General features: G+C 71.6%; 54 protein-coding genes and 1 pseudogene (2 of these 55 only partly in view). 38 read left to right on the top strand and 17 right to left on the bottom strand.

Annotation, left to right across the window (positions count from 1 at the left end):
• The 3 genes in view from ACZ7L7_RS21465 to ACZ7L7_RS21455 are tightly spaced (at most 27 nt apart) and all read left to right on the top strand, a layout consistent with a single transcriptional unit that may run on beyond the window.
• Positions 1-850: the 3' portion of an aldehyde dehydrogenase family protein gene (locus ACZ7L7_RS21465; RefSeq protein ID WP_285511497.1), read on the top strand. The gene continues 524 nt to the left of window position 1, outside the view; 850 of the gene's 1374 nt are visible here — the last part of the coding sequence; its start codon lies beyond the left edge, outside the window; it ends in the stop codon at positions 848-850.
• Positions 847-1629, top strand: coding sequence for a 3-oxoacyl-ACP reductase (locus ACZ7L7_RS21460; protein ID WP_093722773.1), 783 nt, complete (start codon positions 847-849; stop codon positions 1627-1629). The genes ACZ7L7_RS21465 and ACZ7L7_RS21460 overlap by 4 nt, the downstream gene beginning before the upstream one ends.
• Before the next feature lie 27 nt (positions 1630-1656).
• Complete coding sequence (locus ACZ7L7_RS21455; RefSeq protein WP_453604458.1) at positions 1657-2562, top strand: DUF2510 domain-containing protein; 906 nt, start codon at positions 1657-1659, stop codon at positions 2560-2562.
• Here the strand turns inward: ACZ7L7_RS21455 and ACZ7L7_RS21450 are convergent.
• Positions 2559-3761, bottom strand: coding sequence for an amino acid deaminase/aldolase (locus tag ACZ7L7_RS21450; RefSeq protein WP_453604414.1), 1203 nt, complete (start codon positions 3759-3761; stop codon positions 2559-2561). The two genes, ACZ7L7_RS21455 and ACZ7L7_RS21450, sit on opposite strands and share 4 nt — an antisense overlap.
• A gap of 1496 nt (positions 3762-5257) precedes the next feature.
• Here ACZ7L7_RS21450 and ACZ7L7_RS21445 point away from each other — a divergent pair.
• Both ACZ7L7_RS21445 and mycP read left to right on the top strand, forming a co-directional pair.
• Positions 5258-6040, top strand: coding sequence for a hypothetical protein (locus tag ACZ7L7_RS21445; RefSeq protein ID WP_472076816.1), 783 nt, complete (start codon positions 5258-5260; stop codon positions 6038-6040).
• Entirely contained in the window at positions 6037-7197 is a 1161-nt protein-coding gene (mycP, locus tag ACZ7L7_RS21440; RefSeq protein ID WP_285511495.1) for a type VII secretion-associated serine protease mycosin, read from the top strand. Before ACZ7L7_RS21445 ends, mycP begins: the two co-directional genes overlap by 4 nt.
• 9 nt (positions 7198-7206) lie before the next feature.
• Here mycP and ACZ7L7_RS21435 read toward each other — a convergent pair whose 3' ends face one another.
• Positions 7207-8160 (bottom strand): serine hydrolase, encoded by a 954-nt coding sequence (locus ACZ7L7_RS21435; RefSeq protein ID WP_285511494.1) that lies wholly within the window; start codon positions 8158-8160, stop codon positions 7207-7209.
• Between the two features lie 150 nt (positions 8161-8310).
• Here ACZ7L7_RS21435 and ACZ7L7_RS21430 point away from each other — a divergent pair, with 150 nt between their 5' ends.
• Positions 8311-9042: an SseB family protein gene (locus ACZ7L7_RS21430; protein WP_285511493.1), complete on the top strand. Its 732-nt coding sequence runs from the start codon at positions 8311-8313 to the stop codon at positions 9040-9042.
• Positions 9043-9053: 11 nt separating this feature from the next.
• On the opposite strand, the gene ACZ7L7_RS21425 is transcribed toward ACZ7L7_RS21430, so the two are convergent.
• Positions 9054-9425, bottom strand: a complete 372-nt coding sequence (locus ACZ7L7_RS21425) for a DUF1844 domain-containing protein (RefSeq protein ID WP_285511492.1) — start codon at positions 9423-9425, stop codon at positions 9054-9056.
• Between the two features lie 350 nt (positions 9426-9775).
• Between ACZ7L7_RS21425 and infC the strand changes: the two genes are divergently transcribed.
• The 10 genes from infC to ACZ7L7_RS21375 all read left to right on the top strand — a co-directional run bounded on the left by infC (position 9776) and on the right by ACZ7L7_RS21375 (position 20709).
• Positions 9776-10438: a translation initiation factor IF-3 gene (gene infC / locus ACZ7L7_RS21420; RefSeq protein ID WP_176711943.1), complete on the top strand. Its 663-nt coding sequence runs from the start codon at positions 9776-9778 to the stop codon at positions 10436-10438.
• A gap of 110 nt (positions 10439-10548) precedes the next feature.
• Entirely contained in the window at positions 10549-10743 is a 195-nt protein-coding gene (gene rpmI / locus ACZ7L7_RS21415) for a 50S ribosomal protein L35 (protein ID WP_015661694.1), read from the top strand.
• 95 nt (positions 10744-10838) lie between these two features.
• Complete coding sequence (gene rplT / locus ACZ7L7_RS21410; RefSeq protein ID WP_004933571.1) at positions 10839-11222, top strand: 50S ribosomal protein L20; 384 nt, start codon at positions 10839-10841, stop codon at positions 11220-11222.
• 162 nt (positions 11223-11384) lie between these two features.
• A complete protein-coding gene (locus ACZ7L7_RS21405) occupies positions 11385-12233 on the top strand; it encodes a TrmH family RNA methyltransferase (RefSeq protein WP_471429829.1) in 849 nt (282 codons plus the stop codon).
• A gap of 51 nt (positions 12234-12284) precedes the next feature.
• Entirely contained in the window at positions 12285-13442 is a 1158-nt protein-coding gene (locus ACZ7L7_RS21400; RefSeq protein WP_453603944.1) for a sensor histidine kinase, read from the top strand.
• 154 nt (positions 13443-13596) lie between these two features.
• Positions 13597-14718, top strand: coding sequence for a phenylalanine--tRNA ligase subunit alpha (gene pheS / locus ACZ7L7_RS21395; RefSeq protein ID WP_285511489.1), 1122 nt, complete (start codon positions 13597-13599; stop codon positions 14716-14718).
• Positions 14718-17231, top strand: coding sequence for a phenylalanine--tRNA ligase subunit beta (pheT, locus tag ACZ7L7_RS21390; protein WP_472076812.1), 2514 nt, complete (start codon positions 14718-14720; stop codon positions 17229-17231). The genes pheS and pheT overlap by 1 nt, the downstream gene beginning before the upstream one ends.
• 195 nt (positions 17232-17426) lie before the next feature.
• Positions 17427-18461, top strand: coding sequence for a PP2C family protein-serine/threonine phosphatase (locus ACZ7L7_RS21385; protein ID WP_471591749.1), 1035 nt, complete (start codon positions 17427-17429; stop codon positions 18459-18461).
• A gap of 289 nt (positions 18462-18750) precedes the next feature.
• A complete protein-coding gene (locus ACZ7L7_RS21380) occupies positions 18751-20091 on the top strand; it encodes a transcriptional regulator (protein WP_285511486.1) in 1341 nt (446 codons plus the stop codon).
• 75 nt (positions 20092-20166) lie between these two features.
• Complete coding sequence (locus ACZ7L7_RS21375) at positions 20167-20709, top strand: NUDIX hydrolase (protein WP_285511485.1); 543 nt, start codon at positions 20167-20169, stop codon at positions 20707-20709.
• 3 nt (positions 20710-20712) lie between these two features.
• Here the strand turns inward: ACZ7L7_RS21375 and ACZ7L7_RS21370 are convergent.
• Both ACZ7L7_RS21370 and ACZ7L7_RS21365 read right to left on the bottom strand, forming a co-directional pair.
• Positions 20713-20967: pseudogene (locus ACZ7L7_RS21370) on the bottom strand (hypothetical protein); the annotation flags it as partial.
• A gap of 212 nt (positions 20968-21179) precedes the next feature.
• A complete protein-coding gene (locus ACZ7L7_RS21365) occupies positions 21180-22055 on the bottom strand; it encodes a 3-hydroxybutyryl-CoA dehydrogenase (RefSeq protein WP_285511483.1) in 876 nt (291 codons plus the stop codon).
• A 174-nt stretch (positions 22056-22229) separates the two neighbouring features.
• Here ACZ7L7_RS21365 and ACZ7L7_RS21360 point away from each other — a divergent pair, with 174 nt between their 5' ends.
• Positions 22230-23456 carry a glycoside hydrolase family 10-like protein gene (locus ACZ7L7_RS21360; protein WP_285511482.1) on the top strand — a complete coding sequence of 409 codons (1227 nt, stop codon included), beginning with the start codon at positions 22230-22232 and terminating at the stop codon, positions 23454-23456.
• 1 nt (position 23457) lies between these two features.
• Here the strand turns inward: ACZ7L7_RS21360 and ACZ7L7_RS21355 are convergent, their stop codons facing one another.
• Both ACZ7L7_RS21355 and ACZ7L7_RS21350 read right to left on the bottom strand, forming a co-directional pair.
• Positions 23458-23655, bottom strand: a complete 198-nt coding sequence (locus ACZ7L7_RS21355) for a DUF1918 domain-containing protein (RefSeq protein ID WP_472076809.1) — start codon at positions 23653-23655, stop codon at positions 23458-23460.
• Between the two features lie 98 nt (positions 23656-23753).
• Positions 23754-24728, bottom strand: coding sequence for a DMT family transporter (locus ACZ7L7_RS21350; RefSeq protein WP_472076807.1), 975 nt, complete (start codon positions 24726-24728; stop codon positions 23754-23756).
• Here ACZ7L7_RS21350 and ACZ7L7_RS21345 point away from each other — a divergent pair.
• Positions 24727-26166 (top strand): aminotransferase-like domain-containing protein, encoded by a 1440-nt coding sequence (locus ACZ7L7_RS21345; RefSeq protein ID WP_472076805.1) that lies wholly within the window; start codon positions 24727-24729, stop codon positions 26164-26166. The two genes, ACZ7L7_RS21350 and ACZ7L7_RS21345, sit on opposite strands and share 2 nt — an antisense overlap.
• Positions 26167-26302: 136 nt before the next feature.
• Entirely contained in the window at positions 26303-26896 is a 594-nt protein-coding gene (locus tag ACZ7L7_RS21340) for a histidine phosphatase family protein (protein WP_453603956.1), read from the top strand.
• Here the strand turns inward: ACZ7L7_RS21340 and ACZ7L7_RS21335 are convergent.
• Positions 26885-27346 carry a DUF6314 family protein gene (locus tag ACZ7L7_RS21335; RefSeq protein ID WP_453603958.1) on the bottom strand — a complete coding sequence of 154 codons (462 nt, stop codon included), beginning with the start codon at positions 27344-27346 and terminating at the stop codon, positions 26885-26887. The two genes, ACZ7L7_RS21340 and ACZ7L7_RS21335, sit on opposite strands and share 12 nt — an antisense overlap.
• A 137-nt stretch (positions 27347-27483) precedes the next feature.
• On the opposite strand from ACZ7L7_RS21335, the gene ACZ7L7_RS21330 reads away from it, so the two are divergent.
• The 7 genes from ACZ7L7_RS21330 (at position 27484) to ACZ7L7_RS21300 (ending at position 36370) form a co-directional block, all read left to right on the top strand.
• Positions 27484-29958: an alpha-L-arabinofuranosidase C-terminal domain-containing protein gene (locus ACZ7L7_RS21330; protein WP_472076803.1), complete on the top strand. Its 2475-nt coding sequence runs from the start codon at positions 27484-27486 to the stop codon at positions 29956-29958.
• Positions 29959-30077: 119 nt separating this feature from the next.
• Complete coding sequence (locus ACZ7L7_RS21325; RefSeq protein ID WP_285511474.1) at positions 30078-31481, top strand: FG-GAP repeat domain-containing protein; 1404 nt, start codon at positions 30078-30080, stop codon at positions 31479-31481.
• A 55-nt stretch (positions 31482-31536) separates the two neighbouring features.
• Complete coding sequence (gene argC / locus ACZ7L7_RS21320) at positions 31537-32565, top strand: N-acetyl-gamma-glutamyl-phosphate reductase (RefSeq protein WP_285511473.1); 1029 nt, start codon at positions 31537-31539, stop codon at positions 32563-32565.
• Positions 32562-33713, top strand: coding sequence for a bifunctional glutamate N-acetyltransferase/amino-acid acetyltransferase ArgJ (gene argJ, locus ACZ7L7_RS21315; RefSeq protein WP_471429842.1), 1152 nt, complete (start codon positions 32562-32564; stop codon positions 33711-33713). The genes argC and argJ overlap by 4 nt, the downstream gene beginning before the upstream one ends.
• On the top strand, positions 33710-34621 hold the full coding sequence (gene argB / locus ACZ7L7_RS21310) for an acetylglutamate kinase (protein WP_285511471.1): 912 nt from the start codon (positions 33710-33712) through the stop codon (positions 34619-34621). The genes argJ and argB overlap by 4 nt, the downstream gene beginning before the upstream one ends.
• Complete coding sequence (locus ACZ7L7_RS21305) at positions 34618-35814, top strand: acetylornithine transaminase (protein WP_285511470.1); 1197 nt, start codon at positions 34618-34620, stop codon at positions 35812-35814. Before argB ends, ACZ7L7_RS21305 begins: the two co-directional genes overlap by 4 nt.
• Positions 35815-35821: 7 nt before the next feature.
• Positions 35822-36370, top strand: a complete 549-nt coding sequence (locus ACZ7L7_RS21300) for an arginine repressor (RefSeq protein ID WP_285511469.1) — start codon at positions 35822-35824, stop codon at positions 36368-36370.
• A gap of 194 nt (positions 36371-36564) precedes the next feature.
• Here ACZ7L7_RS21300 and ACZ7L7_RS21295 read toward each other — a convergent pair whose 3' ends face one another.
• From ACZ7L7_RS21295 to ACZ7L7_RS21270, 6 genes are all read right to left on the bottom strand, one after another.
• Positions 36565-37353 carry an FAD:protein FMN transferase gene (locus ACZ7L7_RS21295; protein WP_472076878.1) on the bottom strand — a complete coding sequence of 263 codons (789 nt, stop codon included), beginning with the start codon at positions 37351-37353 and terminating at the stop codon, positions 36565-36567.
• A 4-nt stretch (positions 37354-37357) separates the two neighbouring features.
• The gene (locus tag ACZ7L7_RS21290) at positions 37358-38158 is read right to left on the bottom strand and encodes an FMN-binding protein (RefSeq protein ID WP_471429847.1); all 801 of its coding nucleotides are present in this window, start codon (positions 38156-38158) and stop codon (positions 37358-37360) included.
• Between the two features lie 29 nt (positions 38159-38187).
• Positions 38188-39570 carry a ferredoxin reductase family protein gene (locus ACZ7L7_RS21285; protein WP_285511466.1) on the bottom strand — a complete coding sequence of 461 codons (1383 nt, stop codon included), beginning with the start codon at positions 39568-39570 and terminating at the stop codon, positions 38188-38190.
• Positions 39571-39647: 77 nt separating this feature from the next.
• Positions 39648-40343, bottom strand: a complete 696-nt coding sequence (locus ACZ7L7_RS21280; protein WP_453603966.1) for a L,D-transpeptidase family protein — start codon at positions 40341-40343, stop codon at positions 39648-39650.
• A gap of 3 nt (positions 40344-40346) precedes the next feature.
• Complete coding sequence (locus ACZ7L7_RS21275) at positions 40347-40934, bottom strand: pyridoxamine 5'-phosphate oxidase family protein (RefSeq protein ID WP_453603968.1); 588 nt, start codon at positions 40932-40934, stop codon at positions 40347-40349.
• 142 nt (positions 40935-41076) lie between these two features.
• Positions 41077-41916: a hypothetical protein gene (locus tag ACZ7L7_RS21270; RefSeq protein WP_471429850.1), complete on the bottom strand. Its 840-nt coding sequence runs from the start codon at positions 41914-41916 to the stop codon at positions 41077-41079.
• A gap of 307 nt (positions 41917-42223) precedes the next feature.
• On the opposite strand from ACZ7L7_RS21270, the gene argH reads away from it, so the two are divergent.
• The 4 genes from argH to ACZ7L7_RS21250 all read left to right on the top strand — a co-directional run bounded on the left by argH (position 42224) and on the right by ACZ7L7_RS21250 (position 47177).
• Entirely contained in the window at positions 42224-43651 is a 1428-nt protein-coding gene (gene argH / locus ACZ7L7_RS21265) for an argininosuccinate lyase (protein WP_285511462.1), read from the top strand.
• 399 nt (positions 43652-44050) lie between these two features.
• A complete protein-coding gene (locus tag ACZ7L7_RS21260; protein WP_472076799.1) occupies positions 44051-45022 on the top strand; it encodes an aldo/keto reductase in 972 nt (323 codons plus the stop codon).
• A gap of 83 nt (positions 45023-45105) precedes the next feature.
• The gene (locus tag ACZ7L7_RS21255; protein WP_285511460.1) at positions 45106-45657 is read left to right on the top strand and encodes a TetR/AcrR family transcriptional regulator; all 552 of its coding nucleotides are present in this window, start codon (positions 45106-45108) and stop codon (positions 45655-45657) included.
• Entirely contained in the window at positions 45654-47177 is a 1524-nt protein-coding gene (locus ACZ7L7_RS21250; protein WP_285511459.1) for an MFS transporter, read from the top strand. Before ACZ7L7_RS21255 ends, ACZ7L7_RS21250 begins: the two co-directional genes overlap by 4 nt.
• A 360-nt stretch (positions 47178-47537) precedes the next feature.
• Here ACZ7L7_RS21250 and ACZ7L7_RS21245 read toward each other — a convergent pair whose 3' ends face one another.
• Complete coding sequence (locus tag ACZ7L7_RS21245; protein ID WP_285511458.1) at positions 47538-48212, bottom strand: lysophospholipid acyltransferase family protein; 675 nt, start codon at positions 48210-48212, stop codon at positions 47538-47540.
• Between the two features lie 333 nt (positions 48213-48545).
• Here ACZ7L7_RS21245 and ACZ7L7_RS21240 point away from each other — a divergent pair, with 333 nt between their 5' ends.
• The 3 genes from ACZ7L7_RS21240 to ACZ7L7_RS21230 all read left to right on the top strand — a co-directional run bounded on the left by ACZ7L7_RS21240 (position 48546) and on the right by ACZ7L7_RS21230 (position 50878).
• Complete coding sequence (locus ACZ7L7_RS21240) at positions 48546-49754, top strand: glycerophosphodiester phosphodiesterase (protein ID WP_472076797.1); 1209 nt, start codon at positions 48546-48548, stop codon at positions 49752-49754.
• Positions 49755-49828: 74 nt separating this feature from the next.
• Positions 49829-50335, top strand: coding sequence for an RNA polymerase sigma factor (locus tag ACZ7L7_RS21235; RefSeq protein WP_285511456.1), 507 nt, complete (start codon positions 49829-49831; stop codon positions 50333-50335).
• A gap of 45 nt (positions 50336-50380) precedes the next feature.
• On the top strand, positions 50381-50878 hold the full coding sequence (locus ACZ7L7_RS21230) for a GNAT family N-acetyltransferase (RefSeq protein ID WP_285511689.1): 498 nt from the start codon (positions 50381-50383) through the stop codon (positions 50876-50878).
• On the opposite strand, the gene ACZ7L7_RS21225 is transcribed toward ACZ7L7_RS21230, so the two are convergent.
• On the bottom strand, positions 50868-51284 hold the full coding sequence (locus ACZ7L7_RS21225; protein WP_285511455.1) for a hypothetical protein: 417 nt from the start codon (positions 51282-51284) through the stop codon (positions 50868-50870). The two genes, ACZ7L7_RS21230 and ACZ7L7_RS21225, sit on opposite strands and share 11 nt — an antisense overlap.
• A gap of 1 nt (position 51285) precedes the next feature.
• The gene (locus tag ACZ7L7_RS21220) at positions 51286-51645 is read right to left on the bottom strand and encodes a hypothetical protein (protein ID WP_471429858.1); all 360 of its coding nucleotides are present in this window, start codon (positions 51643-51645) and stop codon (positions 51286-51288) included.
• A 69-nt stretch (positions 51646-51714) separates the two neighbouring features.
• Here ACZ7L7_RS21220 and ACZ7L7_RS21215 point away from each other — a divergent pair, with 69 nt between their 5' ends.
• From ACZ7L7_RS21215 to ACZ7L7_RS21195, 5 genes are all read left to right on the top strand, one after another.
• Positions 51715-52365: an HAD family hydrolase gene (locus ACZ7L7_RS21215; RefSeq protein WP_453603976.1), complete on the top strand. Its 651-nt coding sequence runs from the start codon at positions 51715-51717 to the stop codon at positions 52363-52365.
• A gap of 328 nt (positions 52366-52693) precedes the next feature.
• Complete coding sequence (locus tag ACZ7L7_RS21210; protein WP_285511452.1) at positions 52694-53728, top strand: methionine ABC transporter ATP-binding protein; 1035 nt, start codon at positions 52694-52696, stop codon at positions 53726-53728.
• Positions 53725-54468, top strand: a complete 744-nt coding sequence (locus tag ACZ7L7_RS21205; RefSeq protein ID WP_453603978.1) for a methionine ABC transporter permease — start codon at positions 53725-53727, stop codon at positions 54466-54468. The genes ACZ7L7_RS21210 and ACZ7L7_RS21205 overlap by 4 nt, the downstream gene beginning before the upstream one ends.
• A gap of 79 nt (positions 54469-54547) precedes the next feature.
• On the top strand, positions 54548-55387 hold the full coding sequence (locus ACZ7L7_RS21200; protein WP_285511450.1) for a MetQ/NlpA family ABC transporter substrate-binding protein: 840 nt from the start codon (positions 54548-54550) through the stop codon (positions 55385-55387).
• A 142-nt stretch (positions 55388-55529) separates the two neighbouring features.
• A protein-coding gene (locus ACZ7L7_RS21195) for a GNAT family N-acetyltransferase (RefSeq protein WP_285511449.1) crosses the window boundary here: on the top strand, positions 55530-55578 show its start. 590 nt of this gene lie beyond the right edge of the window; only the first 49 of its 639 coding nucleotides appear in the window; the start codon lies at positions 55530-55532; its stop codon lies beyond the right edge, outside the window.

Below are 55578 nucleotides of genomic sequence, written 5' to 3'. Positions count from 1 at the left end.
ACTCCCCGAAGACCTGTTCCAAGTCCTGCCCGGACACGGCCCGGTCGCGGGGAACGCCCTCGTCGAGCACCCGGGCGTGGCGAAGATCGTCTTCACCGGGTCAACAACCGTGGGCAAACAGGTGTTGGCGAAGGGCTCGGCGCTGCTGAAGCGGGTCACCCTCGAACTCGGCGGCAAGAGCCCCAACATCGTCTTCGCCGACGCCGACCTCGAAGCCGCAGCCCAGGCCGCCCCCATGTCCTTCCTCGACAACGCCGGACAGGACTGCTGCGCCCGCACCCGCATCCTCGTCCAGCGGTCGGTGTACGACCGGTTCCTGGACCTGCTCGCCCCGGCCGTCGAGGCCGTACGCGTCGGCGACCCCGCCGACGAGAGCACCGACATGGGCCCGCTGATCTCCCGCACCCAGCTCGACCGCGTCCGCTCCTACGTCGACCCCGACGCGCCCGCCATCCGCGGCAAGGCCCCCGAAGGACCCGGCTACTGGTTCCCGCCCACCGTCCTCACCGGCGTCGACCCGCACGCGCGCGTGGCCGTCGAGGAGGTCTTCGGACCCGTCGCCGTCGTCCTGCCGTTCGCGGACGAGGAGGAGGCGGTCCGGCTCGCCAACGCCACCGACTACGGCCTGTCCGGCTCCCTCTGGACCCGGGACATCGGCCGCGCCCTGCGCGTCTCGCAGCACGTCCGCGCGGGCAACCTGTCCGTCAACTCCCACTCCAGCGTCCGCTACTGGACCCCCTTCGGCGGCTTCAAGCAGTCCGGCCTCGGCCGCGAGCTGGGCCCGGACGCGCTCACCGCCTTCACCGAGACCAAGAACGTCTTCATCAGCACGGAGGGCCCCGCACAGTGACCGAAGAGATTGTCTGCCGCCGCCTGGTCGGCCGTACCGCCGTCATCACCGGAGCCGGCAGCGGCATCGGCCTTGCCGCCGCCCGCCGGCTCGCCTCCGAGGGCGCCCACGTGGTCTGCGGCGACGTCGACGAACAGCGCGGCAAGGCCGCCGCCGAGGAGGTGGGCGGCACCTTCGTCAAGGTCGACGTCACCGACGGCGAGCAGGTCGAGGCGCTGTTCCGGACCGCGTACGAGACGTACGGCAGCGTCGACATCGCCTTCAACAACGCCGGGATCTCGCCGCCCGACGACGACTCCATCCTGGAGACCGGCCTGGAGGCCTGGAAGCGCGTCCAGGAGGTCAACCTCACCTCCGTCTACCTGTGCTGCAAGGCCGCGATCCCCTACATGCGCCGCCAGGGCAAGGGCTCCATCATCAACACCGCGTCCTTCGTGGCCCGGATGGGCGCGGCCACCAGCCAGATCTCCTACACCGCGTCCAAGGGCGGCGTCCTCGCCATGTCCCGCGAACTGGGCGTGCAGTTCGCGCGGGAGGGCATCCGCGTCAACGCCCTCTGCCCCGGCCCGGTCAACACCCCGCTGCTGCAGGAGCTGTTCGCCAAGGACCCCGAGCGGGCCGCGCGGCGCCTGGTGCACATTCCGGTCGGACGGTTCGCCGAGGCCGAGGAGATCGCCGCCGCGGTCGCCTTCCTGGCCAGCGACGACTCCTCGTTCGTCAACGCCACCGACTTCCTGGTCGACGGCGGGATTTCAGGGGCCTACGTCACCCCCCTGTAACCCTCCGCCTACAGTGCCCGCATGAGCATGTCGCCCCCACCCGGCTGGTATCCCGACCCGCACGCACCCCATCTGGAGCGCTGGTGGGACGGCACGGCCTGGACCGAGCACCGGCGCACGCCGGAGGCGACCGCGCCCGTGCCGACGGCCGCGGGCAACGCCGGGCGGGCCAAGGCCGTCGCCGTCACCACGGCGGCGGCCGTGCTCGTCGCGGCGATCGTCACCGGCGCGGTGGTGCTCGGGCAGGACGACGAACCGACGATCGCGACCGCCACCACCCGGGCCCCCACCACCAGCGAGCCGCCCTCGCCCTCACCCACACCGACCACCAGCGCGCCCTCCGCCGACGACCCGTCCGTCGTGACCGACGAACTCAACGGCATCACCCTGCCGTTGCCCGACGGCTGGGTCCGGCCCAAGTACGTCACCGACAGCGACGTCGTCATGACCACGGACGGCACCTACGACTGCCCCGGCGACGAGGGCGTCTGCCGCCACGGCCTGGTCATCTCCCGCACGATCACGTCGAACGACGAACGGTCCCCGGAGGTGCTGGCCAAACAGGACATCAAGGAGGCCGCCGAGGACGCCTACGACCGCGACAGCATCGGCAATCGGCCCTACGGCGGCATGGAGTCCCACAAGGTCGTCAAGTCCGGCCCCGTCGCGGTGGCCGGGCGGGCCGGGTACTTCGTGCGCTGGCGGGTCACCACGGCCAAGGGCCCCGGCGGCTACGTCCAGTCCACGGTCTTCCCGTCCCGCGTCGGCATCGAGTCCCCGGTCTGCGTCCGCTACGTCTTCGACGCGGGCGAGGACGGCCCGCCCCTGGCCGACATGGACCGGATCACCAAGGGCATCCGGTCCGTCGACGACCCCGAGGGCGGCGGCGGAGTGGGCAGCAGCGTGGGACCGGGGGAGGGCCTGAGCGACTAGAGGAAGGTGTGGCCCTCACCGCGGTACGTCGGCACCGTCGCCGTGACGCGGTCGCCCTCGATCAGATGCACCTGCTCGAAGCGCTCGCACAGCTCACCGGCCTTCGCGTGCCGGAACCACACCTTGTCGCCGATCAGCAGATCGTCGGCGGGTGAGCCCAGCAGGGGCGTCTGCACCTCGCCGGGGCCCTCCTGGGGGTCGTAGCGCAGCCCCTCCGGGAGGTACGGCACCGGCAGCCGGTCCGGTCCGGCGGCACCGGAGGCCGGGTAGCCGCCGCCCAGCACCGTCACCACGCCCACACCCGGGCGGCGCACCACGGGCTGGGCGAACAGGGCCGCCGGACGCCCGCTGAAGGACGTGTAGTTGTCGAACAGCCGCGGCACGTACAGCCCCGACCCGGCGCCGATCTCCGTCACACAGTCCTCGGCGGCGGTGAACTGCACACTGCCCGTGCCGCCGCCGTTGACGAACCGCAGCCCGGGCGCGACCGCGCGCAGCCCGGCCACCACCTCGGCCCGCCGCCCCGCCAGTTCCCGGCGCGCGGTGGCCTGCATCAGCCGCACCGCCCGCGAGCGCAGGGGCCGGCCGGCGATCGAGTCACCGACTCCGGCGATGTGTCCCTCGTACGCCATCAGCCCGACGACCTCGAACCCGTCCCGCCGGGCCACGATCCGCGCCAGGTCCGCGACCTGGTCGGGGGAGTGCAGCGGGGAGCGCCGGGCACCGATCCGGACCCGGCCGCCCAGCAGCTTCAGCGAGGTGTCCAGCTCCAGGCAGACCCGCACGGTCTCCCGGCCGCCCTCGCGTGCCTCGTCGATGAGCCGGAGCTGGGCCGGGTCGTCGACCATCACGGTGATCGCGGAGGCGAGCTTCGGGTCGCCGGTCAGCTCCGCGAAGCCGGCGCGGTCGGCGGAGGGATAGGCGAGCAGGATGTCGTCGAACCCGGAGCGGGCCAGCCAGATCGACTCGGCGAGCGTGAACGACATGATCCCGGCGAAGCCGTCGCGCGCGAGGACGCGTTCCAGCAGCGCACGGCAGCGCACGGACTTGCTGGCGACGCGGATGGGTTTGCCGCCCGCGCGGCGGACGAGATCGTCCGCGTTGGCGTCGAAGGCGTCCAGATCCACGATCGCGAGAGGGGCGTCGAGATGGGCGGTGGCCCGGTCGTAACGGGCCCGGTCGGCGGCGCGCGCAGTCATGAACGCAGCCTGCCAGACCGGATTACCGCAGGGTAGGGGGACGTTCCGGGCTAAAGCCCCGGGCTCGTGGACTGGTTCCCGTCGGGCGGGGGTCAACCCGTAGAGTGACGCGCACGCACGGGAGGGCGCGGATGCCGTCCCTCTCGGGCGGGTAGAAGTCGCCCGGAACACCGGGCGCGGGCGAACGACCGGTGCCCGAGCACCACCAAGAGGAAACAGGGGGGCGCATGAACCAAGAAGCGCAGCGCGCCCCCTTCCCCCGCCGCCCGGACGAGGGCTCCACCCCGGACACCGCCGGCACCCCGCCCCGCTTCCCGCGCCTGCGCGGCCCGTCGGACGCCCCGCCCCCGCCCAAGGCGTCCTCCCGCTTCCCGGACGCGCCCCCGCCGCCGAAGCAGCCACCGGCGGCGGAGGAAGTCCCCCCACGGCCGTCCACGCCACCGCGCCCGACGTCGGCGCCGCCCACGACGACGCCTCGCTTCGACGGCCCGCCGAAGGCGCCGGCCCGCCCGGCCACCGACCCACCGGGCACGGCTGCCTCCGGCACGGTTCCCCCGCGCCCGGCGTCTTCCGCTTTCACCCCGCCCCGCCCGGACGGCTCGCCGTCGGCGTCGCCGCGCCCGGGTGGGTCCGCAGGGGATCCCTCGCGTCGGGCAGCCGGCCCGTCCGGCGCCGCCGGGCCCGCGCGGCCGGGCGGTTCGGCGCCGGAGGCGGCCCGTTCAGGCCGATCGTCCGGCGTACCGCCGCGTCCGAACGGGGCTCCCTCGGGGGCTGATCGCCCGGGCGGCGCCGACGAGGCTTCCGCGCGTGCGGGCGCCGGTTCGCGCGGCGCCACCGGGCCCACGCGTCCGGCCGGTTCGACTCCCGTGCCTCCGCGTCCGAACACGTCGCCGCCGGGGCCCGGCCACTCGTCGGGGGCGCCGTCACGCCCGACGGCCGCCGGGGCGGTTCCGCAGGGCCCGGCATCGGCTCGCCCGGGCGGGACCGCCGAAGGCCCGCCCCGCCCGACCGGCGCCGTCGTACCCCCGCGCCAGGCTCCGGCGTCCGTGCCGCCACGTCCGCATGGCTCGGCACCGGCCCGCCCCGGTCGGGCCGCGGAGACTCCGTCGCGCCGGGGTACCGACCCGACCGGCACCGCCTTGCCCACGCGTCCCCAGAGCCCGGCGTCGGCTCGCCCGGCCGGGACCGCCGAAGGCCCGGCCACCGGCCCGTCCGGCGCCGTCGTACCCCCGCGCCCGCAGGCTCCCGCGTCCGTGCCCCCGCGTCCCGCCGCCGCCCCCGCGCGCCCCGCCTCCTCCGTGGACGCCCTCGCGCGCCCCGCGGCCATGCCGCCGCACCCCGCGCGGAAGCCCGGGCCGGTCGAAGGGCTGTCCGAGACCACTCGGCGGCTTCGGCCGGTCAGGGAGGAGGCGGAGCCGGAGAACAAGGCGCCGCGGGTTCCTGATCCGGCTCTTTCCTGGAGCGCCCCTGTCAGCCCTGTCGCCGAACGGCCCGTCGTGAGCTTCGCGCAGCCCGAGGGGGTCGCCCGGAGGTTCAAAGGGCGCGGCGGGGCCCGGGTCGCCGCCGTGGCCGCCTGTCTCGTGCTCGGGTTCGGGCTCGTCGGGGGTGCTGTGACCGGGAGCTGGCTCGTGGGGGACTCCCAGGCCGCCGGGTCCCGGGACAGCTTCGTCGCCGCCCGGAGCATCTGGCACAGCGTGCCCGTCGACCAGCTGTTCCCCGCGACCGTGGCGGGCCAGGGCGCCGGACCCGGAGGCGCCGACCGCACCTGGACGCGGATCGCCGTCGCGCCGGACACCGGCTGCAAGGGCGCCTTCGACCCCCTCCTGCGCAAGGCCCTCGCCCCCGTCGGCTGCCAGCGGCTGCTGCGCGCCACCTACACCGACGCCACCCAGACCTACGTCACCACGGTCGGCCTGCTCTTCACCAAGGCGGACGCCCCCGCCATGGCCTCCCTCGCCAAACGCTTCACCGAGGAGGAACTGGACCGCCGTACCGACCTGATGCCCCGCCCGTACGGCCCCGGCTTCGAGAACGACATGCGCGCCTCCTGGACCGTCTCCGTGCTCACGGACGCCCCCGTGGTCGTCTACGCCGTCTCCGGCTGGCGGGACGGCCGCGGCGTCGACCAGCCGCAGCCCGCCGAGGAGGCCATGGAGACCGGCGCCACCACGGCCCCCGCCCAGGCCGGCCTCGGCCACGAGGCACAGGGCCTCGCCGACCGCATCGAACGCGCCCTGCGCAAGCAGGTCGGCCCCTACGCCAAGGAGCAGGCGTCGTGAGGGCCCGCCGTACGGGCCTGCTCAGTGTCCTGCTGGCCGGTGCCATCGCCCTGGTACCCACCACCGCGCACGCCGACGGCATACGCGCCCAGCAGTGGGCCCTCGAAGCCATGCACACCGAGCAGGCCTGGCAGACCACCAAGGGCAAGGGCATCACCGTCGCCGTCCTCGACACGGGCGTCGACGACCAGCACCCCGACCTCGCCGGGAACGTCCTCCCCGGCAAGGACATGGTCGGCTTCGGCGCCGAGCGCGGCGACCGCGCCTGGGCCCGCCACGGCACCGCGATGGCCGGCATCATCGCGGGCCACGGACACGGCTACGGCAACGGCGACGGCGTCATGGGCATCGCGCCCGAGGCGAAGATCCTCCCCGTCCGCGTGATCCTGGAGGACGGCGACTCCGCCCGCGCCAAGGCCCGCACCACCCGCGGCAACGCCCTCGCCGACGGCATCCGCTGGGCCGCCGACCAGGGCGCCGACGTCATCAACCTCTCCCTCGGCGACGACTCCAAGTCCGCCCACCCGGAACCGGCCGAGGACGAGGCCGTCCAGTACGCCCTGAAGAAGGGCGCCGTCGTCGTCGCCTCCGCGGGCAACGGCGGAGAGAAGGGCGACCACATCTCCTACCCGGCCGCCTACCCGGGCGTCATCGCCGCGACCGCCGTGGACAAGTTCGGCACCCGCGCCTCCTTCTCCACCCGCCGCTGGTACGCCACCGTCAGCGCCCCCGGCGTCGACGTCGTGATCGCCGACCCGGACCGCAAGTACTACCAGGGCTGGGGCACCAGCGCCGCCGCGGCCTTCGTCTCCGGCGCCGTGGCCCTGGTCAAGTCCGCACATCCCGGACTGACCCCGGCCCAGATCAAGAAGCTGCTGGAGGACACCGCCCGCAACGCGCCCGACGGGGGCCGCGACGACTCCCGCGGCTACGGCTTCATCGACCCCGCCGCCGCCATCGAGAAGGCGGCCGCACTCGAACCGGCGGGCCTGAAGCCGAAGGCGTACGGCGAGCAGTACTTCGGTTCCGGCCCCGACACCGGTGAGTCGGACGACGGCGCCACCGGCTGGGCCGCCCCGCTGGCGGGCGGCATCGGGGGAGTGCTGCTGGTGGCCGCCGTGGTGCTCTGGCGCGGGCGCCGGGAGGACGTGCTGTAGCCCCGGCGGCTACTCTTCCGCGAACACCGACACCGCCGCCTTCGCCGCCGCCTCCACCAGCGCGACCCCGTCCTCCTTCGTCGCGTTCCCGTCCGACAGCGCGGCCACCAGGAACTCCCGCCCGTCCACGGTGACCCGCCCGACGCTGTTGATCACCCACAGCCCGGTCGCGCTCCGCGGCAGCCAGCCGTTCTTCAGCGCGCACGCCGAGCCGTCCGCGGCCACGGACACACCCCACCGCTGATCCTCGACGACCTGCCCCATCAGCCCCTGGAGATACGTCCGCGAGGCCTCGCTCAGCTCCGACTCCTGCCCGAAGACCTGCCCGAGCAGCGCGAGTTGGTCCGCCGCCGTGGTCCGGGTCAGGCCCCACAGCATCCCGTCGCCGCCCTCGGTGTCCGTCAGACCCAGACGCTCATTGGCCGCCGCCAGCCCTTCCGCCCGGCCGACCGCCTGCCACAGGGCGGAGGCGGAGTCGTTGTCGCTCCGCTCGATCATCGCGGTGGCGTACGCCTTCTCCGCCGAGGTCAGCGCCCGCCCCTCGTCCTGCGCCCGCAGCAGCAGCGCGGCCAGGATGTCGACCTTCACGACGCTCGCCGTGACGAAGGAGCCGTCCCCGTACGCGGCGCTCGCACCGGAGTCCGCGTCCAGCACCGCCACGGACACCCGCGCCCCGTCCGCGACACCCACCGACTCCATGGCCTCGGCCAGCCGCTCCTCGGGATTTACCGTCGGCCGGGTCACCGGTTCCACACGCGCCTCCTCGCTCGCCGCCGCCACCACCGGCGACGGCGATGACGACGACGATACGGACGCGAGCGGCGCGTCCCGCTCCTGCACGTACACCGTCCCCGCGGCCGTACCGCCCACCACCGTCACGGCGGCCAGGGCGAGGTACAGCGAGGGAACACGGCGTCTGCGCGCGCGGGAGGAAGCTCGGGAAGACGCTCGGGAGGACTCCATGCCCGCGATGCTCGGACCGGTGACTGTGCCCCCGATGAGCCGGACGTTAGATCTGTGTCAGGGAAGTCTGAGATTCCGGTGAAGGCGGTCACGCCCGTGTTTCCGGCCCCGCACAAACGCTGCAGGATCCCCCCGATAAGGTCGGTGACCGTGGCGAAGAAGAACATTCCCGACCCCCCGTTCTCCGACGACGACGGCTCCCCCGACCCGGCGCTGAGCGCGGCGCTCGCGGCCTGGTCCCAGGACCGCACCGCCGTGGCCCCGGTGCTGAAGGCACTCAAGGACGCCCGGCTGCTCGTCCCGGTCGTGGCCGTCCTCGGCGAGGTCGAGGAGGACGAGAACGGTCTGCGCCGCGAGAAGACCAGCGAGATGGCCGTACCGACCCTGCGCGCCGGTGACCGCAAGGCGCTGCCCGCCTTCACCTCCATCGACTCCCTCGCCCGCTGGGACCCGGCCGCCCGCCCGGTCGCGGTCGCCCTGCACCAGGCCCTGGAGGCCGCGGCGCACGAGAAGGCCGACACCGTGGTGCTGGACATGTCGGGCCCGGTGACGTTCGAGCTGACCGGCCCGGCGCTGCTCGCCCTCGCCGAGGGCCGTACGTCGACCGACCCGCTGGACGACCCGGCGGTCGTGGAGGCCGTGCGCGCGGTCGTCGCCGGTGAGCCCGTCGTGCTCAGCGCCCACCTGGGCCCCGGCGCCAACGACGGCACCCTCGCCCTGGTCCTCGACCCCGGGGTCGCCCCCGACCAGGGCGTCCACGCGGTCGCCCGCCGCCTCGCCGCCGACGAGACACTGAGGGCCCGCCTGGTGCGCGGCCTCGACCTGGCAGTCCTGCCGGCCGGTGCCACGCCTCCGGGCGAGCCCTTGTTCGTACGTGAATGAAGCGCCTGTGACTAGCCGTAGACCGGGCCCGTGTACTTCTCACCCGGACCCTGGCCCGGCTCGTCCGGGACCAGGGACGCCTCGCGGAAGGCGAGCTGGAGCGACTTCAGGCCGTCCTTGAGCGGGGCGGCGTGGAAGGAGCTGATCTCGGTGGTGCTCGCGTCGAGCAGTCCGGCGAGGGCGCTGATCAGCTTGCGGGCCTCGTCCAGGTCCTTGTACTTGTCACCCTCCTCGGTCAGACCGAGCTTCACGGCGGCGGCGCTCATCAGGTTCACGGCGACCGTCACGATCACCTCGACGGCCGGGACCTCGGCGATGTCGCGGGTCATCTCGTCGAAGTCGGGCGTCGTCTCGGGGCTGTCCGAGGGGGAGGTGTCACTCATGACGACCACGATAGGCGCAGGGGCGGGCCGGGACCGACCCCGCCTCGGTTAGCCCTGACCCCGGGGAGCTGCTAACCTTGGGTGACGACCGGCCGCACACCTATGTGTACGGCCCACAAGTGGAGGCTCCGAACTCCCACCTGACCGTCCTCCGGGACGGCGGGTCACCGGTCAGGCGGCCACCACCGTTCCGTACGGACGGTGGAGTCGCCCGAAATCGCGCCCCGCGGTTGACGCGGCGGTGTTCCGGCAGTGGAGCCCCGCCTGTGTCCCGTCCGGGGCATTTTTCATGCGCCGCGATGGTTGGTCCCTATGTCAATCAGACATACGCGGCTGTCCGCCAGACCGCCGTGTGGTGCTACCGAGGAGGATCCATCAGCGCCGAGCCCCGCATCAACGACCGGATTCGCGTTCCCGAGGTGCGACTTGTCGGTCCCAGTGGCGAGCAGGTGGGCATTGTCCCGCTGGCCAAGGCACTGGAGCTTGCGCAGGAGTACGACCTGGACCTGGTCGAGGTCGCGGCGAACGCCCGTCCGCCCGTGTGCAAGCTCATGGACTACGGGAAGTTCAAGTACGAGTCGGCCATGAAGGCCCGTGAGGCGCGCAAGAACCAGGCGCACACGGTCATCAAGGAGATGAAGCTCCGGCCGAAGATCGACCCGCACGACTATGACACCAAGAAGGGTCACGTCGTCCGGTTCCTCAAGCAGGGCGACAAGGTCAAGATCACGATCATGTTCCGTGGTCGCGAGCAGTCCCGGCCGGAGCTCGGCTACCGACTGCTGCAGCGTCTCGCGGAGGACGTCCAGGACCTCGGTTTCGTGGAGTCGAACCCGAAGCAGGACGGCCGGAACATGATCATGGTTCTCGGTCCGCACAAGAAGAAGACCGAGGCGATGGCCGAGGCTCGCCAGGCTCAGGAGGCCCGCAAGGCCGAAGCGAAGGCCAACCCCGGCCGCTCGCAGAACGCCGCGGACTCCCAGGCCCCTGCTGAGGCTTCCGCCGAGGCGTGATCCCGGGGGACGCCAGTCCCCAGGACACAATCGAAACAAGAGCGACGCTCCCCTGTGCCCGGTTTAGCGACCGGGCACCGGAGCGCCACCGACGAGGAGAGAACGGCGCTATGCCGAAGAACAAGTCGCACAGCGGTGCCAGCAAGCGCTTCAAGGTCACCGGCTCCGGCAAGGTGCTCCGGGAGCGCGCCGGCAAGCGCCACCTGCTTGAGCACAAGTCGTCCCGCGTGACGCGTCGCCTCACTGGCAACGCCGAGATGGCCCCGGGCGACGCCAAGAAGATCAAGAAGCTTCTCGGCAAGTGACGTCTCGGCGCCCGAGCGCCGTACGTCAGGACCGGGACCCAATCGAATCCGGGCCGTGTGAGGACAACCACGGCCCCGCTACAAGGAGTTAACAAGTGGCACGCGTCAAGCGGGCAGTCAACGCCCACAAGAAGCGCCGGGCGATCCTGGAGCAGGCCTCCGGCTACCGCGGTCAGCGTTCGCGCCTGTACCGCAAGGCCAAGGAGCAGGTCACCCACTCGCTGGTCTACAACTACAACGACCGCAAGAAGCGCAAGGGTGACTTCCGCCAGCTGTGGATCCAGCGCATCAACGCCGCTGCCCGCGCCAACGGCATCACGTACAACCGCTTCATCCAGGGCCTGAAGGCCGCCAACGTCGAGGTCGACCGCAAGATCCTCGCCGAGCTGGCCGTCAACGACGCCACCGCGTTCGCCGCGCTGGTCGAGGTCGCGCAGAAGGCTCTGCCGGCGGACGTCAACGCGCCGAAGGCTGCGTGACGCCGGCGCTTGGCCTAGGCCGACGTGCTGTGTACGGACCCGTGGGCTTCTGCCTGCGGGTCCGTCGTGTGTCTTGGTGCGGTGGGTTCGGCACCGCCGTTGACCGCCGTCGTGGTTGATCGCCGTTGCGGCGGAAAGTTGGTCCGTACGAAGGTGAGTGGAATGCCTCCTGTTGCTCCCGAGCTGATCTCTCCCCGTTCCCCCCGTGTCAGCGCCGCGCGGCGGCTGGCCAAGCGGAACTTCCGGAGCAAGGAGCGGCTGTTCCTCGCCGAGGGGCCGCAGGCGGTGCGGGAGGCGGCCGGGGCCGCGGACACCCTCGTCGAGCTGTTCACCACCGTCGAGGCCGCCGAGCGGTACGCCGACATCATCGGTGAGGCCCGCAGCGCGGGCGCCCGGGTGCATCTGGCCTCCGAGCAGGTCGTCGCCGACATCTCCACCACCGTCACTCCGCAGGGCCTGGTCGGCGTCTGCCGGTTCCTGGACACCCCGTTCGAGGAGATCCTCGCCGCCCGGCCCCAGCTGGTCGCCGTGCTCGCCCATGTGCGCGACCCCGGCAACGCCGGGACCGTACTGCGCTGCGCCGACGCCGCCGGCGCCGAGGCCGTCGTCCTGACCGACGCCTCCGTGGACATGTACAACCCGAAGGCGGTGCGTGCCTCCGTCGGCTCGCTGTTCCATCTGCCGTTCGCCGTCGGCGTGCCCGTCGAGGAGGCCGTCGCCGGGCTCAAGGCGGCCGGGGTGCGCATCCTCGCCGCCGACGGCGCCGGGGACGACGACCTCGACGACGAGCTGGACAAGGGCACCATGGGCGGGCCGACCGCCTGGGTGTTCGGCAACGAGGCCTGGGGGCTCCCGGAGGAGACCCGCGCGCTGGCCGACGCCGTCGTGCGCGTACCGATCCACGGAAAGGCCGAGAGTCTGAACCTCGCCACCGCCGCGGCCGTATGTCTCTACGCATCGGCCCGTGCACAGCGCGCCTCCGGAGGGTGCCGCAGCGTCACCGCGAACTAGTAGGGTGACCAGTTCGGGGCCCCTCAGTCGTCTGAGAGGTGGGGTACGGGGATGAGTGTCGGAACGAGCAGCGCACCGGGAGCACGGGACGTGCGTCGCCCGCCCGCGCCCCGGTCCGGTGACCTCGCCGAACTCGGCATCGACCCCGACGACCTGCCCGACGGACTCGTCGTCGCCGACGAGCACGGCCACGTCATCTGCTTCAACTCCGCCGCCGAGCGGATCACCGCCGTCACCGCCGAGGAAGCACTCGGGCAACGGCTGGAGAAGGCCCTGCCGTTAGAGGATCTGGAGGGCCGCCGCTGGTGGCAGTTGACCGACCCGTACGGCGGGCTCGCCATCCGGGTGCGCCAGCCCGAGCGGAACCTGCTGCTGCCCGGCGGCCGTGAGGTCCTGGTCACCGTGCGGTACGTGCGCGCCGAGCCCACCGGCCCGGTGCGCCGGGTCGTCGTCACCCTCCGGGACACCGAGGCCCGCCGCCGCACCGAGCGCAGCCACGCCGAGCTGATCGCCACCGTCGCCCACGAGCTGCGCTCGCCGCTGACCTCCGTCAAGGGGTTCACCGCGACCCTGCTCGCCAAGTGGGAGAGGTTCACCGACGACCAGAAGCGGCTGATGCTGGAGACCGTCGACGCCGACGCCGACCGGGTCACCCGGCTCATCGCCGAGCTGCTGGACATCTCCCGCATCGACTCCGGGCGGCTGGAGGTCAGGCGGCAGCCGGTCGACATAGGCGCCGCCGTCTCCCGGCACATCCAGGCGTACGTGGCCGCGGGACAGCCCGCCGACCGGTTCCTGCTGCGCATCCAGCAGCCGCTGCCCGCGCTGTGGGCCGACCCCGACAAGATCGACCAGGTGCTCAGCAATCTGCTGGAAAATGCCGTGCGGCACGGCGAGGGAACCGTCACGATTGACGTCACGCCCACGGCGTCCCCCCGCGAGGGCGAGGACGCCGGTACGTCGGTCACGGTGAGCGACGAGGGGTCCGGCATCCCGGAGGAGTCCATGAACCGCGTCTTCACCCGCTTCTGGCGGGGCAGCAAGCGCGGCGGCACCGGCCTCGGGCTCTACATCGTCAAGGGCATCGTCGAGGCCCACGGGGGCACCATCACGGTCGGCCGCGCCACCGGCGGTGGCGCCGAGTTCCGATTTACCTTGCCCGTGGCCGCTCCGGCGTTTGAATTCGAACTGCCCCGTAGGGTCGTATAGGGCGGTGGTGGGAGACGGGAGGGCCTGACGGCCGCGGGCGCATTCGTCACCCCTCACCCCGTTAGACTCGGCCTTTGGCACCTTTGTGTCCTGCACACGGCCCTACCGCCGGTCACGGGGACCATCCGCCAGCCAATCGGAAGCACGGGAAGAGATGTCGGCACCCAATAAGTCGTACGACCCTGTCGAGGTCGAGGCGTTGAAACCGGAAGAGATCGAGCGCATGCGGGACGAGGCGCTCGCCGCCTTCGCCGCCGCGGACTCCCTCGACGCGCTCCAGGAGGCCAAGGTCGCCCACACCGGCGGTACCTCTCCGCTGGCCCTCGCCAACCGCGAGATCGGCGCCCTGCCCCCGCACGCCAAGGCGGACGCGGGCAAGCGCGTCGGCCAGGCCCGCGGCGCCGTCAACAAGGCCCTCGCCGCCCGCCAGGCCGAGCTGGAGGCCGAGCGCGACGCCCGCGTGCTGGTCGAGGAGGCCGTGGACGTCACGCTGCCCTTCGACCGCGTCCCGGCCGGCGCCCGCCACCCGCTCACCACGCTCTCGGAGCGCATCGAGGACGTCTTCGTGGCCATGGGCTACGAGGTCGCCGAGGGCCCGCAGGTCGAGGCCGAGTGGTTCAACTTCGACGCCCTGAACATCGGCCCGGACCACCCGGCCCGCGGCGAGGCCGACACCTTCTTCGTCGAGGGACCCAAGGGCGGCACCGAGTCCGGTGTCGTGCTGCGCACCCACACCTCGCCGGTGCAGATCCGCTCCCTGCTCGACCGTGAGCTGCCGGTCTACGTGATCTGCCCGGGGCGGGTCTACCGCACCGACGAGCTGGACGCCACGCACACCCCGGTGTTCCACCAGGTCGAGCTGCTCGCCGTGGACGAGGGCCTGACCATGGCGGACCTCAAGGGCACCCTGGACCACATGGTCCAGTCCCTGTTCGGCGAGGACATGAAGACCCGGCTGCGGCCGAACTTCTTCCCCTTCACCGAGCCGTCCGCCGAGATGGACATGGTGTGCTACGTCTGCCGCGGCGAGTCCGTCGGCAACCCCGACCGTCCCTGCCGCACCTGCTCCAGCGAGGGCTGGATCGAGCTGGGCGGCTGCGGCATGGTCAACCCGCGGGTGCTCACCGCCTGCGGCGTCGACCCGGAGAAGTACAGCGGATTCGCCTTCGGGTTCGGCATCGAGCGGATGCTGATGTTCCGCCACAACGTCGAGGACATGCGAGACATGGTCGAGGGTGACGTCCGGTTCACCCGGCCGTTCGGGATGGAGATCTGATGCGGGTCCCGCTTTCTTGGCTGCGGGAGTACGTCGACCTGCCGGCCACCGAGACCGGCCGCGACGTGCAGGCCAAGCTGATTTCGGCCGGACTTGAGGTCGAGACCGTCGAGCAGCTCGGCGCCGACCTCAAGGGCCCGCTGGTCGTCGGCCAGGTGCTGACCATCGAGGAGCTGGAGGGCTTCAAGAAGCCGATCCGCTTCTGCACCGTCGACGTCGGCCAGGCCAACGGCACCGGCGAGCCCCAGGAGATCGTCTGCGGCGCCCGGAACTTCGCCGTCGGCGACAAGGTCGTCGTGGTCCTGCCCGGCGCCACCCTGCCCGGCGGCTTCTCCATCTCCGCCCGCAAGACCTACGGCAAGACGTCCCACGGCATGATCTGCTCCAGCGACGAGCTGGGCATGGGCGACGACGGCTCCAAGGGCATCATCGTGCTGCCCCCGGAGACCGAGGTCGGCAAGGACGCCATCGAGCTGCTCGAACTGGTCGACGAGGTCCTGGACATCGCCGTCACCGCCAACCGCGGCGACTGCCTGTCCATCCGCGGCGTCGCCCGCGAGACCGCCATCGCCTACGGTCTGCCGCTGCGCGACCCGGCCCTGCTCGACGTGCCCGCGCCCAACGAGTTCGGCTACCCGGTGAAGGTCTCCGACCCGCAGGGCTGCGACCGCTTCACCGCCCGCACCGTCACCGGTCTGAGCCCCGAGGCACGCTCCCCGATCTGGCTCCAGCGCCGGCTGCAGAAGGTCGGCATGCGCCCGATCTCGCTCGCCGTCGACGTCACCAACTACGTGATGATGGAGCTCGGCCAGCCGCTGCACGCCTACGACCGCAAGCTGGTCCAGGGCACCATCGGCGTGCGCCGCGCCGAGGAGGGCGAGAAGATCGTCACCCTCGACGGTGCCGAGCGGACGCTGCACGCCGAGGACCTGGTCATCACCGACGACCGCGGCCCCATCGGCCTCGCGGGCGTCATGGGCGGCGCCAACACCGAGATCGCCGACCACGACGACCTGGAGAACGCCACCACCGACGTCGTGATCGAGGCCGCCCACTTCGACCAGGTCGCCATCGCGCGCACCGCCCGCCGTCACAAGCTGTCCTCCGAGGCGTCCCGCCGCTTCGAGCGCGGCGTCGACCCGGCGGCGGCCGCCGCCGCGGCCCAGCGCACCGTCGACCTGCTGGTGCTGCTCGCGGGCGGCACCGCCGAGGCCGGGGTCACCGAGGTCAGCGCCCCGTCCGCGCCGCACACCATCACGGTGCCCGCGGACCACCCGGACAAGGTCGCGGGCGTGGTCTACGGCCGGGAGACCGTCGTACGCCGCCTCCAGGAGGTCGGCTGCGACGTGTACGGGCAGGACGAGCTGATCGTCACCGTCCCGTCCTGGCGGCCCGACCTGCTGGAGCCGAACGACCTCGCCGAGGAGGTCATCCGGCTGGAGGGCTACGAGAACCTGCCCTCCACGCTGCCCAAGCCGCCCTCCGGCCGCGGTCTGACGCACCGCCAGCGGCTGCACCGCCGGGTCGGCCGCGCGCTGGCCGGTGCCGGGTACGTCGAGGCGCCGAACTACCCGTTCGTCTCCGAGCAGGTCTTCGACCAGCTCGGCCTGGACGCCGAGGACCCGGCCCGCCGGGTCGTGAAGCTCACCAACCCGCTGAGCGACGAGGAGCCCGCGCTCCGCACCTCGCTGCTGCCGGGCCTGCTCGGCGCCCTGCGCCGCAACGACGGACGGGGCTCGCACGACCTGGCCCTGTTCGAGACGGGCCTGGTGTTCCTCCCGCGTGAGGAGCAGGGGATCGCCCCCCACCTGCCCGTGGACCGGCGTCCCACCGACGAGGAGCTCGCCGCGCTCGACGCGGTGCTGCCCGAGCAGCCGCGTCACGTGGCCGTCGTCCTCGCGGGCGCCCGCGAGCAGAGCGGCTGGTGGGGCCAGGGCCGTCCGGCGGGCTGGGCCGACGCGGTGCAGGCCGCGCGGACCGTCGCCGCCGAGGCGGGCGCCGAACTGATCGTGCGCTCCGGGCAGTACGGGCCGTGGCACCCGGGCCGGTGCGCCGAGCTGCTGGTCGTCGTCGACGGCGCCGAGCGGGTCGTCGGCCACGCCGGTGAACTGCACCCGCGCGTGCTCAAGGCGCTGGGTCTGCCCGCGCGCACCTGTGCGATGGAGCTGGACCTGGATGTGCTGGAGCAGGCCGGCGACGGTGTGCCGCAGGCGCCGAGCATCTCCACCTTCCCGGTCGCCACGCAGGACGTCGCCCTCGTCGTCGACAAGTTCGTGCCGCACGCCGACGTGGAGGCCGCGCTGCGCGAGGGCGCCGGTCCGCTGCTGGAGGCCATCCGGCTGTTCGACGTGTACGAGAACGCCGAGCAGCTCGGGGACGGCAAGAAGTCGCTGGCGTACGCGCTGCGGTTCCGCGCCGCGGACCGCACGCTGACGGTGGACGAGGCCTCGGCGGCCCGGGACGCGGCGGTCGCCCTCGCGGGCGAGCGCACCGGGGCCGTGCTGCGCGGCTGAGCACCACGTGCGGGGGCGCGTACACGGGACGCGTCCCCCCACACCCGCCTCACAGTCACCTCACTCAATCGAGTGAGGTTTCCGGGCGAACTGGTCCTTCCGGGCCATGCGGTCGACAGAATCGGACCGGCCTTTCGGGGTCGGTCCGATTCTGCGTCACTGGGCCTGCAAATGGGGGGCCACCGGATGATCCGCATGATCCGTATCAAGGCTGCGGTTCCCCGTCGGCTGCTCGCACTGGGGCTACCCGCCGCCTGGAGCGCGCCGGCGATCACCTACCAGCTCACCTGTCCTCTCGCTCCGTCGGACTCCCTCGGCGCGCGGGCGGCGACCAGTGCCGTCTTCCTCGCGGCCGGAACCGGCCTGATCCTCCACGTCCGCAGAGCCCTGCTGCGGGAGCTGCGGCAACTGCGCCGGGTCGCCGGGGCCGCGCAGAGCGTGCTGCTGCGCCCGCTGCCCCCGCGCGTCGACGGACTGGGCGTCGCCGCCGCCCAGCTCTCCGCCGACCGAGGAGCCCGCCTGGGCGGCGACCTGTACGAGGTCATCCCGACCGAGCACGGGGTGCGGGTGGTGATGGGCGACGTCAGAGGCCACGGCATCGCGGCCGTCGGTACGGCGGCGGCCCTCCTCGGCAGCTTCCGGGAGGCGGCCCACGACGAGCCCGACCTGGACCGCGTCCTGCGCCGCCTGGAACGCGCCCTCGACCGCCACGTGCGCGCCCACCCCCGCGAAGACCGCCTCCCGACGGAGGAGTTCGCGACGGTCCTCCTCCTGGAGATCGGCGCGCAGGGCGGCGTACGGGCCCTCAACTGCGGCCATCCCTGGCCGTACTTGATCAGCGGGACGAGGGTCGAGCAACTGAACGGCGCTGATCCATTGCCCCCGTTGGGGATCTTCCCCCTGCCACCGGACCTCTCGGCCACCTGGCAGGGCCCCCTGCACCCCGGCGAAACCCTGGCCCTGTACACGGACGGTGTCGAGGACGCCAGGGACGAACACGGCCGCTTCTTTTCGCTACAGGCGGCATTACAGGGCGCGGTGAGCAGACACGCAGCCACCCCGCAGCTCATGCTGCACACAGTCCTCAGGGCCCTCCTGCACCACGCAGGCGGCGCACCCCCCGACGACGTAGCGCTCCTGTTCCTACGGAACGACCGAACACACCCCTTGGGGGCGCGAGGAACTGCGCGACCAGCCACAACGCACCCGCAGCCGACAACGCACCTCTGAACGCCACGGCGAATAGTCACCCGGCGCAAGCCCAGCGCAGCGCCGGGCAGCCGTCCGCCCCGCCACGGAGTGTCGGGCAGGCAGCTGGGCGGACGGCGCGGAAGCGGGCCGCCGCACTGTACGAGGGGGAGCCGGCGGCCCGGCCGGCCTCTTTCGAGGCAATTCAGTCAACCGGTTGGAAACTCTCTGCGACAGTGCGCGCACAGCGCGGATTCGAGCACTCCGTTCACACCCCGTGTGAAGACGGACCCACTACTCTGACGGCACCGAGCGACCCGGGGGGCCCACCATGCAGCCCAACACTCTGCTCGACGCGATCCTGGACGAGGCCGGGATCTCGCACGCGGGGCTGGCAGCGCACGTGAACCAGGCGGGCCGGGCACGCGGCCTCGCGCTCAGGTACGAACACACCGCCGTCGCCCGGTGGTTGAAGGGGCAGCGCCCGCGCGGCCAGGTCCCCGACCTGATCTGCGAGGTGCTGGCGGCACGGCTGCACCGCCCGGTCACCCTCGACGACATCGGACTCGGCGTCCCCGGCGAACCCTCGTCCCCGCACGGCACCTCGCTCTCCGGCTTCGTCGAACGGGCCACCGCCCTGTGGCGCTCCGACGAGCAGCAGCGCCCGCACATCCTGGGCGCCCCCGCGGTCACCGGCACACCCGCCGTGATGCCGGTGTGGGAGTGGGAGAACCCGCCGGAGGACGTGGATGTCTCCCGGGGCGGCCGGCACCGGGTCACCCCGGCCGACATCGAGATGCTGCGGGCCGCCCGGACGCACTACGAGCAGATGTACCGCAAGGCCGGCGGTATCGCCACGCGCAGCCGGATCGTGGGTTTCCTCAACGCCGAGGCCGCCCCGCTGCTGCGCGGCAGCTACACCGACGCCACCGGCCGCCAACTGCACCGCGCCACCGGCGGACTGGTCGCCATCGCCGGGATCTGCGCCTACGACTCCGACGCGCACGGTCTGGCCCAGCGCTACTTCCACCAGGCGCTGCGGCTCGCCAAGGCCAGCGGTGACCGGGGGCTCGGCGCCTATGTGATCGCCCTGCTGGTCAACCAGGCGCTGTTCATGCGGGAGTTCAGACAGGCCGTCGCCTTCGCGGAGGCCGCGCTGCGCGCCGCGGGCAAGCACATCACGCCCGCCCTCGCCTCCGATCTGTACGCGATGCAGGCCAAGGCGTACGCCCACCTCGGCGACGGTACGAGCGCGCTGTCCTGCATCCGGCGTGCCGAGCAGGCCGCCGAGCGCATCCGGCGCGGATACGAACCCGACGAGACGGGCTATGTCCAGCCCGGACTGGTCAATGTGCAGGTGGCGGAGGCGCTGCTGAGTCTCGGCGAACTGGCGGCGGCGGGGGAGCACGCGGCGGCGGCCGTGGACAACCCGGCGCACGACCGGGGCCGGGTGCACCGGCTCGCCATGCTCTCCACGATCGAACTGCGCCAGGGCAATGCCGACAAAGCCGTGGCCACGGCCGTGCAGATGGCCGAACAGGCCCGGGGGATGGAGTCGCAGCGGCTGCGCGACAGACTCCGGGCGGTGCGCGAACACCTGGTGCGCAGCGGCTGCGCGGGCACCACCGAGGCCGCGGAACTCATCGACGGCGCACTGCGCGTACCGCTGTGAGCCGGTGCTCGCCCACCGACAGCTCCTAGTCCCTGCTGCGATATTGCCACTTACTCGACGGAAGGTGGCAGAACCGTGCAGTGGACGAAACAGAACGAACAAACTGTGTATGAAAACCGCTGGTTCACCGTCAACTTGGCAGATGTGGAGCTGCCCGACGGCCGGCACCTGGACCACTTCCTGATCCGGCTCCGCCCGGTCGCCGTCGCCACGGTGGTCAACGAGGCCAACGAGGTCCTCCTGCTGTGGCGCCACCGTTTCATCACCGACAGCTGGGGGTGGGAACTCGCTGCGGGAGTGGTCGAGGACGGGGAGGAGATCGCCGTGGCCGCCGCCAGGGAACTGGAGGAGGAGACCGGCTGGCGGCCGGGACCCCTGCACCACCTCATGAGCGTGGAACCGTCCAACGGACTCACCGACGCCCGGCACCACATCTACTGGGCCGACCGCGGCGAGTACGTCGGACACCCCGTGGACGCCTTCGAATCGGACCGCCGGGAATGGGTGCCCCTCAAACTCGTCCCCGACATGGTCGCCCGGGGGGAGGTCCCGGCCGCCAACATGGCGGCCGCGTTACTGCTGCTGCACCATCTCAGGCTCGGGCAGGACCTGCCCTGACCCTCAACGGCCGAGTGCCTGCCAGACCGCCAGCGCGAGGGCGCCCAGGGCGCAGAGGGCGGCGACCGCGGGCAGCGGCCACCGTGAGTGCTCCAGTGTGCGGACCCGGGTGATCAGCTCGTCGAGCTCCTTCGCGGTCTCCTCGGTGCGGTGGGTGAGCAGGGCCAGCCCGCCCTCCACGCGGGCGTTGCCCACATCGAGGCGGCGCCGTAACTCCGCGAGTTCTCCATGAACGACGGGATGCTCGGGATCGGCGGTCGCGTGTCCGCTCCCTTCCGTAGTCGTATGTCATCCCTTGCATGCGCAGAAGAAGTGAACTCGCCTGGTGAGCGCAGGGGGAGAGTGTGCGAGCGGCATATGCGGGCCCGGAGCGCACACGGTGTGTGAATGCCGCGGGCCCGGCACTCGGAGAAGTGCCGGGCCCGCGTGGGTCGCTGAGCGTCATCAGCCGTAGGTGTGGAAGAGCGCTGTCAGCCGTAGGTGTAGAAGCCCGAGCCGGTCTTGCGGCCCAGCCGGCCCGCGTCGACCATGCGCTGGAGCAGCGGGGGAGCGGCGTACAGCGGCTCCTTGTACTCCTCGTACATCGAGTACGCGACGGAGGCGACGGTGTCCAGGCCGATCAGGTCGGCCAGCTTCAGCGGACCCATCGGGTGGGCGCAGCCCAGCTCCATGCCGTTGTCGATGTCCTCGCGGCTGGCGATGCCCGACTCGAACATCCGGATCGCGGAGAGCAGGTAGGGGATCAGCAGCGCGTTCACCACGAACCCGGAGCGGTCCTGGGCGCGGATGGCGTGCTTGCCCAGCAGCTTCTCGGCGAAGGACTGGGCGCGGGCGATGGTGCCCTCGGAGGTGGTGAGCGCCGGGATCAGCTCGACCAGCTTCTGCACCGGGGCCGGATTGAAGAAGTGGACGCCGATGACCTGGTCCGGCCGGGAGGTGGCGACCGCCAGCTTCACCAGCGGGATGGAGGAGGTGTTGGAGGCCAGGATGGCGTCCGGCCGGGTCACGACCTGGTCGAGTACCTGGAAGATCTCGGTCTTGACCTGCTCGTTCTCCACGACGGCCTCGATCACCAGATCACGGTCGGCGAACTCGCCGAGATCGGTGGTGAAGCTCAGGCGCTCCTGCGTCGCCGTCAGCTCCTCCTCGGTGATCTTGCCGCGTTCGGCAGCCTTGGCCAGGGAGTTGAACAGCCGGGTACGGCCGATCTCCAGGGCCTCGCCGGTGGTCTCGGCGACCTTCACATCCAGACCGGAGCGGGCGCACACCTCGGCGATGCCCGCTCCCATCTGGCCGCAGCCCACCACTCCGACGCGCGCGATGTCTCCCGCAGGGGTGTACGTCACATCGTCCCTTTCGCTGTCTTACGGCTGTGGCAGGTCGTCCGGGTCCCGGTGCCTGCTCCGATCGTGCACGTTACTCCCAAGTATCGATGATCGATCACCGGGGTCGGGCATCCTTCAGGCGCGAGGACGGTCCGTGACGGTGCGGACCCGCAGTGCAGTTGGGGGTGCCGAGCAATGGGCCGAATCACACGCCGGACCTTCGCCCTGGCCGCGTTGGCGACGCTGGCGACAGGGCCGGCAGCGTCCGCGGCGCCGGAGAGGCACCGGCGGATGCACGGCGGCGAGATGCGGGGCATGTGGGTGGCGACCGTCGCCAACCGGGACTGGCCGTCCCGGGCCGGCCTGAGCGCGGCGGCCCAGCGCGCCGAGCTGATCGCCCACCTCGACACGGCGGTGCGGCGCCGGCTGAACACGGTGATCCTCCAGGTGCGGCCCACCGCCGACGCCCTGTGGCCCTCCCCGTACGAACCCTGGTCGGCCGTGCTCACCGGGACCCAGGGCACGGCGCCCGGCTGGGACCCGCTGGGCACGGCGGTGGCGGAGGCGCACGCGCGCGGCCTGGAGCTGCACGCCTGGTTCAACCCGTACCGCATCGCCAACCACACCGACCCCACCCGGCTGGCGGCCACCCACCCCGCCCGGCGCCACCCCGACTGGGTGGTCACCTACGGAGGCAAGCTCTACTACAACCCCGGGCTGCCCGAGGTCCGCGCCTTCGTGCAGGACGCCATGCTGGACGCGGTGCGCCGCTACGCCGTCGACGCCGTCCACTTCGACGACTACTTCTACCCGTATCCGGTGGCGGGCCAGACCTTCGACGACCAGGACGCCTACGACCGCTACGGCGGCGGCTTCCCCACCCGGGCCGCCTGGCGGCGCGGCAACGTCGATCTGCTGGTCGCCGAGATGTCGGCCCGGATCAAGCAGGTCCGGCCGGGCACCCGGTTCGGGATCAGCCCCTTCGGGGTGTGGCGCAACGCGGGCACCGACCCGCTCGGCTCCGACACCCGGGCGCTCCAGGCGTACGACGACCTCTACGCGGACACCCGCAAATGGGTCCGTGAGAACTGGCTGGACTACATCTGCCCGCAGCTGTACTGGCACGTCGGCAACGCCGCCGCCGACTACGCCGTCCTGTTGCCCTGGTGGGCGCGGACGGTCCGGGGCACCCGGACGAAGCTGTATCTCGGTGAGGCGCTGTACCGGGCGGGCGACCCGGCGCAGGCCGCGGCCTGGCAGCGGCCCGACGAGCTGTCACGGCATCTCGCGCTCGCCAAGAAACACCCGGAGGCACGCGGCCATGTCTTCTTCGCCGCCCGGGAGGTGGCGCAGGACCGGATCGGGGCCATGGCGCGGGTGGTCGCCGACCACTACCAGCAGCCGGCCGAGCCCCCGCGCTGACCTACATCGGGCGGGTTTCCTGGTGCCGGATCTCGGTGTCCGGGCCGGGGGAGCACAGACCCTCGTGCCCGTCCTCGAAACGGACGCGGTACGGGGGATTGCCCTCCTGACCGAGAACTTCGACGATCTCGCCGACCTTGTCGTGCTGTCCGACCACCCTGCCGTGCTGGACAAGCTGGTCGCCCACGGTTGCACGCATCTGGGGCCTCCTCAGCGAAGAGCGGAAGCAGCGGTCCGTGGCCTTGAGTTTACGGCCCGGCGCGGCGGTGGGAAGTGGGTCGTACGGGCCCGGCCCGGTCAGCCTCGGGCCCGCTGGGTGACGGCGATGCAGACGAGCACCGCCGCTGCCGTCAGCGGTGCGGCCACCGTCAGCGTCTCGCCCAGCAGCAGCACCGACCACACCAGTGTGAGCAGGGGCTGGGCCAACTGCAACTGGCTGGCCTTCGGCACCCCGATGGCCGCCATGCCCCGGTACCAGACCACCAGTCCGAGGAACTGCGAACCGGCCGCCACCCACAGCAGCCCGGTGACGCTGTGCGCGGTGAGCTGGACGGGCTCGTACGACAGCGCCAGCACCGCGGCGGGCAGGGTGAGGGGCAGACACAGCACCAGCGCCCAGCCGGCCACCTGCCAGCCCGGCATGACCCGGGCCAGCCGTCCGCCCTCGGTGTAGCCGGCGGCGCAGATCAGCAGCGCGCCGAAGAGGTACAGATCGGCGGCGGTGAGGGCGCCGCCGCTCTGCTGCACGGTGAAGGCGACCACCGCGGCGGCACCGGCCAGGGCAGCCGTCCAGAAGGTGCGCGAGGGGCGGGAGCCGGTGCGCAGGGCGGCGAGGGCGGCGGTGGTCAGCGGGAGCAGGCCGACCACGACGGCCGCGTGCGCGGTGGTGGAGGTCCGCAGAGCCAGCGTGGTCAGCAGGGGGAAGCCGATCACGACCCCGGCCGCCACGACCGCGAGCCCCGCCCAGTGGCGCCGGTCCGGCAGCGGCACCCGCAGCACCAGCAGACAGCCGCCGGCGATCAGGGTGGCGAGGACGCTGCGCACGGCCACCAGTGACCAGGGCCCGAACCCCTCCAGGCCCCAGGCGGTGGCGGGGAAGGTGAGGGAGAACGCGGTCACGCCGAGCGCGGCGAGAAGGGTCCCGGCGGCGGGGGCCGCGGGGGTGCGGCCGGGGGTGCCGGGGGAGGCGTCCGCGGGGGCACCTGTGGGGGCACCTGTGAGGGTGTCGACCGCTATCGTGCTCGGTGCGGTAGCGCTACTCTGTGCTCTCATGCAAGAGCGTAGCAGCGTCGCTGAACTGGCGGAAAGGCTGCGACGGGAACTCGACCGCTACTCCTATGGTGGAAAGCTCCCGTCGAGCCGGGCCCTGGTCGAGCGGTACCGGGTGAGCCCGGTGACCGTCTCCCGTGCCCTCGCCCAACTCGCCGCCGAGGGACTGGTGGTGACCCGGCCCGGCGCCGGGGCCTTCCGCGCCCGCCCGCGCGCCGAGGCGGAACCCGCCGGGGACACCTCCTGGCAGGAGGTCGCGCTCAGCGCGTCCGGTGCCGCCGATTCCGTACCCCGCTCGGTGGACGCCTCCGGAGTGCTGGTCTCGCTGGCCGCCCCGCCGCCCGGCGTGATCGAGTTCAACGGCGGCTATCTGCACCCCTCCCTCCAGCCCGAGCGGGCCATGGCGGCGGCGCTCTCCCGGGCCGGGCGGCGGCCCGGCGCCTGGGGCAGACCGCCCATGGAAGGGCTGCCGGAGCTGCGCGAGTGGTTCGCGCGCGGCGTCGGCGGCGCCGTCGGCGCCGCCGAGGTGCTGATCACCTCCGGCGGCCAGGCCGCCCTCACCACCGCCCTGCGCGCGCTGGCGCCACCCGGAGCCCCGGTCCTGGTGGAGTCGCCGACCTACCCCGGCATGCTGGCCATCGCCCGCGCGGCGGGCCTGCGCCCGGTGCCGGTCCCGGTGGACCGGGACGGCGTGCGCCCCACCCTGCTCGCCGACGCCTTCCGGGCCACCGGAGCCCGGGTCTTCGTCTGCCAGCCGCTCTTCCAGAACCCCACGGGCGCGGTCCTCGCCCCCGAGCGCCGCGCGGAGGTGCTGCGCATCGCCCGCGAGGCCGGTGCCTTCGTGATCGAGGACGACTTCGTACGGCGGCTGGTGCACGAGGACTCGGGGCCCCTGCCGCGTCCGCTGGCCGCTGACGACCCGGACGGGGTCGTGGTGCACGTCGCCTCCCTGACCAAGGCGACCTCGCCCAGCTTCCGGGTCGGCGCGCTGGCCGCCCGCGGGCCGGTGCTGGAGCGGCTGCGGGCCATCCAGGTCGTCGACACCTTCTTCGTGCCCCGCCCGCTCCAGGAGGCCGCGCTGGAACTGGTCGGCTCGCCCGCCTGGCCCCGCCATCTGCGGGCGGTCTCCGCGGAGCTGCGGCTGCGCCGGGAGGCGATGACGGGCGCGCTGCTGGGCGAACTGCCCGGAGTGGCCCTGCCGCACATCCCCTCCGGCGGCTACCACCTCTGGCTGCGCCTGCCGGACGGCACCGACGGGGCCGCGCTGACGGCGGCCGCCCTGCGCGCGGGCGTGGCGGTCACCCCGGGCCGGCCGTACTTCAGCGCCGAGCCGCCGGCGGCCCATGTGCGGCTCAGTTTCGCGGCGGTGGCGGGGACGGCGGAGATCGCCGAGGGGGTGCGGCGGCTGAGGGCGGCCTGGGCGGAGGCGGGAGCCGGTTGAGGCAGACGCCGCTTGAGAGGCGGTTTCTGATGGTTCGTCCGTCTGATCCTGACCTGGAAGTAAGCATTCCGGTACCCTGGGTAACTCCCCGGTAACGCCTATTGACCAGCGGACTTCGCGGGCCGACCATCGCCGCATGGCACTTCGGGTCACGTTCGTCGCCGCCGCGCGCAGCAGCTCGCTGCTGGCCGAGCGCTTCCAGGACGACCGGCCGCTGGACCAGGCCGGCTGGGACGAGGTGCAGCGCTCCGCCTGGGACCTGATGTCACTGGCCGCCGCTGACCTTCGCTACTGCTCGCCCACCCCGCGCAGCCGCGCCACCGGTGACGCCCTGGGCTTCGCCCCACTGGTGCAACCGGCGCTGCGCGACTGCGACATGGGCCGCTGGCGCGGGCTGACCCTCGGCGAGGCGATGGCCTGCGAACCGGCGGCGGTGGACGCCTGGCTCGCGGACCCGCGCGCCACTCCGCACGGCGGCGAGTCCCTGCTGTCGTTCATCGGCAGGGTCGGCAACTGGCTCGAAACGCGCCCGCTGGAGGACGGCTGCCGCGTGGTCGCCGTGGCCGAGCCGTCGGTCATCCGCGCCGCCCTGGTGTACGCCCTGAAGGCGCCGCCCTCGACCTACTGGAGCATCGACGTCCGCCCGCTGTCCACGACGACGGTCACCGGCCTGGGCGGCCGCTGGAACCTCCGCTTCGACGCGGCGTCGGCCCTGACCTCACGGGCGTAGCGCGGGTGCGGGCTCCCGTGTGTAGTCGGTGGTGAGGACCAGGTCCTTCGCGGGCCCGCGCACCCGCCACACCGTCCGCCAGCGGTCCTCGCCGAGGACGGTGAACTCCCCGCGGTACAGGTCCGCCGCGCACGGATGATCGGCCGTGTGGCGGCCCGAGGTCAGATCGAGGCCGTGGAAAGGGCGGCCGTCGGCGAAGCGGACGTCGGCCGTGCCCGGCGCGTTTCCCGCCCGGTACTGGAGCGTCCGCTCGGCCGGCCGGGGCACCCCCTGCCAGGTGAAGGTGCCGGATTCCCGGGACAGCAGCCCGCCCCCGTCGAGAGGGCCGAAAACCGTCGTACCGGAGAAGTGCCCCGACTCCTCGCTCGCGAGATCCCGCACGGAGCGCTCGGTGCGCCAGCTCCCCGCCAGATACGCCAGGACATCCGCGACTGGCCAGAACTCGCCCATCCCTGCCTCCCCGCCACGGACGTCCGACACTTTCGGTGCGACGCGACCCGTTGACGCTCTTGATCCTCCTCCCTATCTTGCCGTTCGAAGTACTGATCAGTGTCTGATATTTCGAACAATCGAGCCGCGGAGTATCCATGTCACGCACCCGCTGGAGATACGGCCTGACAGTCACCGCCCTCGTGCTGGCGGCCGGTCTCGTCCCCGCTCCCGCCCACGCCGAGGACGTCATCGACTACGAGATCACCGTCGACCCGACGAGGCGGGGCGCGACCATCGACGACACGATGTACGGCGTCTTCTTCGAGGACATCAACCGGGCCGCCGACGGCGGGCTCTACGCCGAGCTGGTGCAGAACCGGTCCTTCGAGTACTCCACCGCCGACAACGCCTCGTACACGCCGCTCACCTCCTGGACCGTCTCCGGTTCCGCCGAGGTCAAGAACGACTCCGGGCGCATGAACGAGCGCAACCGCAACTACCTCGCCCTGAGCGCCGGTTCGGCCGTCACCAACGCCGGGTACAACACCGGTCTGCGCGTGGAGAAGGGCAAGCGGTACGACTTCTCGGTGTGGGCCCGCGCCGAGTCGGGCAGCACGCTCACCGTCGGTCTGAAGGACGCGGCCGGCACTCTCGCCACGGCCCGCCAGGTCGGCGTCTTTGGCGGCTGGAAGAAGTACACCGCCACCTTCACCGCCACCCGCACCAGCTCCCACGGCCGGCTCACCGTCGCCACCACCGGGGCCGCCGCGCTGGACATGGTCTCGCTGTTCCCGCGCGACACCTACAAACGGCAGGGCAACGGCCTGCGCAAGGACCTCGCCGAGAAGATCGAGGCACTGAACCCCGCCTTCGTCCGCTTCCCCGGCGGCTGCCTGGTCAACACCGGCTCCATGGAGGACTACAGCGAGTCCTCGAACTGGCAGCGCAAGCGCTCCTACCAGTGGAAGGACACCATCGGCCCGGTCGAGGAGCGCGCCACCAACGCCAACTTCTGGGGCTACAACCAGAGTTACGGACTCGGCTACTACGAGTACTTCCGCTTCGCCGAGGACATCGGCGCCATGCCGCTGCCCGTCGTGCCCGCCCTGGTCACCGGCTGCGGCCAGAACCGGGCCACCGACGACGAGGCCCTGCTGAAGCGGCACATCCAGGACACCCTCGACCTCATCGAGTTCGCCAACGGCCCCGTCACCAGCACCTGGGGCAGGAAGCGCGCCGAGATGGGCCATCCCAAGCCCTTCCACCTGACCCATCTCGCGGTCGGCAACGAGGAGAACCTGCCGCGCGAGTTCTTCGCCCGCTTCCAGAAGTTCCGCGCGGCCATCGAGGCCGCGTACCCGGACATCACCGTCGTCTCCAACTCGGGCCCGGACGACTCCGGTTCGACCTTCGACACCGCCTGGCAGCTCAACCGCGAGGCCGAGGTCGACATGGTCGACGAGCACTACTACAACAGCCCGCAGTGGTTCCTGCAGAACAACGACCGCTACGACAGCTACGACCGGGGCGGCCCCAAGGTCTTCCTCGGCGAGTACGCCTCCCAGGGCAACGCCCTCAAGAACGCGCTCGCCGAAGCCGCGTTCATGACCGGCCTGGAGCGCAACGCGGACGTCGTCAAGCTCGCCTCGTACGCCCCGCTGCTCGCCAACGAGGACTATGTGCAGTGGCGGCCGGACCTGATCTGGTTCAACAACCACGCCTCCTGGAACTCCGCCAACTACGAGGTCCAGAAGCTGTTCATGAACAACGTCGGCGACCGGGTGGTCCCGTCCACCGCCACCGGCACCCCCGACGTCAGCGGTCCCATCACCGGCGCCGTCGGCCTGTCGACCTGGGCGACCAGCGCGGCCTACGACGACGTGCGGGTCACCGCCGCCGACGGCACCGAACTGCTCAGCGACGACTTCTCCGGTGACGCGGCACAGTGGACGCACACCGGCGGCGGGCGCTGGAGCGTCCAGGACGGCGCGTACGTGCAGAGCGACGAGGCCGCCGAGAACACCATGGTCAGCGCGGGCGACGCCGGCTGGCGCGACTACGACCTGCACGTGAAGGCCGCCAAGAAGTCCGGCAAGGAGGGCTTCCTGGTCGCCTTCGGCGTCAAGGACACCGGCAATTACTACTGGTGGAACCTGGGCGGCTGGAACAACACCCAGTCCGCCGTCGAGCAGGCCGTCGACGGCGGCAAGTCGACGCTGATCTCCAAGGCCGGTTCGATCGAGACGGGCCGCGCCTACGACATCGACATCAAGGTGCGCGGCCGCCAGGTCACCCTCTACCTCGACGGCGAGGAGTGGGGCAGCTTCACCGACGACAGGCCCGCCGAGCCGTTCCGGCAGGTCGTCACCGAGGACAGGGCCACCGGCGACCTCATCGTCAAGGTCGTCAACGCCCAGTCCGCCGACGCCCGCACCGCCGTCGACCTGGGCGGCGCGAAGGTCTCCTCCCGGGCCCGGGTCACCACGATCGCGGGCGAGCCGGACTCGGTGAACAGCGAGACGAACACGCCGGTCACGCCAGTGACGTCCACCGTCTCGGGGGTCTCGGCGAAGTTCACGTACACCTTCCCGGCGAACTCGGTGACGTTCCTGAGGATCAAGCAGAGGTAGGCCCTCCCACCGGGCCCGGGACAACCATCCTCGGCCCCCGATGGTCACATCGGGAACGGCGGGTGTCTGTCGCGGACGCCCGCCGTGTCCGTGACCTTTGTGCGCAGGAGGGGTGGCCGATGGGCCCGAAGAGGTGGGCGGCGGTGGCGGCGGCCGTGGTGGCCGTGGCGGTCGGAGGGCTCCTGGGGGTGCCCCGGCTCCTGGAGGAGGACACCGCCGCGGTCGCGGTCGCGGGCCGGGCCCCCGACTTCGACGGTGACGGGCGCGGCGACCTGGTGATGCCCAACCGGGACGGCAAGGTCGACGGGCTCAACCAGGCCGGATACATCGCCGTGGCCTACGGGCCCGGTCCCGGCCGCACCCCGAGGACGCAGCTCGTCACCCAGAACTCGGCGAAGGTCCCCGGCCGCGCCGACGCCTTCAACTTCTTCGGGGGCGCCCCCGCATGGGGTGACGTGGACGACGACGGCTACACGGACCTGGTGGTGGACGCGGTCGGTGAGGACGTCGGGGACGCCCCGGACGCCGGCCGGCTGACCGTGCTGTGGGGCGGGCCCAAGGGGCTGTCGGGCGGCACCCTCCTCGCCGAGGGGACTGGGGACGGCTCGGTCGCGTACCCCGTCCTCGGTGACTTCGACGGCGACGGCCACTTGGACGTCGCGGCGGCCGGACTGGTCGCCTACGGCCCGGTCAGCCGATCCGGAGGTCCGGCCCGTACCGAGCGGATCACCCTGGACACGGGCGAGCACGCCCCGGACCGGACCGAGGAGGAAGTCTGGCGGACCCGCGACCTCGCGGCCGGGGACGTCGACGGCGACGGACGCACCGACCTGCTCGCGGTGGCCTCCGTGGACGAGGACGGCGAACCGGGAGACGCCCTCCTGCTGTTCCTACGGGGCGGCGAGAAGGGGCTGAAGGCGCCGGTGACCGTGATGAAGGGGAAGAGCGAGGGCCGCCCGGGCATCGGGCACGCGATCGAGACGGGGGACCTGGACCGGGACGGCTACGACGACATCGTCTCCGCGGACCCGGCCGGGAGCGGCTCGGTCAAGGTGGTGCGCGGCGGCGAGAACGGGCCCGATCCGGAGCGCGTCGAGACCGTCCGGCAGCAGGACCCCGTGGTGCCCGACCCGAAGACCTCCGTCGGCTTCGCCGAGTCCGTCGCGGTCGGGGACATCGACGGCGACGGCAACCTCGATGTCGCGGTGGGCGACGTCTACGCGAAGGTGGGCGAACAGGACCGCGCCGGCCGGGTCGTCGTACTGCGCGGCGACGGCTCCGGGAAGCTGACCGCCCCGGGAGCCCAGGCCGTCCATCACGCCCTCCCCGGTGTGCCCCTCGACGGCACGACCTTCAACGCGTGGTACGTGGCGCTCCTGGACACCGACGCCGACGGCCGCGCCGAGCTGATCGTCGGCACCGACCCGTTCAGCGCCCACCCGGACGGCTACTGCGTCCTCCCCGGCACCGCCGACGGAATCACCGGCACGGGTTCGTACTGCGTAACTGTCCCGAAACCTTGATTGCATAAACGTGCATCGATACGTATAGTCATGCCATCAAGGAGGAGGCTTTTCCATGACGGTACGTGCGGCGGTGGCCGGAGCGAGCGGATACGCGGGCGGTGAGCTGCTGCGGCTGCTGCTGGCGCATCCGCAGGTCGAGATCGGCACCCTGACCGGCAACTCCAACGCGGGTCAGCACCTCGGCGCGCTCCAGCCGCACCTGCTGCCGCTGGCCGACCGGGTACTGGAGCCGACCACCCCGCAGGCGCTCGCCGGGCACGACGTCGTCTTCCTCGCGCTGCCGCACGGCCAGTCCGCCGCCGTCGCCGAACAGCTCGGACCGGACGTCCTCGTCATCGACATGGGCGCCGACTTCCGGCTGAAGGACCCGGCCGACTGGGAGAAGTTCTACGGCTCCCCGCACGCCGGAACCTGGCCGTACGGCCTGCCCGAACTGCCGGGTGCCCGCGCCGCGCTGGAGGGGTCCAAGCGCGTCGCGGTGCCCGGTTGCTACCCGACGGCCGTCTCCCTCGCCCTCTTCCCGGCCTACGCCGCCGGGCTCGCCGAGGCCGAGGCGGTGATCGTCGCCGCGTCCGGCACCTCCGGCGCGGGCAAGGCGCCCAAGCCGCACCTGCTGGGCAGCGAGGTCATGGGCTCCATGACGCCGTACGGCGTCGGCGGCGGCCACCGGCACACCCCCGAGATGAGCCAGAACCTCAGCGCGGTCGCCGGGGAGACGGTCAGCGTCTCCTTCACCCCGACCCTCGCCCCGATGCCCCGCGGCATCCTCGCCACCTGCTCCGCCAAGGCGAGGCCCGGCGTCACCGCCGACGCCGTACGCGCCGCCTACGAGAAGGCGTACGCCGACGAGCCCTTCGTCCACCTGCTCCCCGAGGGCCAGTGGCCGGCCACGGCCTCCGTGTACGGCTCCAACGCCGTGCAGGTGCAGGTCGCCTACGACGACGCCGCCGGGCGGGTCATCGCGATCAGCGCCATCGACAACCTGACCAAGGGCACCGCGGGCGGTGCCGTCCAGAGCATGAACCTCGCCCTGGGGCTCGACGAGAGCGCCGGGCTGACCACGATCGGAGTTGCGCCGTGAGCGTGACGGCAGCCAAGGGATTCACGGCGGCGGGCATCGCCGCCGGGATCAAGGAGAACGGCAACCCTGACCTGGCCCTCGTGGTCAACAACGGGCCGCGCCGCGCCGCCGCGGGCGTCTTCACCTCCAACCGCGTCAAGGCCGCGCCGGTGCTGTGGTCCGAGCAGGTCCTCAAGAGCGGCCAGGTCTCCGCGGTCGTCCTCAACTCCGGCGGCGCCAACGCCTGTACCGGACCCAAGGGCTTCCAGGACACCCACGCCACCGCCGAGAAGGTCGCCGAGGCGCTCGGGCGCGGCGCCATCGAGGTCGCCGTCTGCTCCACCGGACTGATCGGCGTGCTGCTCCCCATGGACAAGCTGCTGCCCGGCGTCGAGACCGCCGCCGCCCAGCTCTCCGAGCACGGCGGTGAGAAGGCCGCCATCGCCATCAAGACCACCGACACCGTCCACAAGACGTCCGTCGTCACCAAGGACGGCTGGACCGTCGGCGGCATGGCCAAGGGAGCCGGCATGCTCGCCCCCGGCCTCGCCACCATGCTGGTCGTCCTCACCACCGACGCCGCCGTCGACAACGACACCCTGGACCGGGCCCTGCGCGCGGCCACCAAGGTCACCTTCGACCGTGTCGACTCCGACGGCTGCATGTCCACCAACGACACCGTGCTGCTCCTCGCCTCCGGCGCCGCCGAAGTCACCCCGGAGTACGCCGAGTTCGCCGAGGCCGTGCGTGCCGTCTGCGACGACCTCGGGCAGCAGCTCATCCGGGACGCAGAGGGGGCCAGCAAGGACATCAAGGTCGAGGTGATCAACGCCGCGACCGAGGACGACGCCGTCGAGGTGGGCCGCTCCATCGCCCGCAACAACCTCCTCAAGTGCGCCATCCACGGCGAGGACCCCAACTGGGGCCGGGTGCTGTCCGCCATCGGCACCACCAGGGCCGCGTTCGAGCCCGACCGGCTCAACGTCGCCATCAACGGCGTCTGGGTGTGCAAGAACGGCGGCGTCGGCGAGGACCGCGAGAAGGTCGACATGCGCTACCGCGAGGTGCACATCGTCGCCGACCTCGCCGCCGGCTCCGAGACCGCCACGATCTGGACCAACGACCTCACCGCCGACTACGTCCACGAGAACAGCGCCTACAGCTCATGAGCAATCCGACGCGGAAGCACACCGCCCTTCCCAAGGCCCAGATCCTCATCGAGGCGCTGCCCTGGCTGGTCCGCCACAACGGCAAGACCGTCGTCATCAAGTTCGGCGGCAACGCCATGGTCGACGAGGAGCTGAAGGCCGCCTTCGCCCAGGACGTCGTCTTCCTGCACCACGCCGGGCTCAAGCCGGTCGTCGTGCACGGCGGCGGACCGCAGATCAGCGCCGCGCTCGACAGGCACGGCATCGTCAGCGAGTTCAAAGCGGGCCTCAGGGTCACCACCGAGGACGCCATGGACGTCGTACGGATGGTGCTCGCCGGGCAGGTCCAGCGCGAGCTGGTCAACCTGCTCAACGAGCACGGACCGCTCGCCGTCGGACTCACCGGCGAGGACGCGCACACCATCACCGCCACCAAGCACCAGCCCGAGATCGACGGGGAGTTGGTCGACATCGGGCGGGTGGGCGAGATCACCGCGATCGACACGGGCGCGATCGAGGCCCTGCTCGCCGACGGCCGTATCCCGGTCGTCTCCTCCATCGCCCGCAGCCAGGACGACGGACATGTCTACAACGTCAATGCTGATACGGCGGCTGCGGCACTCGCTGCTGCGCTGGACGCCGAGACCCTCATGGTCCTCACCGATGTCGAGGGCCTCTACGAGGACTGGCCGAACAGCGACGAGGTGATCAGCCGCCTGACCGCCTCCCAACTGGAAAAGCTGCTGCCGGAGTTGTCCTCCGGAATGGTGCCCAAGATGGAGGGCTGTCTGCACGCCGTCCGCAACGGCGTGCACACCGCGCGCGTCATCGACGGCCGGGTCCAGCACTCGATCCTGCTGGAGATCTTCACCGATGAGGGCATCGGCACCATGGTCGTGCCCGACGAGCACGAGGGGGAGTCGTCATGAGCAACCAGGAACTGAGCGCGCGGTGGCAGGGCGCGCTCATGAACAACTACGGCACCCCCCTGCTGCCCCTCGTACGCGGTGAGGGCAGCCGGGTCTGGGACGCCGAGGGCAACTCCTACCTCGACTTCGTCGGCGGCATCGCCACCAACGCCCTCGGGCACGCGCACCCCGCGATCGTGGAGGCCGTGAGCCGGCAGATCGGCTCCCTCGGCCACATCTCCAACTTCTTCATGGCCGAGCCGACCGTCGCCCTCGCCGAACGGCTGCTCAGGCTGTTCGGCCGGGACGGCAGGGTCTTCTTCTGCAACTCCGGCGCCGAGGCCAACGAGGCCGCGTTCAAGATCGGCCGGCTGACCGGGCGAACCCACATCGTGGCCACGGAGGGCGCCTTCCACGGCCGCACCATGGGCGCGCTCGCGCTCACCGGACAGCCCGGCAAGCGGGACCCCTTCCTGCCGCTGCCCGGTGACGTCACGCACGTGCCCTTCGGTGACGCGCAGGCCCTCGCCGCCGCCGTCACCGAGGAGACCGCGCTGGTCATCGTCGAACCGATCCAGGGCGAACTCGGCGTGGTCGTCCCGCCCGCCGGGTACCTCAAGGCGGCCCGCGCCATCACCGCCGCCACCGGTGCGCTGCTCGTCCTCGACGAGGTGCAGACCGGCGTCGGACGGACCGGCAACTGGTTCGAGTACCAGGCCCACGAGGGCGTCCTGCCGGACGTCGTCACACTCGCCAAGCAGCTCGGCGGCGGACTGCCGCTCGGCGCGACCGTCGCCTTCGGCCGGGCCGCGGAACTGCTCCAGCCCGGCCAGCACGGCACGACGTTCGGCGGCAACCCGGTCGCCTGCGCGGCCGGCCTGGCGGTGCTGGACACCATCGAGAACGAGGGACTGCTGGAGAACGTCAAGCGGCAGGGCGAGAGGCTGCGCGACGGAATCGAGGGTCTCGGCCACCCGTTGATCGATTATGTCCGGGGCTCGGGACTGCTCCTGGGTATCGTGCTCACCGAGCCCCTCGCGCCCCAGGTGCGCCAGGCGGCTCAGGAGGCCGGTCTCCTGGTGAACGTGCCCGCCCCCGACGTCGTCCGGCTCATGCCGCCGCTGAACCTCCGTGACGACGAGGTGGACGCCTTCCTGGGGGCGTTGCCGGGCCTCCTCGACGCAGTGCACGGGGACGGACGATCCGGAGAATGAGACGACGATGAGCCAGGCGCAGGACCACGAGCAGCCGGGGGCGCACGGGCCCGCCGTGCCGCAGACCCGCACCGCACGCCACCGCCGGATCGTGGACATCCTCAACCGGCAACCGGTGCGGTCGCAGAGCCAGCTGGCGAAGCTGCTGGCGGACGACGGGCTGTCGGTGACGCAGGCGACGCTGTCCCGGGATCTCGACGAGCTGAACGCCGTGAAGATCCGCAACACCGACGGCGACCTGATCTACGCGGTGCCCAGTGAGGGGGGTTTCCGGACCCCCCGGGCACCGCTGGGCGAGTCCGCCAAGGAGGAGCGGATGCGGCGGCTCTCCCAGGAGCTGCTGATCTCCGCGGAGGCCTCGGCGAACCTGGTGGTCCTGCGTACGCCCCCGGGCGCCGCCCAGTTCCTGGCCTCGGCCATCGACCAGGCCGAACTCCACGACATCCTGGGCACGATCGCGGGCGACGACACGCTGCTGCTGATCAGCCGCGAGCCGACGGGAGGTCAGGCCCTGGCGGAACACCTACTGAGGCTGGCCTCCCAGAACGGCCACTGACCCCGGCGGGCGCGGGGGCTGCTCGCGCACTTCCCCGCGCCCCTGGGTGGGAACAGTCCCGGCGCTCTCCCAGTTCCCTAGCTGCAGGCGGTCGTGCCACTACCTACCTAGCTGCGGGCAGTCGTGCCGCTTGGGCGGCACGGGTGGGCGCAGCGGCACCCCGCTAGCGCCGGGCTGCGCGACCCACCCCCGCCTCACCCCAGGCGCGCCGCCAGCCCTCCAGTGCAGCGCACCTCGTCCCCCGCAGTGATCAGCAGCGCCTCCACACCCGGCAGCGCCTCCAGCCAGCGCAGACCCTCCCGCGACCCCATCGCGAAGGCAGCCGTGGCCCAGCAGTCCGCCCAAGTGATCGTCGGCGCCACCACAGTCACCGCGACCAGATCCGTCACCGCGGACCGACCCGTACGCGGATCCACGATGTGCGCCCCCCGCTCAGCAGTCCCCGACGTGGCGACCGCCAGCTCCGACACACCCGCCGCCGAGATCACCGCAGCCAACCCTCCCGGCCGCAACGGATCAGCCACCCCCACCCGCCACGGCCGCTCCGGCCCCGGCACGCCCAGCAACTGCACATCGCCGCCGCCGTTGACGCTCACCCCCGTCGCCCCGGCGGCAGCCAACCGCCGCGCGGCCCGCTCAACGGCCCAGCCCTTCACGATGCCGGTCGGGTCGAGCCGGCCCTCATAGGACGTACTGAACCACCCGTCGCTGACCCGCGAGGCCTCCTCGCCGAGCGCCAGCACCGCCGCCACATCCGGGTCGCACTCCTCGACGGTCAGCTGCCCGCGGCTCAGCCGCGAGATCTCGCTGTCCTCCCGATAGGTGCTGAACACCTCGTCGGCCCGGTGCAGCCCCGCCACCGCCTCGGACAGCGCGGCCCGCACCTCCTCCGGATCCCCGCCGCGGACGTCGAAAGAGAAGACGGTCCCCATGACCTCCTCCACATGACGCACCGCGGCGGGAGCCTGCGCCGGTTCGGCCACTGCCTCAGCCACCGGCCCGGTCCAGCGCGGACTGCAGCGACTGCTTGTAGCCGTTGCTGGTGTACGTGGCCCCGGACACCGCGTCGATGTCGGCACTGCCCGCGGCGACGGCCGCCGCGTTGAGCTTCGGTACGGCGTTGCCGTTGATCTGCGAGGACTGCCCGCCGCTCGGCGCCTGCACGGCGTCCGCGGCCGTGATCTTCCCGCCCTCGACGGTGATCCGCACCTGGACGGGCCCGTACTGCGTCTTCACCACGTCACCGGTGACGGTCTGGACCTGCCCGGCACCCCCGGCACCGTCACCGGCACCCGCATCCCCGGAACCGGAGCCGGCGTCGGCACCGGAACCCGCCTTCTTCATCTGGTCCAGCGCGGACTGCAGCGACTTCTTGTACCCGTCACTGGTGTACGTCGCCCCCGACACCGCGTCGATCTCCGCGCTCTGCGTCGCGAGCGCCGCCTGGTTCAGCCGGGGCACCGCCATGTTGGTGACCTCGGTACTGCGCCCGCCGCTGGGCGCCTGCACGGCCTCCACCTTGGTGACCTTGCCGCCGGCGACGGTCAGGCGTACCTGGACGGGCCCGTACTGCGTCTTCACGGCCGTGCCGGTGACGGTCCCGGTCTGCCCGTTGTTGCCGCCCTGCGCGGACTCCTGCGCCGCCGCGCTCTGCTGGGGTGCCGTGCCGCCCGCGGCCTGCGCGGACCCGGGGTCCGAACTCGGCTTCAGCGACAGCAGCAGCACGATCCCGGACACGGTGGCGGCGCCCGCCAGCACGAATCGCCGGATGGGGTGAGTCTTCCTCATCGCTCCTACAGCTCCTGAAGTCCCGTCGCTCACATCTCGAACGACTCGTGATGGATGCGGCGGGCGGGCACACCCGCGCCGCGCAGTGCTTCGTAGACGGACTGCGCGAAGCCGGGCGGCCCGCACATGAAGACATCGTGCTTGTCGATGTCGGGCAGCTTCTGCTGCAGCCGCTCCGCCGAGATGTCGGGCCGCTCCCCGTCGGGGCTGTTGACCGCGTACATCAGACGCGCGCCCCGCTCCTCGGCGATCGCGGACAGCTCGTCCCACAGCGCCAGGTCCTGGGTGCTGTTGGCGCGGTAGAGCAGGGTGATGTCACCGGCCGCCCCGGGCAGCGTCTCGAACAGCGCCCGCATCGGGGTGATACCGACACCGCCCGCCACCAGCAGCACCTTGCCGCGGCTGCGGCGCTGCGCGGTGAGGGCGCCGTAGGGGCCCTCCGCCCACACCTTGGTGCCGGGCTCCAGCTCGCGCAGCCGCTCGCTGTGGTCGCCGATCGCCTTGACGGTGATGCGCAGCAGACCGGGGCGCGGCGCCGCCGAGAGGGAGTACGGGTGCGAGCTGAACCGCATGCCCGGGGCCAGGAACCGCCACCGGAAGAACTGTCCGGCCTCCGCGCCCATCCGGTGCAGCTTGCGTCCGCCGATCAGCACCGACACCACACCGGGCGTCTCCTCGATCACGGCCTCGACGTACATCCGGTGGCGGAGGTTGAGCCGGATCGGGGTGAGGATCCGGTACCAGACGACCAGCGCGGTGACGGTGCCGTACAGCCCGTACCAGAAGGTCTTGGCGGAGGGCTCGACGGCGAACTCGTTGCCGGTGGTGATCTGGTGCCAGAAGCTCAGGTACACGGCCGCGTACGTCAGCAGATGGACGTGGTACCAGGTGTCGTAGGGCACCTTGCGGCGGATCGGGCCGATGGAGATGAAGGCGATCACGAAGAGCAGGCCGGTGCCGATGGCCGCCTTGCCCATGTCCGGCAGTGTGTTGATGGAGTCGATGGTCTGCTGGACGATGTCGCCGAGCGTCTTGCCCGCCTGGAGCGCGTACGCCCACATGGTCAGGAAGATGTGCGCGATGACCAGGCAGATCGTGTAGCGGCCGCTCATCGCGTGCCAGCGCGCGACCCGGTCCGAGCCCACCCGCCGCTCCAGCGCGGGCACCCGCGCCATCTGGAGCACGACGAGTGCCATCAGATATCCGGCGAGCAGACCGGTGATCCGGCCGGCGGCGAGGATGCGGGCGGTGTTGTCCGCGAGGGACGGTGTGTTGTCCCACCAGAGCCACAGCACGGCCGCCGCACCCGCCCACAGGGCGATCACCAACGGGACGGCCGGGGAGCGGCGCGGGCGGATGCGGCGCATCGTCTGGCGGCGGGCGGCGCGGCCGCCTGCGAGCGTGGTGGTCACAGTTCCTCCGGGAACGGACAAGGGGGAGTGGCGTGGTCCCTCGGCGCCCAGAGGTACGTGTGGGGTGGCCGGTGTGTTCAGTACTGAGTGATCGCTGTTGAACCGGCTGTGGTCCCGATGGCGATGTGCGGCTTTCGGGCGGGATCGACCCAGCGCAGGATGCGCCGCATGTCGGCAGCGGGCACGGAGACACAACCTGCGGTCGCTCCGCGCCCGTTGACGTGCAGGAAGATTCCGGCGCCGCGTCCGCGTACCGGCCGGGAGTAGTTGAAGCCGATGACCAACGCGTGCGCGTACTGCTCGGCGTAGGTGATCAGATGCTCCGACTCGGCGGCCCGGCAGTCCGCCGCGCGCGGTTCGGTCCAACGGTTGTAGGAGCGGGAGCGGTTGTCCTGGCACCACCACGAATCCCGGTGCACACGGCGGTACTTGTACGCCGTGCCGCGCGGGGCCGCCTTGATGCCGAAGGCGTACGGCAGCGTGTAGAGCCCGGTCGGTGTGGTGCTGGTGCCCTGGCGGCGGGCGGTGCCCTTGACGAGTCCGCCTGCCCCGAAGCGGGCCGGGGCGGTGCCGGCGCGCACCCAGCGGCCGCGGCGCAGCTCCCACCAGGTGACGGTGCCCTTCGTGGCGCCGGTCCGGTCGGCGACGGCGGTGATCAGCTGGGTGCCGCCGCCCGGGTCGGCCATCCGCGCCGGCAGTGGCCGCCCTCCGGGGGGAGCGGCACCGAGCAGGAGCAGGGAGGCTAAGGCGAGGGCGACGACACCGGGGCGCATGGCTCAGACCGTAGACGGCGGCAGCGGCAACGGCAGCCCGGGTAGTCCGTCCAGGCTGGTGGCCACGTGCTCCTTCTTGGTGAAGTAGGTGTTGAGCGACTCGTCGTCCTCCCGCGCGAACCGCTTGGCGTGCAGATCGCGCTCGCTGTCGTACGACATGAAGGGGACCGCGTACCCGCAGGTGTCCCGGACGAGTTCGGCGGTGACGACGATGATCGCGCGCAGTCCGTGCGTGCCGTGGTCGATGTCGGGGAAGCGGGCGAGCAGTTCGGGGAAGCGCGGGTCGTCCCGGAAGACCGGCTCGCCGCGCCCGTGCACGCGGACGATGGTGGGCGGCCCCTGGAAGGCGCACCACATCAGGGTGATGCGGCCGTTCTCCCGCAGATGGGCGATGGTCTCGGCGTTGGAGCCGGCGAAGTCGAGGTAGGCGACGGTCAGCTCGTCGAGCACCGCGAAGGAGCCCTTGAGTCCTTTGGGGGAGAGGTTCACCGTGCCGTCGGCGGCGAGGGGAGCGGTCGCGGTGAAGAAGAGGGGCTGTGCCTCGATGAAGGCGCGGAGTCGTCCGTCTATGCGCTCATAGGTCTTTCCCATGTCTCATGATTATGCTGGCGAATATTTCGCCTGTCTAAGGAATTGGGGTCATAGGGGCCTCTTCCGTACCGGCACGCTTCCGCACACAGCCGTGACCGCCCCGGCCGGCGTGTCAACGGGGCGGCCACGACTGCCTGTCACCTCACTTGTCGAGGGTGCAGGCGGCCAGGGCGTTCAGGCCCTGGGGCTTTGCGGCGGTGCGGCCGATGGAGATGGCGATGCGGTCGATGGCGGCGACGCGCTTGCTCTCCAGGGGGCCGAGGATGGCGTTCTGGACGAAGTTGGGTCCGCCCTGTCCGACGGTGTCGACGAGTCGCTTGTTGGCCTCGTCGATCTGCTTCTGGAGGAGAGCGAGGTTGCGGTCGACCTCGGCCTGGGCGCTCGCCGGGACGGCGGGGAGCTGGGAGGCCACGTCCGGGCAGCTGATCGTGCCGACCTCGGCGTTACCGCCTTCCGCCGGAGCCTCCGCCGCCGGCGCGGACGCGCTCGGGGTCGCCGTGGCCCCCGCACCGGCTCCGGCCTCGGCACCCGTGTCGGCGCCGCCGTCCGCGTTCAGCGTGCAGGCGGCCAGGGCGTTCAGGCCTTGGGGCTTTGCGGCGGTGCGGCCGATGGAGATGGCGATGCGGTCGATGGCGGCGACGCGCTTGCTCTCCAGGGGGCCGAGGATGGCGTTCTGGACGAAGTTGGGTCCGCCCTGTCCGACGGTGTCGACGAGTCGCTTGTTGGCCTCGTCGATCTGCTTCTGAAGGAGGGCGAGGTTGCGGTCGACCTCGGCCTGGGCGCTCGCCGGGACGGCGGGGAGCTGGGAGGCCACGTCCGGGCAGCTGATCGTGCCGGGACCCGCGAGGGTGCGGGGGTTGTTCTTGGGCGTCTCCCCGGCCAGCGCCGAGTTGACGACGAAGGCCCCGGACAGCGCCAGCGCGGCGGCGCCGCCGATCAGCGCGACACGACGCTTGTTGTACTTCGGAAGAGCCCTGGACATGCGGAATCCTCACTGGGTCGGGGGTGTTCGCTGTGTTCTGGCTGTACAAACGCGGCGCCTGCGTCCGGCGAGGAGTACGTGAAAGCGGTTTCCCGTGTTCAGTTCAAGGCTGAAATTTCTCAGATTGACGAATCATGCAGAGTTCTGCATACTCATGCATCGTCGACGTGTGCAGGGAGAGCGACCCCGCAATGACGGCCGCCTCCCCGTTCACGCCACGGGGAGGCGGTGCCTCATCCGTCGGTATCCCACCCGCCGGTGTCCCATCCGTCGGTGCCCCACCCAGACCCTCCAAGGAGCGCAGCAAGTGAGCAGCAACAGCGGTGACGTCCGGCTCTGGGGCGCACGGTTCGCGGACGGCCCCGCCGAGGCGCTGGCCAGGCTCTCGGCCTCCGTCCACTTCGACTGGCGGCTCGCCCCGTACGACATCGCCGGATCGCGCGCCCACGCGCGCGTGCTGCACAAGGCGGGCCTGCTCACCGACGACGAGCTGAACCGGATGCTCGCGGGCCTGGACCAGCTCGCCGCCGATGTCGCCGACGGCACCTTCACGGGCACCATCGCCGACGAGGACGTGCACACCGCCCTGGAGCGCGGCCTGCTGGAGCGGCTCGGCCCCGAACTCGGCGGCAAGCTGCGCGCCGGACGCTCCCGCAACGACCAGGTCGCCACCCTCTTCCGGATGTACCTGCGCGACCAGGCCCGCAACATCGCCGGTCTGATCGCCGACCTCCAGGACGCGCTGATCGGCCTCGCCGAGGCCCACCCGGACGTGGCGATGCCCGGCCGCACCCACCTCCAGCACGCCCAGCCGGTGCTCTTCGCCCACCACGTCCTCGCCCACGTCCAGGCGCTGTCCCGGGACGCCGAGCGGCTGCGCCAGTGGGACGCCCGTACGGCCGTCTCGCCGTACGGCTCCGGCGCGCTGGCCGGTTCCTCGCTCGGCCTGGACCCGGAGGCGGTCGCCGCGGACCTCGGCTTCGAGAACGGCAGCTCCGGCAACTCCATCGACGGCACGGCCTCCCGTGACTTCGTCGCCGAGTTCGCCTTCATCACCGCGATGATCGGTGTGAACGTCTCCCGGATCGCCGAGGAGATCATCATCTGGAACACGAAGGAGTTCTCCTTCGTCACGCTCCACGACGCCTTCTCCACCGGCTCGTCGATCATGCCGCAGAAGAAGAACCCGGACATCGCGGAGCTGGCCCGCGGCAAGAGCGGCCGCCTCATCGGCAACCTGACCGGCCTCATGGCCACCCTCAAGGCGCTGCCGCTGGCGTACAACCGCGACCTCCAGGAGGACAAGGAGCCGGTCTTCGACTCCTGCGACCAGCTCGACGTGCTGCTCCCCGCCTTCACCGGCATGATCGCCACGCTCACCGTGCACCGGGAGCGCATGGAGGAGCTGGCCCCGGCCGGCTTCTCGCTGGCCACCGACGTCGCCGAGTGGCTGGTCAAGAAGGGCGTCCCGTTCCGGGTCGCGCACGAGGTGGCCGGCGCCTGTGTGAAGGTCGCCGAGGCCGAGGGCAAGGAACTGGACGACCTGACGGACGAACAGTTCGCCCGGATCTCCGAGCACCTGACCCCCGAGGTCCGCTCCGTCCTCAACGTCCCCGGCGCCCTCGCCTCCCGCAACGGCCGCGGCGGTACGGCCCCGAGCGCCGTCGCCGTCCAGCTCGCGGAGCTGAAGGCGGACGTGGCGGCGCAGCACGAGTGGGCGAACGCCAAGAAGTGACCGCCCGTCAGGGGCGGGCGGGCCTGGATGGGTGACGGCCCGCGAAGGCCGGGCGGACGCCGAGGAATGACCGCCTGCCTGGGCCGGGCGGGCGCCGAGGAGTGACCGCCTGTCGGGGGCGGGTGGCCGCCGAGAAGTGGCGGCCCGCGAGGGCTGGGCGGGCGTCGAGCGACGATGGTCCGCCTGGGCCGGGTGGCCGCCAAGAAGTGGCGGCCCGCGAGGGCCGGGCGCCCCCAGGACCGGGCGCCCCCAGGCTGACCGCCCCCAGGCTGACCGCCTGCCAGGCCCCTGTGGGCGCCAAGAAGTAGCAGTCCGCCAGAGCCAGGCGCACGCCGAGCCGTGACGAGGGGCATCGCGCGTTACGTTGGTCGCACGTCAGCCGACCGAACGGAGCCCGCGATGCCCTTCGCCCGTCTCGCGACCGCCACGACCCCCACCTGCCACATCGGCCTCGGTCTCGCCGCGATCGGACGCCCCGGCTACATCAACCTGGGCCGGGACCGGGACCTCGGGGAGGACCGCACCGTCGAGACCCTGCGCGAGCGTACGCACGAACTCCTCGACGCCGCCTACGCCCAAGGCGTGCGCTACTTCGACGTGGCCCGCTCCTACGGCCGCTCCGAGGAGTTCCTCGCCGACTGGCTGAACAAGCACCCCGAGATCGACGACATCGTCGTAGGCAGCAAGTGGGGCTACACCTACACCGCCGACTGGACGACCGACGCCGAGACGCACGAGGTCAAGGACCACAGCCCGGCGACCTACGAGCGCCAGCGTGCCGAGACAGACGCGCTGCTCGGCGACCGGCTCGACCTCTACCAGATCCACTCGGTGACCCCGGACAGCCCCGCCCTCACCGACAAGGACCTGCACGCGAAGCTCGCCGAGGCCGCCGCGCGGGGTGTGACCGTCGGCTTCTCCACCAGCGGCCCCGCTCAGGCCGACGCGATCCGCGCCGCGCTCGCCGTGACGGTCGACGGCGAGCCCCTCTTCCGTACCGTCCAGTCGACGTACAACATCCTGGAGACCTCGGCCGCCCCCGCCCTCGCCGAGGCCCACGACGCCGGGCTCACCGTGATCGTCAAGGAGGGCATGGCCAATGGCCGCCTCGCCGGGCCGCACGCCCCGGACGTGCTGAAGGCCGTCTCCGCCGATACCTCCCTGGGCGCCGACGCCGTGGCCCTCGCCTTCGCCCTGCGTCAGCCCTGGGCCGGCGTCGTCCTCTCCGGCGCGGCCACCACCCTCCAGCTCGCCTCCAACCTGCACGCGCCCGTCGTCGACCTCGACGAGGAGCAGCTGGAGCGGCTGGCGGCGCTGGTGGAGGAGCCGCGCGGGTACTGGGAGCGGCGCGGGCAGCTGCCCTGGCACTGACAAAACCGCAGGACAGCCATGGGGAATGAGACATGCATGCCCCATGTGAGACATCAATGTCTCACATGCGCTACTCTTGTCTCATGGCTGTCGACCGTGACCACGTGCTGCGCAGCGCAGCCGCCCTGCTCACCCGGAAATCCACGTCCACCATGGACGAGGTCGCCAAGGCCGCCGGGATCAGCCGGGCCACGCTGCACCGCCTCTTCGCCGGGCGCGACGCGCTCGTCCGCGCGCTGGAGGCGCTCGGCATCGCGGAGTGCGAGGCCGCGCTGGACGCGGCCCGGCTGGACGAGGGCAGCGCGAGCGATGCCGTACGACGGCTCGTCCACGCGATCGAGCCCGCGGCCGGACTGCTCGCCTTCCTCTACACCGAGAACCAGCTCTTCGAGGGCGAGGCGCAGAACGAGGGCTGGGCCCGCCTGGACACCCGGATCGCCGCGCTGTTCCGGCGCGGCCAGCAGTCCGGCGAGTTCCGTATCGACCTCACCCCGGCCTGGCTCACCGAGGCGCTGTACGGCCTGATCGCCTCCGGCGCCTGGGCGGTGCAGGAGGGCAGGGTCGCGGCCAACGACTTCACGCACATGATCGCCGAGCTGCTGCTCGGTGGCGCACTACGGAGAGAGGAATCATGACCAGCACCCTGCAGCCGGCGACCACGACCGAGGCGGTGAAGCGCCCCGGCCGCTGGCTCGCGCTGTCCGTCCTCGTGCTCGCCGTGCTGCTGGTGGCCGTCGACGCGACCGTCCTCGGTCTCGCCACCCCCTACATCAGCGAGGACCTCAACCCCTCCGGCACCCAGCTGCTGTGGATCGGCGACGTCTACTCCTTCGTCATCGCCGGTCTGCTGGTCTCGATGGGCAGCCTCGGCGACCGCGTGGGCCGCAAGAAGATCCTGCTGGTCGGCGCGACCGCGTTCGGCGCGATATCCGTGCTCAACGCGTACGCGACCAGCCCCGAGATGATGATCCTGGCCCGCGCGCTGCTCGGCGTCGCCGGCGCCACCCTGATGCCCGCCACGCTCGCCCTGATCCGCAACCTCTTCCATGACCCGCGCGAGCGCAGCCTCGCCGTGGGCATTTGGGGCGCCACCGCCTCCGCCGGTACGGCGGTCGGCCCGATCGTCGGCGGCTTCCTGCTGGAGCACTTCTGGTGGGGCTCGGTCTTCCTGATCAACCTGCCCGTGATGGCGGTCCTCGTCGTGGTCGGCATCAAGCTGCTGCCGGAGTCCCGCAACCCGAACCCCGGCCCCTGGGACCTGCGCAGCGTCGTGCTGTCGCTGGTCGGCATGGTCGGCGTGGTCTACGCGGTCAAGGAGATCGCCGCCCACGCCGTGACCTGGGAAGCCCTGGCCGTCGGCCTGTTGGGCGCCCTCGCCCTGTACGCCTTCGTCCGCCGCCAGCTGACACTCCCGTCGCCGCTGCTCGACATGCGGCTGTTCCGCAACCGGGGCTTCAGCGGAGCGGTCCTCGCCGACCTGCTGACCATCCTCGGCCTGTCCGGCCTGGTGTTCTTCCTCTCCCAGTACCTCCAGCTCGTCCAGGGCCGCGGCCCGCTGGAGGCGGGTCTGGCCGAACTCCCCGCCGCGATCGGCGCGGTGGCGGCGGGCCTGGTCGCGGGCCGCGCGGCACGCCGGTACTCGGTACGCGCCGTGGTCTCCGGAGGCCTGGCGGCGGTCGGCCTGTCCCTGGCCGCCCTCACGGTCCTCGGCCAGTCGACCGGCTACGCCGTTCTGGGCACAGCCCTCCTGGTCGTCGGCATCGGAGCCGGCTTCTCCTTCACGGTCACGGCGGACGTCATCCTGTCCTCGGTCCCGAAGGAGCACGCGGGCGCGGCGTCGGCGGTCTCGGAAACGGCCTACGAGCTGGGCGCGGCCCTGGGCATCGCCGTACTCGGCTCGATCGTGACAGGCGTCTACAGCAACTTCACGGGCCCGGCGGGCACCCCGGACTCCGCCCACGAGTCGTTGGGCGGCGCGGTGGAATCAGCGGCGTCAATGCCACCGGCGGCAGCGCACACCATGCTGAACGCGGCCCGAGAGTCCTTCGTCGACGGCCTGGCCCTGGCCGCGGGAGCCGGAGCGGCGGTCCTGCTCCTGGCAGCGGTGGCAGCATGGTTCATGCTGAGAAACGAACGCCTGGAAACCGGCCACTGAGGCCGCGGGGCCCCGCGAAAGAGGCGCCCGCTGGGACGCCCTTCAGGGGCGCGGGGAACTGCGCGATGGGTCCCGACCGGCCGTGACTTCGACGACCGGGCGCGGGGCCCCGCGAAAGAACCGCCCGCAGGAACGCCCCTCAGGGGCGCGGGGAACTGCGCGACAAGCCCCCACCAACCGTCACTCTGACGACCGAACCCCGGGCCCCGCCCAAGACGCGCCCGCAGCCACAGACCTCAGGGGCGCGGGGAACTGCGCGAACAACCACCACGCACCCGCACCCCGCAACACCCGCCCCGCCTCGCAGGCGCGACCGCAAACAAAAAGGGGGGCGCGGGAACCAACCCGCACCCCAAGAACCTACGCCGCTTCCTTCGCCTTCGTGGCGTACATGTCCACGTACTCCTGCCCCGACAACCGCATGACCTCCGCCATCACGGAGTCGGTCACGGCCCGCAGCACATACCGGTCCCGGTCCATCCCCTCGTACCGGGAGAACTCCATCGCCGGCCCGAACCGCACCGTCACCTTGCACGGCCGCGGCATCCCCGCACCCCCCGGCTGAATCCGGTCCGTGCCGATCATCGCGAACGGCACGACCGGCGCCCCGGTCATCAGGGTCAGCCGCGCGATCCCGGTCCGCCCCCGGTACAGCCGCCCGTCGGGCGACCGCGTGCCCTCGGGGTAGATGCCGAAGACCTTGCCGTCCTCCAGCACCCGCCGCCCGGTCATCAGCGCGGCGACACCGCCCCGGCCGCCGTCCCGGTCCACCGGGATCATGCCGACCCCGGTGAAGAACCAGGCCATCAGCCGGCCCTTGACGCCCTTGCCGGTGACGTACTCGTCCTTGCCGATGAAGTACACCTGCCGGTCGCAGACCAGCGGAAGGATCATCGAGTCGATGAACGTGAGGTGGTTGCCCGCGAGGATCACGGGGCCGTCACCAGGGATGTGCTCCGCGCCCTCCACCTGGGGGCGGAACATCAGGCGCATGATCGGTCCGAGCACTGCCTTGATGAGCGCGAAGCGGGACAACGGGCCCTCCGGTGTCAGGGTGTCCTTATAAGTATGTGCAGGTGAGGACGATACTCGCGGTTCCGGGGGTCGCGCACATCGGGTTCACCGAGGTCTTACTCATTGTTGACGTGGGTTTACCTGTGGTGAAGCCCCGAAGCGCACCGGAAACCCGCCCGGAACGATGTGACGGACATCGCCCGCACCCGATACGGGCAAGCCGACACCTCGTCAGAATCCGTCTCCCACAAGACAACTGCCGTCACCCATGTGTTCGTACCGAGGTCTCCCGAAGGCCATGACCGGGCACCTACCATCGGGCCGCATTGACCAGCCGAGGGCAGGAGGACGCTCATGGAACCGCAGGAGCCGGAAGCGCAGGGGCCGGAAGCACAGGACGCGGAAGCGCAGCGGCACGGCACCGGCCGCCGGGCACTGCTGGGCGCGGCGGCCCTGGCCGCGGGCGGCGCGGTCATCAGCCTGTCCGGCACCGGCACCGCGGCGGCAGCGGGGGGCGGCCGCGGGAACGGAGGCGGCGGTGTGAAGAGCCTGCCCAGACCGACGATCATCGGCCACCGCGGCGCCAGCGGCTACCGGCCCGAGCACACCCTCGCCGCCTACCAGCTCGCCCTGGACCTCGGCGCCGACATCGTCGAGGCCGGCGACCTGGTGCCCACCAAGGACGGCCACCTCGTCTGCCGCCACGAACCGGAGATCGGCGGCACCACCGACGTCGCCGACCACCCCGAGTTCGCGGACCGCAGGACCACCAAGCAGCTCGACGGCGTCCCCGTCACCGGCTGGTTCACCGAGGACTTCACGCTCGCCGAGCTCAAGACGCTCCGCGCGGTCGAGCGCATCCCCGGCAACCGCCCGCACAACACCCTCTACAACGGCCGCTTCGAGATCCCCACCTTCGAGGAGGTGCTGCGCTGGCAGGACCGGCAGACCCGCCGGCGCGGCAAGCAGGTGTGGATCTACCCCGAGCTCAAGCACCCCACCTACTTCCGCAAGCTCGGCCTCGGCCTGGAGGAGCGGATCGCGAAGGTGCTGCGCAAGCACGGCAAGGACAAGCGGCACTCCCCGGTCATCGTCCAGTCCTTCGAGCCGACCAGCATCCAGCGCCTGGACAAGCTCATCGGCAACCCGCTGGTGGTCCTGCTGTCGGGCGCGGACACCCGGCCATACGACTTCGAGGAGACCGGAGACCCGAGGACGGTCGCCGATCTGATCACCCCGGCCGGACTGCGCGAGATCGCCTCCTACGCCCAGGGCATCGGCCCCACCCTCGACCTGGTCATCCCGAAGGACGCCGACGGCAGGCTCACCGAGCCGACCACCCTCGTCGCCGACGCGCACAGGGCGGGCCTGCTCCTGCACCCCTGGACGATGCGCAACGAGAATCCCTTCCTGCCCGCCGACTTCCGCAAGGGCACCGCCCCCGACGCCTACGGCGATGTCTTCGGCGCCTACCGGGTGTACTTCGCCACCGGCATCGACGGCGTCTTCACCGACCAGCCGGACACCGGTCTGCTGGCCCGCGAGGAATTCGTCAACGACTGAGCACTATGCCCCGGTTGGGGTGAGAAACGGCCGCCCGGGCAACCCGCCGTCCGGGCGGCCGCGTCGTGCCGCACATGAGCCACGAACTCGTCCTGACCCTGCGCCCCCTGCTCACCGCCGAGGCGTCCGCGGAGGCCCACGCCTCCGGGACCGAGCCCGGCGACCTGGAGCAGGCGGTCTGGCTGCGCCTGCTGGAGCTGCTCGACGCGCAGGGCCCGCCCTCCGACCCCGAACGCTGGCTCCGCTCGGCCGTCCGCTCCGAGGGTCGCCGCAGCCGCCGCACCCACCGCATCGAACAGCCGTACGCCGGTGAGCCCGTGGACGACTCCGGCCGCGACCCCGCCCAGCTCGCCGTCACCGCCGTCCATCGCCGCGCCCTGCGCGACGCCGTCCGCCGGCTGCCCGGCCGCTGCCCCCGGCTGGTCGAGACGCTGCTCTCCCCGCGCGACCTGACATACCGGGAGATCGCGGGGGAGTTGGGTATCTCACAGGGCAGTCTTGGCCCGGAACGCTCCAGATGCCTGGCTTGTCTCAGGCGATTGCTCGCGCCGGAGGTTGCGGCTCGCACGGCGCGGGGATAGGAGTGGGGAACGACCGGTGATCAGATGAGCGGAAGGCGTGCGCACATGGGCATGAGCGTGACCATCTCTGCGGCGACCGAGCAGGACGCGGAGCAGATCTTCAAGCTGCAGTACCTCTGCTTCCAGAGCGAGGCGGCCCTGTACGGCAACTACCGCATCGACCCGCTCGTCCAGACGCTGGACTCGGTGCGTGCGGAAGTCGCCGAGGACTGCGTCTTCGTGGCCCGGCTCGGCGACGAAGTGGTCGGCTCGGTGCGCGGCTCGGTCACCGAGGACGGCGCCGCCGCCATCGGCAAGCTCTGCGTCCACCCCCGCCTCCAGGGCCACGGCATCGGCGCCCGGCTGCTGAAGGCGGCCGAGGCCGCCCTCGCCGAGGAGCGCGGCGCCAAGCGGTTCCGGCTGCACACCGGCCACCGCAGCGAGCTCAGCCTGCGGCTCTACCGCAAGGTGGGCTACACCGCCGTCGGCACCTCCCAGGGCTCCGACGGCGTTCCGATGATCGTCCTGGAGAAGCCGGCCGGGAGCTACGCGGCTACGGCTTGACCGAGCCCGCCCGGCGCAGCCAGTACACGGCCGACAGCGGCAGCAGCACCGGGATGAACAGATAGCCCATGCCGTACTCGGACCAGACCGTCGCGTCGGGGAAGGCCGAGGGGTCCAGCAGGGTCCAGGTACCGACGACCAGGACGCCCGCGAGCTCGGCGGCGCAGCAGTACAGCGCCGCCCTGCGGGCCGTCTCGCCGCCCCTGACCAGGGTGTACGTGATGAAGCCGTAGACCAGCCCCGCCACCGCCGACAGCGAGTAGGCGAGCGGGGCGCGGTCGAAGTCGGTCGCGATCTGGTACGCCGAGCGCGACACCGCGCCGACCACCATCACGCCGTACAGCCACACCAGCAGCACTCCGGGCCCGCTGATCAGGCGGGTCCGCTTCTCCTCCACGGCCGTCATCTCAGCCTCCCCAGATGTCATAGAGCCGGACCTCCAGCACGGCCAGCACCACGGCGCCCGCGGACACCGTGATCGAGCCCCACTTGGTCCGCTCGGCCAGCGACATGAACCCGGCCGCCGGGACGCACGCGAACGCGCCCAGCAGATACGCCACGAAGATCGTCGTGCCCTGCTCCGGCTCCTGGCCGCGCGCCAGCTGCACAATGCCGACCACGAGCTGGATCAGTGCCAGCGCGGTCACCACGGCCATCCCGATGAAGTGCCAGTCCTTCGTCGGCTGGTCCCGGTAGGCGGCGAAGCCGCACCACGCGGCGAGCAGCAGGGCGGCGACGCCGGACAGGAGCGTCAGGGCATCAAGCATGCAGCGACCCTATTACGGGCCATACCGCCCGGTGCGGGCGACCCCGGCGGGCACCGTAGGGTCGATGGTATGTACATCCACGCCGAAGCCCTGCTGTTCGACAACGACGGCACCCTCGTCTCCTCCCTCGCCTCCGTGGACCGCTGCTGGACGCGGTGGGCGAAGGAGTACGGCATCACCGCCGAACAGTTCGGCAGCATCGAACTGCACGGCCGCCCGGCCGTCGAGATAGCCGCCGACCTGCTCCCCGCCGACATCGTGCCCGAGGCGCTGGCGCGCATCGAGACGCTGGAGGTGGAGGACGTGCCGAACGGCGGCGTGGAACTGCTGCCCGGCACCCAGGACTTCCTCGCCGCGCTGCCCGCCGACCGCTGGGCCGTGGTGACGTCCGCCACCCGCCGGCTCGCAGAGGCCCGTCTGGACGCCGTCGGCATCCTGCCCAAGACCCTGGTCTCGGCCGACGACATCACCCGCGGCAAGCCCGACCCCGAGCCCTATCTGCTCGCCGCCCGCCTGCTCGGCGTCGACCCGGCCCGCTGTGTCGTCTTCGAGGACGCTCCCGCGGGCCTCCAGGCGGGGCGCGCCGCCGGGATGACCACCGTGGCCTTGACCACAACCCACCAGGCCCACGAGCTCGACGCCGACCTGGTGGTGCAGGACCTCTCGGCCCTGTCCGCCCAGGTCACGGGCTCGGGCGTGGAGATCGCCGTCCGCCGCTGAGAGGTGTCCACCGCTGTCCGCAATGCGGACAGCGGTTCTCGGTTCCGCGCTTCCGTCTGCTTTACTGATCGCATGACCACGACGAGCACCCGCATCCTTGCGACCGAGGCGACCATGACGCCCGGTGCTCGCTGTATGTGTCGAATGTGCGCCTTCTAGAGGGCCCCCGCACCACTTCCCCCTGAGCCTCGCGCCCCGAAGCGAGCTGCCACGGCCTGTCTCCGTACGCCCCATTCGCGACGTACGTGACCCAGCTGCCCCGCGCACACCTTCCCTCCCGTACCCGGGCACACCCACGCCCGCGTACTCGACAGTGACGGAAACCCCAGTGATCACCACATCGGGCCTGACCAAGGTCTACCGCGCCCGCGGTCGAGAGGTGACCGCCCTCGACGGCGTCGACCTGCACGTCCGCGAAGGCGAGGTGTACGGCGTCATCGGCCAGTCCGGCGCCGGCAAGTCCTCCCTCATCCGCTGCGTCAACCTCCTGGAGCGCCCCACCTCCGGCACGGTCACCGTGGCCGGCCAGGACCTCACCGCCCTGGCGGGCCGCGGACCGCGCGCCGGGAAGGAACTGCGGCGGGCGCGCAGCCGGATCGGCATGGTCTTCCAGCACTTCAACCTGCTGTCCTCGCGCACCGTGCAGGACAACGTCGAACTGCCGCTGGAGATCCTCGGCGTCTCCGGCCGGGAGCGCTCCCGAAAGGCACTCGAACTGCTCGACCTGGTGGGCCTGGCAGACAAGGCGAAGGTGTACCCGGCGCAGCTCTCCGGCGGTCAGAAGCAGCGTGTGGGCATCGCCCGCGCCCTGGCCGGCGACCCCAAGGTGCTGCTCTCCGACGAGGCCACCAGCGCCCTGGACCCCGAGACCACCCGCTCCATCCTCCAGTTGCTGCGCGACCTGAACCGGCAACTGGGCCTGACGGTGCTGCTCATCACGCACGAGATGGACGTCGTGAAGTCCGTCTGCGACTCCGCCGCGCTCATGGAGCGGGGCCGCATCGTGGAGTCCGGCACCGTCAGCGAACTGCTCGCCACCCCCGGCTCCAAGCTCGCCACCGCGCTGTTCCCGCTGGGCGGCGAGGCCACCGGCGAGGACCGCACCGTCGTCGACGTCACCTTCCACGGCGAGAGCGCCACCCAGCCCGTCATCTCCCAGCTGTCGCGCACCTACAACGTCGACATCTCGATCCTGGGCGCGGCCATCGACACCGTCGGCGGCCTCCAGGTCGGCCGGATGCGCATCGAACTGCCCGGCCGCTACGAGGACAACGTGGTGCCGATCGGCTTCCTGCGCGAACAGGGCCTGCAGATCGACGTCGTGGGCCAGGAGCCCGTACTGGTCAAGGAAGGTGCCAAGTGACCTGGTCCGAGATGCAGCCCCTGCTGGAGCAGGCGTGTTGGGACACCCTCTACATGGTCGGCTGGTCCACGCTCATCGCCGTCGTCGGCGGACTCCCGCTGGGCATCCTCCTCGTCCTCACCGACAAGGGCGGACTGCTCCAGAACGTGGTCGCCAACAAGGTGATCGGGCAGGTCGTGAACGTCGCCCGCTCGATGCCGTTCATCATCCTGATGGTCGCGCTGATGGGCTTCACCCGGGCCATCACCGGCACCACGATCGGCCGCGAGGCCGCCATCGTGCCGCTCGCCGTGGGCGCCATCCCCTTCTTCGCCCGCCTCGTTGAGACGGCTGTCCGCGAAGTGGACGGCGGGCTCGTCGAGGCCGTGCAGTCGATGGGCGGCAACACCTGGACGGTCGTGCGCAAGGTCCTCGTCCCCGAGTCCCTGCCCTCGCTGATCGCCTCCACCACGACCACGATCGTCGCCCTCATCGGCTACTCCGCGATGGCCGGCACGGTCGGCGCGGGCGGCCTCGGCGACATCGCCATCCGCTACGGCTACCAGCGCTTCGAGACCGAACTGATGTGGATCACCGTCGGCATCCTCGCCGTGGTCATCTCCCTCATCCAGTTCGCCGGCGACTACGCGGCCCGTACCCTGCACCGCCGCGGCGGCCGCTCGGGCGCCGCGCCCAAGCTCAGGCTGCTGAAGGCCGCCACCCAGCCCGCCAACACCGGCCTGCCGCCCAACGCGGGCTGAGCCCCGCTCACCCCCACCCCAGAACTCCCCGTCCCACCCACGACGGGGTCGCACCACACCTTCAGGAAAGGCACTTTTCGTGCGTAACACCGCCAAGATCACCACCGCCGTCCTCGCCGCCGGAGCCCTCACCTTCGGGCTCACCGCCTGCGGCTCCTCCGACGGCGACTCCGCGTCCTCCGCCTCCGACACCAGCAAGCCGCTGGTCGTCGCCGCGAGCCCCGTCCCGCACGCCGAGATCCTGACCTTCGTCAAGGACAACCTCGCCAAGGACGCCGGCCTCGACCTGGAGGTCAAGGAGTTCACCGACTACGTCACGCCGAACACGGCGACGGAGGACGGATCGGTCGGCGCCAACTACTTCCAGAACCAGCCGTACCTGGACGACTTCAACAAGAAGAACGGCACGCACATCGTGCCCAGTGTCACGGTGCACCTGGAGCCGCTCGGCCTCTACTCCAACAAGGCCAAGAGCGCCGAGGACCTCAAGAGCGGTGCCACCGTCGCCGTCCCCAACGACACCGTGAACGAGGCCCGGGCGCTCAAGCTGCTCGCCGACAACGGCCTCATCACCCTCAAGGACGGCGTCGGCAACGAAGCGACCCCCGCGGACATCGTCAAGAACCCCAAGAACCTGAAGTTCAAGGAGCTGGAGGCGGCCCAGACCCCGCGCTCCCTGGACGACGTCGACGCCGCGGTCATCAACGGCAACTACGCCATCGAGGCCGACCTCAAGCCCGCCGACGACGCCCTGGTCCTGGAGTCCGCCGACAACAACCCCTACGGCAACTTCCTCGCCGTGAAGGAGGGCAACGAGAACGACCCGCGCGTGAAGAAGCTCGCCAAGCTCCTGACCTCGCCCGAGGTCAAGAAGTTCATCGAGGACAAGTACGCCGGTTCGGTCATCGCCTCCTTCTGAACTGACTCCGTGTGAGTCGCGACCGCATCACGGGTTCCGCCCACGTCGAACAGGGCGGACCCCGTGGTGCGGTTCGGTGCTTTCATGCTGCATGCTGGGCAGTTCAGCAGGCCCGACGGTTTCGAAGGTTACGGAGCGGCGCATGACGAGCACCTTCCCCAACATCTCCATCAGCACGGAGCGGTTGGTGC

This window comes from Streptomyces sp. NPDC110618, from assembly GCF_055657065.1.
Note: the sequence above shows the minus strand (reverse complement) of the source record. Positions and strands in the feature narration are given on the sequence as shown.

What these genes read in the sequence shown, in the direction of transcription:
- ACZ7L7_RS21455 (WP_453604458.1), top strand. Translation starts at nt 1,657, where the DNA reads ATGTCGCCCCCACCCGGCTGGTATCCCGACCCGCACGCACCCCATCTG.
- ACZ7L7_RS21450 (WP_453604414.1), bottom strand. Translation starts at nt 3,761, where the DNA reads ATGACTGCGCGCGCCGCCGACCGGGCCCGTTACGACCGGGCCACCGCC.
- ACZ7L7_RS21435 (WP_285511494.1), bottom strand. Translation starts at nt 8,160, where the DNA reads ATGGAGTCCTCCCGAGCGTCTTCCCGAGCTTCCTCCCGCGCGCGCAGA.
- ACZ7L7_RS21425 (WP_285511492.1), bottom strand. Translation starts at nt 9,425, where the DNA reads ATGAGTGACACCTCCCCCTCGGACAGCCCCGAGACGACGCCCGACTTC.
- rpmI (WP_015661694.1), top strand. Translation starts at nt 10,549, where the DNA reads ATGCCGAAGAACAAGTCGCACAGCGGTGCCAGCAAGCGCTTCAAGGTC.
- ACZ7L7_RS21405 (WP_471429829.1), top strand. Translation starts at nt 11,385, where the DNA reads ATGCCTCCTGTTGCTCCCGAGCTGATCTCTCCCCGTTCCCCCCGTGTC.
- ACZ7L7_RS21400 (WP_453603944.1), top strand. Translation starts at nt 12,285, where the DNA reads ATGAGTGTCGGAACGAGCAGCGCACCGGGAGCACGGGACGTGCGTCGC.
- pheS (WP_285511489.1), top strand. Translation starts at nt 13,597, where the DNA reads ATGTCGGCACCCAATAAGTCGTACGACCCTGTCGAGGTCGAGGCGTTG.
- pheT (WP_472076812.1), top strand. Translation starts at nt 14,718, where the DNA reads ATGCGGGTCCCGCTTTCTTGGCTGCGGGAGTACGTCGACCTGCCGGCC.
- ACZ7L7_RS21385 (WP_471591749.1), top strand. Translation starts at nt 17,427, where the DNA reads ATGATCCGTATCAAGGCTGCGGTTCCCCGTCGGCTGCTCGCACTGGGG.
- ACZ7L7_RS21380 (WP_285511486.1), top strand. Translation starts at nt 18,751, where the DNA reads ATGCAGCCCAACACTCTGCTCGACGCGATCCTGGACGAGGCCGGGATC.
- ACZ7L7_RS21360 (WP_285511482.1), top strand. Translation starts at nt 22,230, where the DNA reads ATGGGCCGAATCACACGCCGGACCTTCGCCCTGGCCGCGTTGGCGACG.
- ACZ7L7_RS21355 (WP_472076809.1), bottom strand. Translation starts at nt 23,655, where the DNA reads ATGCGTGCAACCGTGGGCGACCAGCTTGTCCAGCACGGCAGGGTGGTC.
- ACZ7L7_RS21345 (WP_472076805.1), top strand. Translation starts at nt 24,727, where the DNA reads ATGCAAGAGCGTAGCAGCGTCGCTGAACTGGCGGAAAGGCTGCGACGG.
- ACZ7L7_RS21350 (WP_472076807.1), bottom strand. Translation starts at nt 24,728, where the DNA reads ATGAGAGCACAGAGTAGCGCTACCGCACCGAGCACGATAGCGGTCGAC.
- ACZ7L7_RS21340 (WP_453603956.1), top strand. Translation starts at nt 26,303, where the DNA reads ATGGCACTTCGGGTCACGTTCGTCGCCGCCGCGCGCAGCAGCTCGCTG.
- ACZ7L7_RS21335 (WP_453603958.1), bottom strand. Translation starts at nt 27,346, where the DNA reads ATGGGCGAGTTCTGGCCAGTCGCGGATGTCCTGGCGTATCTGGCGGGG.
- ACZ7L7_RS21330 (WP_472076803.1), top strand. Translation starts at nt 27,484, where the DNA reads ATGTCACGCACCCGCTGGAGATACGGCCTGACAGTCACCGCCCTCGTG.
- ACZ7L7_RS21325 (WP_285511474.1), top strand. Translation starts at nt 30,078, where the DNA reads ATGGGCCCGAAGAGGTGGGCGGCGGTGGCGGCGGCCGTGGTGGCCGTG.
- argC (WP_285511473.1), top strand. Translation starts at nt 31,537, where the DNA reads ATGACGGTACGTGCGGCGGTGGCCGGAGCGAGCGGATACGCGGGCGGT.
- argB (WP_285511471.1), top strand. Translation starts at nt 33,710, where the DNA reads ATGAGCAATCCGACGCGGAAGCACACCGCCCTTCCCAAGGCCCAGATC.
- ACZ7L7_RS21305 (WP_285511470.1), top strand. Translation starts at nt 34,618, where the DNA reads ATGAGCAACCAGGAACTGAGCGCGCGGTGGCAGGGCGCGCTCATGAAC.
- ACZ7L7_RS21300 (WP_285511469.1), top strand. Translation starts at nt 35,822, where the DNA reads ATGAGCCAGGCGCAGGACCACGAGCAGCCGGGGGCGCACGGGCCCGCC.
- ACZ7L7_RS21290 (WP_471429847.1), bottom strand. Translation starts at nt 38,158, where the DNA reads ATGAGGAAGACTCACCCCATCCGGCGATTCGTGCTGGCGGGCGCCGCC.
- ACZ7L7_RS21280 (WP_453603966.1), bottom strand. Translation starts at nt 40,343, where the DNA reads ATGCGCCCCGGTGTCGTCGCCCTCGCCTTAGCCTCCCTGCTCCTGCTC.
- ACZ7L7_RS21275 (WP_453603968.1), bottom strand. Translation starts at nt 40,934, where the DNA reads ATGGGAAAGACCTATGAGCGCATAGACGGACGACTCCGCGCCTTCATC.
- ACZ7L7_RS21270 (WP_471429850.1), bottom strand. Translation starts at nt 41,916, where the DNA reads ATGTCCAGGGCTCTTCCGAAGTACAACAAGCGTCGTGTCGCGCTGATC.
- ACZ7L7_RS21260 (WP_472076799.1), top strand. Translation starts at nt 44,051, where the DNA reads ATGCCCTTCGCCCGTCTCGCGACCGCCACGACCCCCACCTGCCACATC.
- ACZ7L7_RS21255 (WP_285511460.1), top strand. Translation starts at nt 45,106, where the DNA reads ATGGCTGTCGACCGTGACCACGTGCTGCGCAGCGCAGCCGCCCTGCTC.
- ACZ7L7_RS21250 (WP_285511459.1), top strand. Translation starts at nt 45,654, where the DNA reads ATGACCAGCACCCTGCAGCCGGCGACCACGACCGAGGCGGTGAAGCGC.
- ACZ7L7_RS21240 (WP_472076797.1), top strand. Translation starts at nt 48,546, where the DNA reads ATGGAACCGCAGGAGCCGGAAGCGCAGGGGCCGGAAGCACAGGACGCG.
- ACZ7L7_RS21235 (WP_285511456.1), top strand. Translation starts at nt 49,829, where the DNA reads ATGAGCCACGAACTCGTCCTGACCCTGCGCCCCCTGCTCACCGCCGAG.
- ACZ7L7_RS21230 (WP_285511689.1), top strand. Translation starts at nt 50,381, where the DNA reads ATGGGCATGAGCGTGACCATCTCTGCGGCGACCGAGCAGGACGCGGAG.
- ACZ7L7_RS21225 (WP_285511455.1), bottom strand. Translation starts at nt 51,284, where the DNA reads ATGACGGCCGTGGAGGAGAAGCGGACCCGCCTGATCAGCGGGCCCGGA.
- ACZ7L7_RS21220 (WP_471429858.1), bottom strand. Translation starts at nt 51,645, where the DNA reads ATGCTTGATGCCCTGACGCTCCTGTCCGGCGTCGCCGCCCTGCTGCTC.
- ACZ7L7_RS21215 (WP_453603976.1), top strand. Translation starts at nt 51,715, where the DNA reads ATGTACATCCACGCCGAAGCCCTGCTGTTCGACAACGACGGCACCCTC.